The organism is Pseudomonas sp. B21-021, assembly GCF_024749205.1.
In the GTDB taxonomy this organism is placed as follows: domain Bacteria; phylum Pseudomonadota; class Gammaproteobacteria; order Pseudomonadales; family Pseudomonadaceae; genus Aquipseudomonas; species Aquipseudomonas paraglycinae.
The window spans coordinates 56,508-111,184 of sequence record NZ_CP087192.1; the positions used below are offsets into that span (position 1 = coordinate 56,508).

At 61.2% G+C, this 54,677-nt stretch carries 57 protein-coding genes (2 of these 57 cut by a window edge); 22 read left to right on the forward strand and 35 right to left on the reverse strand.

Annotated features, from left to right (window positions below; all coding sequences use genetic code 11):
- Window positions 1-293, forward strand: partial view of a KinB sensor domain-containing domain gene (locus tag LOY31_RS00265; protein WP_258712691.1) — the final stretch only. 1,498 nt of this gene lie to the left of the window's left edge; 293 of the gene's 1,791 nt are visible here — the last part of the coding sequence; its start codon lies off the left edge, out of view; it ends in the stop codon at window positions 291-293.
- Here the strand turns inward: LOY31_RS00265 and LOY31_RS00270 are convergent.
- From LOY31_RS00270 to LOY31_RS00300, 7 genes are all read right to left on the reverse strand, one after another.
- Window positions 290-1,903, reverse strand: coding sequence for an EAL domain-containing protein (locus LOY31_RS00270; protein ID WP_170929372.1), 1,614 nt, complete (start codon window positions 1,901-1,903; stop codon window positions 290-292). The two genes, LOY31_RS00265 and LOY31_RS00270, sit on opposite strands and share 4 nt — an antisense overlap.
- A gap of 75 nt (window positions 1,904-1,978) precedes the next feature.
- The gene (locus LOY31_RS00275; protein ID WP_007954046.1) at window positions 1,979-2,758 is read right to left on the reverse strand and encodes an N-acetylmuramoyl-L-alanine amidase; all 780 of its coding nucleotides are present in this window, start codon (window positions 2,756-2,758) and stop codon (window positions 1,979-1,981) included.
- 101 nt (window positions 2,759-2,859) lie between these two features.
- Window positions 2,860-4,950 (reverse strand): diguanylate cyclase, encoded by a 2,091-nt coding sequence (locus LOY31_RS00280; protein WP_085606387.1) that lies wholly within the window; start codon window positions 4,948-4,950, stop codon window positions 2,860-2,862.
- Window positions 4,947-5,825, reverse strand: a complete 879-nt coding sequence (locus LOY31_RS00285) for an endonuclease/exonuclease/phosphatase family protein (protein ID WP_258712692.1) — start codon at window positions 5,823-5,825, stop codon at window positions 4,947-4,949. The genes LOY31_RS00280 and LOY31_RS00285 overlap by 4 nt, the downstream gene beginning before the upstream one ends.
- A gap of 14 nt (window positions 5,826-5,839) precedes the next feature.
- Window positions 5,840-6,481 (reverse strand): thiol:disulfide interchange protein DsbA/DsbL, encoded by a 642-nt coding sequence (locus LOY31_RS00290; protein WP_007954043.1) that lies wholly within the window; start codon window positions 6,479-6,481, stop codon window positions 5,840-5,842.
- A gap of 200 nt (window positions 6,482-6,681) precedes the next feature.
- On the reverse strand, window positions 6,682-7,293 hold the full coding sequence (locus LOY31_RS00295) for a cytochrome c (RefSeq protein ID WP_085606391.1): 612 nt from the start codon (window positions 7,291-7,293) through the stop codon (window positions 6,682-6,684).
- 32 nt (window positions 7,294-7,325) lie between these two features.
- Window positions 7,326-7,631 (reverse strand): cytochrome c5 family protein, encoded by a 306-nt coding sequence (locus LOY31_RS00300; RefSeq protein WP_045121721.1) that lies wholly within the window; start codon window positions 7,629-7,631, stop codon window positions 7,326-7,328.
- A 191-nt stretch (window positions 7,632-7,822) separates the two neighbouring features.
- Between LOY31_RS00300 and yihA the strand changes: the two genes are divergently transcribed.
- Window positions 7,823-8,467 (forward strand): ribosome biogenesis GTP-binding protein YihA/YsxC, encoded by a 645-nt coding sequence (yihA, locus tag LOY31_RS00305; protein WP_085606393.1) that lies wholly within the window; start codon window positions 7,823-7,825, stop codon window positions 8,465-8,467.
- A 426-nt stretch (window positions 8,468-8,893) separates the two neighbouring features.
- Here the strand turns inward: yihA and polA are convergent, their stop codons facing one another.
- Window positions 8,894-11,701 carry a DNA polymerase I gene (gene polA, locus LOY31_RS00310; RefSeq protein ID WP_258712693.1) on the reverse strand — a complete coding sequence of 936 codons (2,808 nt, stop codon included), beginning with the start codon at window positions 11,699-11,701 and terminating at the stop codon, window positions 8,894-8,896.
- A 74-nt stretch (window positions 11,702-11,775) separates the two neighbouring features.
- Between polA and LOY31_RS00315 the strand changes: the two genes are divergently transcribed.
- Window positions 11,776-12,072 (forward strand): DUF2782 domain-containing protein, encoded by a 297-nt coding sequence (locus tag LOY31_RS00315; RefSeq protein ID WP_011331780.1) that lies wholly within the window; start codon window positions 11,776-11,778, stop codon window positions 12,070-12,072.
- A gap of 61 nt (window positions 12,073-12,133) precedes the next feature.
- Window positions 12,134-13,087, forward strand: coding sequence for a homoserine kinase (locus tag LOY31_RS00320; RefSeq protein WP_221534969.1), 954 nt, complete (start codon window positions 12,134-12,136; stop codon window positions 13,085-13,087).
- A 41-nt stretch (window positions 13,088-13,128) separates the two neighbouring features.
- On the opposite strand, the gene LOY31_RS00325 is transcribed toward LOY31_RS00320, so the two are convergent.
- Complete coding sequence (locus LOY31_RS00325) at window positions 13,129-14,049, reverse strand: zinc ABC transporter substrate-binding protein (protein ID WP_258712694.1); 921 nt, start codon at window positions 14,047-14,049, stop codon at window positions 13,129-13,131.
- 66 nt (window positions 14,050-14,115) lie between these two features.
- Between LOY31_RS00325 and zur the strand changes: the two genes are divergently transcribed.
- From zur to LOY31_RS00345, 4 genes are read left to right on the forward strand one after another with little or no spacing between them, the layout of a single operon-like run.
- A complete protein-coding gene (gene zur / locus LOY31_RS00330; protein WP_011331783.1) occupies window positions 14,116-14,598 on the forward strand; it encodes a zinc uptake transcriptional repressor Zur in 483 nt (160 codons plus the stop codon).
- On the forward strand, window positions 14,598-15,383 hold the full coding sequence (gene znuC / locus LOY31_RS00335) for a zinc ABC transporter ATP-binding protein ZnuC (RefSeq protein ID WP_064379570.1): 786 nt from the start codon (window positions 14,598-14,600) through the stop codon (window positions 15,381-15,383). The genes zur and znuC overlap by 1 nt, the downstream gene beginning before the upstream one ends.
- The gene (gene znuB / locus LOY31_RS00340) at window positions 15,376-16,164 is read left to right on the forward strand and encodes a zinc ABC transporter permease subunit ZnuB (protein WP_085647186.1); all 789 of its coding nucleotides are present in this window, start codon (window positions 15,376-15,378) and stop codon (window positions 16,162-16,164) included. Before znuC ends, znuB begins: the two co-directional genes overlap by 8 nt.
- A gap of 37 nt (window positions 16,165-16,201) precedes the next feature.
- Window positions 16,202-16,915, forward strand: coding sequence for a PA5502 family lipoprotein (locus LOY31_RS00345; protein WP_221534967.1), 714 nt, complete (start codon window positions 16,202-16,204; stop codon window positions 16,913-16,915).
- A 92-nt stretch (window positions 16,916-17,007) separates the two neighbouring features.
- Here LOY31_RS00345 and katE read toward each other — a convergent pair whose 3' ends face one another.
- Window positions 17,008-19,149, reverse strand: a complete 2,142-nt coding sequence (gene katE, locus LOY31_RS00350) for a catalase HPII (protein WP_221534966.1) — start codon at window positions 19,147-19,149, stop codon at window positions 17,008-17,010.
- Window positions 19,150-19,408: 259 nt separating this feature from the next.
- Here katE and LOY31_RS00355 point away from each other — a divergent pair, with 259 nt between their 5' ends.
- The 3 genes from LOY31_RS00355 (at window position 19,409) to LOY31_RS00365 (ending at window position 21,938) form a co-directional block, all read left to right on the forward strand.
- Window positions 19,409-20,416, forward strand: a complete 1,008-nt coding sequence (locus LOY31_RS00355) for a methionine ABC transporter ATP-binding protein (RefSeq protein ID WP_007953999.1) — start codon at window positions 19,409-19,411, stop codon at window positions 20,414-20,416.
- Entirely contained in the window at window positions 20,416-21,090 is a 675-nt protein-coding gene (locus tag LOY31_RS00360; RefSeq protein WP_007953997.1) for a methionine ABC transporter permease, read from the forward strand. The genes LOY31_RS00355 and LOY31_RS00360 overlap by 1 nt, the downstream gene beginning before the upstream one ends.
- Before the next feature lie 74 nt (window positions 21,091-21,164).
- Window positions 21,165-21,938, forward strand: coding sequence for a MetQ/NlpA family ABC transporter substrate-binding protein (locus LOY31_RS00365; RefSeq protein ID WP_007953996.1), 774 nt, complete (start codon window positions 21,165-21,167; stop codon window positions 21,936-21,938).
- A gap of 84 nt (window positions 21,939-22,022) precedes the next feature.
- Here LOY31_RS00365 and LOY31_RS00370 read toward each other — a convergent pair whose 3' ends face one another.
- Genes LOY31_RS00370 through LOY31_RS00390 form a run of 5 tightly spaced genes read right to left on the reverse strand, consistent with a single transcriptional unit; the run spans window position 22,023 to window position 25,931 of the window.
- Complete coding sequence (locus LOY31_RS00370; RefSeq protein ID WP_258712695.1) at window positions 22,023-22,658, reverse strand: SCO family protein; 636 nt, start codon at window positions 22,656-22,658, stop codon at window positions 22,023-22,025.
- Window positions 22,655-23,554, reverse strand: coding sequence for a heme o synthase (gene cyoE, locus LOY31_RS00375; protein ID WP_258712696.1), 900 nt, complete (start codon window positions 23,552-23,554; stop codon window positions 22,655-22,657). The genes LOY31_RS00370 and cyoE overlap by 4 nt, the downstream gene beginning before the upstream one ends.
- Window positions 23,542-24,621, reverse strand: a complete 1,080-nt coding sequence (locus LOY31_RS00380) for a heme A synthase (protein WP_258712697.1) — start codon at window positions 24,619-24,621, stop codon at window positions 23,542-23,544. Before LOY31_RS00380 ends, cyoE begins: the two co-directional genes overlap by 13 nt.
- Window positions 24,622-24,631: 10 nt before the next feature.
- Window positions 24,632-25,225 carry a hypothetical protein gene (locus LOY31_RS00385; protein ID WP_085606407.1) on the reverse strand — a complete coding sequence of 198 codons (594 nt, stop codon included), beginning with the start codon at window positions 25,223-25,225 and terminating at the stop codon, window positions 24,632-24,634.
- Complete coding sequence (locus LOY31_RS00390) at window positions 25,191-25,931, reverse strand: SURF1 family protein (protein WP_258712698.1); 741 nt, start codon at window positions 25,929-25,931, stop codon at window positions 25,191-25,193. The genes LOY31_RS00385 and LOY31_RS00390 overlap by 35 nt, the downstream gene beginning before the upstream one ends.
- 72 nt (window positions 25,932-26,003) lie before the next feature.
- Here LOY31_RS00390 and LOY31_RS00395 point away from each other — a divergent pair, with 72 nt between their 5' ends.
- The gene (locus tag LOY31_RS00395; protein WP_007953986.1) at window positions 26,004-26,207 is read left to right on the forward strand and encodes a twin transmembrane helix small protein; all 204 of its coding nucleotides are present in this window, start codon (window positions 26,004-26,006) and stop codon (window positions 26,205-26,207) included.
- Between the two features lie 8 nt (window positions 26,208-26,215).
- Here LOY31_RS00395 and LOY31_RS00400 read toward each other — a convergent pair whose 3' ends face one another.
- The 4 genes from LOY31_RS00400 to coxB all read right to left on the reverse strand — a co-directional run bounded on the left by LOY31_RS00400 (window position 26,216) and on the right by coxB (window position 30,504).
- Window positions 26,216-27,103, reverse strand: a complete 888-nt coding sequence (locus LOY31_RS00400) for a cytochrome c oxidase subunit 3 (RefSeq protein ID WP_007953985.1) — start codon at window positions 27,101-27,103, stop codon at window positions 26,216-26,218.
- A 25-nt stretch (window positions 27,104-27,128) separates the two neighbouring features.
- Window positions 27,129-27,680 carry a cytochrome c oxidase assembly protein gene (locus LOY31_RS00405; RefSeq protein WP_085606414.1) on the reverse strand — a complete coding sequence of 184 codons (552 nt, stop codon included), beginning with the start codon at window positions 27,678-27,680 and terminating at the stop codon, window positions 27,129-27,131.
- Window positions 27,681-27,707: 27 nt separating this feature from the next.
- Window positions 27,708-29,294 carry a cytochrome c oxidase subunit I gene (gene ctaD, locus LOY31_RS00410; protein ID WP_258712699.1) on the reverse strand — a complete coding sequence of 529 codons (1,587 nt, stop codon included), beginning with the start codon at window positions 29,292-29,294 and terminating at the stop codon, window positions 27,708-27,710.
- Between the two features lie 82 nt (window positions 29,295-29,376).
- Window positions 29,377-30,504 carry a cytochrome c oxidase subunit II gene (coxB, locus tag LOY31_RS00415; RefSeq protein ID WP_085606416.1) on the reverse strand — a complete coding sequence of 376 codons (1,128 nt, stop codon included), beginning with the start codon at window positions 30,502-30,504 and terminating at the stop codon, window positions 29,377-29,379.
- 369 nt (window positions 30,505-30,873) lie between these two features.
- On the opposite strand from coxB, the gene LOY31_RS00420 reads away from it, so the two are divergent.
- Entirely contained in the window at window positions 30,874-31,506 is a 633-nt protein-coding gene (locus tag LOY31_RS00420; RefSeq protein ID WP_007953981.1) for a hypothetical protein, read from the forward strand.
- Between the two features lie 51 nt (window positions 31,507-31,557).
- Here the strand turns inward: LOY31_RS00420 and LOY31_RS00425 are convergent, their stop codons facing one another.
- From LOY31_RS00425 to LOY31_RS00435, 3 genes are all read right to left on the reverse strand, one after another.
- On the reverse strand, window positions 31,558-33,084 hold the full coding sequence (locus tag LOY31_RS00425) for a SulP family inorganic anion transporter (RefSeq protein WP_221534964.1): 1,527 nt from the start codon (window positions 33,082-33,084) through the stop codon (window positions 31,558-31,560).
- 90 nt (window positions 33,085-33,174) lie between these two features.
- Window positions 33,175-33,906, reverse strand: coding sequence for a carbonic anhydrase (locus LOY31_RS00430; protein ID WP_007953979.1), 732 nt, complete (start codon window positions 33,904-33,906; stop codon window positions 33,175-33,177).
- A 238-nt stretch (window positions 33,907-34,144) separates the two neighbouring features.
- Window positions 34,145-35,203, reverse strand: a complete 1,059-nt coding sequence (locus LOY31_RS00435; protein WP_007953978.1) for a PA0069 family radical SAM protein — start codon at window positions 35,201-35,203, stop codon at window positions 34,145-34,147.
- Between the two features lie 233 nt (window positions 35,204-35,436).
- Between LOY31_RS00435 and LOY31_RS00440 the strand changes: the two genes are divergently transcribed.
- The gene (locus LOY31_RS00440; RefSeq protein ID WP_007953977.1) at window positions 35,437-35,739 is read left to right on the forward strand and encodes a hypothetical protein; all 303 of its coding nucleotides are present in this window, start codon (window positions 35,437-35,439) and stop codon (window positions 35,737-35,739) included.
- 52 nt (window positions 35,740-35,791) lie between these two features.
- Here the strand turns inward: LOY31_RS00440 and LOY31_RS00445 are convergent, their stop codons facing one another.
- The 3 genes from LOY31_RS00445 to LOY31_RS00455 are packed head-to-tail and all read right to left on the reverse strand — an operon-like array spanning window position 35,792 to window position 39,639.
- Window positions 35,792-37,093: a cytochrome c gene (locus LOY31_RS00445; protein ID WP_221535697.1), complete on the reverse strand. Its 1,302-nt coding sequence runs from the start codon at window positions 37,091-37,093 to the stop codon at window positions 35,792-35,794.
- 12 nt (window positions 37,094-37,105) lie between these two features.
- Window positions 37,106-38,890: a GMC family oxidoreductase gene (locus LOY31_RS00450; protein ID WP_007953975.1), complete on the reverse strand. Its 1,785-nt coding sequence runs from the start codon at window positions 38,888-38,890 to the stop codon at window positions 37,106-37,108.
- Between the two features lie 2 nt (window positions 38,891-38,892).
- Window positions 38,893-39,639, reverse strand: a complete 747-nt coding sequence (locus tag LOY31_RS00455; protein ID WP_085606424.1) for a gluconate 2-dehydrogenase subunit 3 family protein — start codon at window positions 39,637-39,639, stop codon at window positions 38,893-38,895.
- Window positions 39,640-39,936: 297 nt separating this feature from the next.
- On the opposite strand from LOY31_RS00455, the gene LOY31_RS00460 reads away from it, so the two are divergent.
- Window positions 39,937-40,581 carry a dual specificity protein phosphatase family protein gene (locus LOY31_RS00460; RefSeq protein ID WP_221535698.1) on the forward strand — a complete coding sequence of 215 codons (645 nt, stop codon included), beginning with the start codon at window positions 39,937-39,939 and terminating at the stop codon, window positions 40,579-40,581.
- On the opposite strand, the gene LOY31_RS00465 is transcribed toward LOY31_RS00460, so the two are convergent.
- The 3 genes from LOY31_RS00465 to prlC all read right to left on the reverse strand — a co-directional run bounded on the left by LOY31_RS00465 (window position 40,568) and on the right by prlC (window position 45,088).
- Complete coding sequence (locus LOY31_RS00465; protein WP_221535699.1) at window positions 40,568-42,610, reverse strand: M3 family metallopeptidase; 2,043 nt, start codon at window positions 42,608-42,610, stop codon at window positions 40,568-40,570. The two genes, LOY31_RS00460 and LOY31_RS00465, sit on opposite strands and share 14 nt — an antisense overlap.
- Before the next feature lie 112 nt (window positions 42,611-42,722).
- Window positions 42,723-43,013 carry a YheV family putative zinc ribbon protein gene (locus LOY31_RS00470; RefSeq protein WP_007953955.1) on the reverse strand — a complete coding sequence of 97 codons (291 nt, stop codon included), beginning with the start codon at window positions 43,011-43,013 and terminating at the stop codon, window positions 42,723-42,725.
- The gene (prlC, locus tag LOY31_RS00475) at window positions 43,010-45,088 is read right to left on the reverse strand and encodes an oligopeptidase A (RefSeq protein WP_221535700.1); all 2,079 of its coding nucleotides are present in this window, start codon (window positions 45,086-45,088) and stop codon (window positions 43,010-43,012) included. The genes LOY31_RS00470 and prlC overlap by 4 nt, the downstream gene beginning before the upstream one ends.
- Window positions 45,089-45,150: 62 nt before the next feature.
- Here prlC and LOY31_RS00480 point away from each other — a divergent pair, with 62 nt between their 5' ends.
- Complete coding sequence (locus tag LOY31_RS00480) at window positions 45,151-45,696, forward strand: gamma carbonic anhydrase family protein (RefSeq protein ID WP_085606429.1); 546 nt, start codon at window positions 45,151-45,153, stop codon at window positions 45,694-45,696.
- Window positions 45,697-45,724: 28 nt separating this feature from the next.
- Window positions 45,725-46,375, forward strand: a complete 651-nt coding sequence (locus LOY31_RS00485) for an HAD family hydrolase (RefSeq protein WP_258712700.1) — start codon at window positions 45,725-45,727, stop codon at window positions 46,373-46,375.
- A 93-nt stretch (window positions 46,376-46,468) separates the two neighbouring features.
- Here LOY31_RS00485 and LOY31_RS00490 read toward each other — a convergent pair whose 3' ends face one another.
- Window positions 46,469-47,386: a transposase gene (locus LOY31_RS00490; protein ID WP_085609292.1), complete on the reverse strand. Its 918-nt coding sequence runs from the start codon at window positions 47,384-47,386 to the stop codon at window positions 46,469-46,471.
- 243 nt (window positions 47,387-47,629) lie between these two features.
- Window positions 47,630-48,712 (reverse strand): aminopeptidase, encoded by a 1,083-nt coding sequence (locus tag LOY31_RS00495; RefSeq protein WP_221535702.1) that lies wholly within the window; start codon window positions 48,710-48,712, stop codon window positions 47,630-47,632.
- 58 nt (window positions 48,713-48,770) lie between these two features.
- On the opposite strand from LOY31_RS00495, the gene LOY31_RS00500 reads away from it, so the two are divergent.
- Both LOY31_RS00500 and LOY31_RS00505 read left to right on the forward strand, forming a co-directional pair.
- Entirely contained in the window at window positions 48,771-49,193 is a 423-nt protein-coding gene (locus LOY31_RS00500) for a hypothetical protein (protein ID WP_085606435.1), read from the forward strand.
- A 40-nt stretch (window positions 49,194-49,233) separates the two neighbouring features.
- Entirely contained in the window at window positions 49,234-49,653 is a 420-nt protein-coding gene (locus tag LOY31_RS00505) for a hypothetical protein (RefSeq protein ID WP_007953944.1), read from the forward strand.
- Window positions 49,654-49,659: 6 nt separating this feature from the next.
- On the opposite strand, the gene LOY31_RS00510 is transcribed toward LOY31_RS00505, so the two are convergent.
- Together LOY31_RS00510 and LOY31_RS00515 are read right to left on the reverse strand one after the other, a co-directional pair.
- The gene (locus LOY31_RS00510) at window positions 49,660-49,899 is read right to left on the reverse strand and encodes a DUF1161 domain-containing protein (protein WP_221535703.1); all 240 of its coding nucleotides are present in this window, start codon (window positions 49,897-49,899) and stop codon (window positions 49,660-49,662) included.
- 102 nt (window positions 49,900-50,001) lie between these two features.
- Entirely contained in the window at window positions 50,002-50,433 is a 432-nt protein-coding gene (locus tag LOY31_RS00515; protein WP_007953923.1) for an OsmC family protein, read from the reverse strand.
- A 243-nt stretch (window positions 50,434-50,676) separates the two neighbouring features.
- Here LOY31_RS00515 and LOY31_RS00520 point away from each other — a divergent pair, with 243 nt between their 5' ends.
- A complete protein-coding gene (locus LOY31_RS00520) occupies window positions 50,677-51,678 on the forward strand; it encodes an LLM class flavin-dependent oxidoreductase (RefSeq protein WP_065260633.1) in 1,002 nt (333 codons plus the stop codon).
- A gap of 61 nt (window positions 51,679-51,739) precedes the next feature.
- Here the strand turns inward: LOY31_RS00520 and LOY31_RS00525 are convergent, their stop codons facing one another.
- Together LOY31_RS00525 and LOY31_RS00530 are read right to left on the reverse strand one after the other, a co-directional pair.
- On the reverse strand, window positions 51,740-51,964 hold the full coding sequence (locus tag LOY31_RS00525; protein WP_085748065.1) for a DUF1161 domain-containing protein: 225 nt from the start codon (window positions 51,962-51,964) through the stop codon (window positions 51,740-51,742).
- Between the two features lie 128 nt (window positions 51,965-52,092).
- Window positions 52,093-52,308, reverse strand: coding sequence for a dodecin (locus LOY31_RS00530; RefSeq protein ID WP_007953919.1), 216 nt, complete (start codon window positions 52,306-52,308; stop codon window positions 52,093-52,095).
- Window positions 52,309-52,464: 156 nt separating this feature from the next.
- Here LOY31_RS00530 and LOY31_RS00535 point away from each other — a divergent pair, with 156 nt between their 5' ends.
- A complete protein-coding gene (locus LOY31_RS00535) occupies window positions 52,465-52,791 on the forward strand; it encodes a YqjD family protein (protein ID WP_221535704.1) in 327 nt (108 codons plus the stop codon).
- On the opposite strand, the gene LOY31_RS00540 is transcribed toward LOY31_RS00535, so the two are convergent.
- Window positions 52,764-53,681 carry a LysR family transcriptional regulator gene (locus tag LOY31_RS00540; protein ID WP_085748066.1) on the reverse strand — a complete coding sequence of 306 codons (918 nt, stop codon included), beginning with the start codon at window positions 53,679-53,681 and terminating at the stop codon, window positions 52,764-52,766. The two genes, LOY31_RS00535 and LOY31_RS00540, sit on opposite strands and share 28 nt — an antisense overlap.
- A gap of 112 nt (window positions 53,682-53,793) precedes the next feature.
- Between LOY31_RS00540 and trpB the strand changes: the two genes are divergently transcribed.
- On the forward strand, window positions 53,794-54,677 hold the 5' portion of the coding sequence (gene trpB, locus LOY31_RS00545) for a tryptophan synthase subunit beta (RefSeq protein ID WP_064379337.1). Its footprint extends 364 nt past the window's final position; 884 of the gene's 1,248 nt are visible here — the first part of the coding sequence; its start codon is at window positions 53,794-53,796; its stop codon lies off the right edge, out of view.

Here is a 54,677-nt window from a genome sequence, read left to right on the forward strand (position 1 = left end):
ACAACCTGATCGACAACGCCTTGCGCCACACGGCGCGCGACGGGCTGATCCGCTTGCAGGCCCGGCGCCATGGCGAGCGGGTGATCATCAGCGTCGAAGACAACGGCGAAGGGATTGCCTACGGTCAACAAGGGCGGATCTTCGAACCGTTCGTTCAAGTCGGGCGCAAGAAGGGCGGAGCCGGGCTGGGTCTGGCGCTGTGCAAGGAAATTGTGCAGTTGCACGGTGGGCGGATGGGCGTTTACTCGCGGCCGGGGCAGGGCACGCAGTTCTACATGGCGCTGGCGGTCTAGGCTTCGTCGTCAATCCGGCGGCCGGCTAGCCGCCGACCACGGGTGATCAGTTCGATGAACTGCACCGCGCTCAAAGCGTGGGCGAACAGCCAGCCCTGACCGAATTTCACCCCTTCGCTGCTCAGCAGCTCGGCCTGGGATTCATATTCGATCCCTTCGGCGATCACCTTCAGGTCCAGCGCCTGGGCCATGTGAATGATGTGCGGCGCGACACCGCTGCTGGCGGCGTCATGGCCGAGGGCGTCGATGAAGGCCTTGTCGATCTTCAAGCAATCCACCGGCAAGGTTTGCAGGTAGGCGAGGCTGCAATAGCCGGTGCCGAAATCGTCGATCAGCACCTGATGCCCGACATCCCGCAGTGCTTGCAGGTTTTCCCGGGCTACCACCACATCGATCAGACCGCGTTCGGTCACCTCGAAAGCAATCTGCCGCGCCGCCACCCGGTGCAGGGTCAGCAGCCGCGCCATGACCTGGCCGATGCGCGGCACCATCACGTCGCAGGCGGCCAGGTTCACCGAGATGTACAGCTGCGGATTGGCTCGCAGCAATTGGCCGAGCTGCTCGAGCAAGCGTTGCAGGACGAAGTCGGTCATCTGGCGAATCTGCCCGGTGTTCTCGGCCATCGGGATGAACAAATCGGGGCTGGTCAGCGTGCCGTCCGGCCGGCGCCAGCGCAGCAGGGCTTCGGCGCCGACGCAGTTGCGGCTGTCGAGATCGAAGATCGGTTGATAAAGCACCTGCAACTCGCCCCGGCGGATCGCGCCGTGCAGCTCGGCATCCAGCGACTGGCGCTGGCGCACGATCCAGAACACCAGAACGCCTACCAGCGCACCGAGCACCAGACAGAACGGCACCATCCACCACCAAAGCTCCGGAATGTGCATGCCCGAGCGCGGGCTGATCAGCACCAGTTGGTATTCCGGGTTATCGGTGGGCATGCGGTAGATCAGGTGCGACTGGGTGACTTGCAGCGCATCCGGAGTTTTCGGCGGCCAGGGTTCAGTGGGTGGCCAGGCTTGTGGAACGCCGAGTACCGGAATCGCCCGGGTCCCGTGATCCAGCACCACCAGCAGGCTGCTGCCGGGCGACAGGTCGACCATGTCGGTCAAATGCCCGCGTGAAGTGGCGACGCGAAAGTTGCCGCGCCCGAGCATCAGCGCTGCGCGGTTTTCATCGGGTTCGGTGGTGGTGTTCAGCCAATAGCTGTAGGTCGGGCCTTTGATGTCCGGAGGACGGATCACCGACAGGCCTTCCTGGCGCGGACGGTTGGAGCAGATCCGCGTGGCGTCCATATAGGCGGCTTCATAGACGAAGCGATAGTTGAACGTCACTTGCTGCAACGTGGCAATCATTTCGTCGTCGCAGCTGCGCAAGGGCTGGGCTTCGAGGTCGTCGAGGCTTTCGCGCAGCTGGCCGAACAGTTGCTCCAGACGCGCCAGGAACCGCTCGCCCTGGGCGTTCATTTCCTGGCTCTCGCTTTGTTCGACCTGGCGCATGGCCACGAACAGCCCGCCGGTGATCAGCAGGCTCGCACTGAGGACAGCCGCGATCATCGCCAGAAACCAGGGGCGATAAAACCAGCTACGCAGCGTCTCTCGAGTAGCAACCATCATGGATATCCGAAGAATTACCAATGAGTTATAGCTGCTGATTGCACTTTCGCCCTGACCGTCGGGCGGGCGTCATTATTTTGTCTGATTCAGCACCAGCAGCAACGCTGCCGTTTGCGCATCCGGCGTGCCGTCAAAGCGCGTAGGGCGGTAGTGCATCTGGAAGGCCGCGAGCACATGGCGGGTCGCCACATCCAGCTCCCCGGTCTGCGGCGTCGAGTAGCCCAGGCGCGCCAGTTGGCTCTGGAACCAGGTGATGCTCGGCAGCTCGGCGTCGAACTGCGCCTGTTGGCGTGCCACGGCTTGTTCGTTGGGCCAGAGCCCCAGCCCTTCGGCCGCCAGGCGCTTCCAGGGGAACAGCGGTCCCGGGTCGAGCTTGCGCAGCGGGGCGATGTCGCTATGGCCGATGATGTGGCGCGGGCTGATGCCCTGGCGCTTGCTGATGTCCTTGAGCAGAACGATCAGCGATTGCACCTGGGCTTCGCTGTAGGGATACCAGAGGCGCCCGGTCGGCGTGTCCTTGAAGCCCGGATTGACGATCTCGATGCCGATCGAGCTGGAGTTGAGCCAGGTACGGCCTTGCCATTCGCTTTCGCCGGCGTGCCAGGCCCGCAGGTTTTCGTCCATCAGCTTGTAGATGGTGGCGTTCTTGTCGTCGCCGATCAGGTAATGGCTGCTGACTTCGCCGTGGGTCAACAACTGCAATGAGCGTTCGAGTGAAGCGGAGGTGTAGTGCACGATCACAAATTGCACGCGACTGTCGTGATTGACCGAAGGATGGCTGGTGTCAAAACGCGGGCCGCTGGCACAACCGGCCAGTAAGAGTAGCGACGCGAGCAGGGTAAAAAATTTCATGGCAGAGGGCAGTACACGCAAGACGATAATGCAACAGTGTAACGTATCGCCTTGCGCTTCGACGCTTAAAGGGCTGATTTAAACAATATGGAACAATTGCCTCAGCCCAGCTCCACCCGGTTACGCCCTGCGTTTTTCGCCCGGTAAAGCGCCTGATCGGCTCTTTTGAGCACCAGATCGCTGTGTTCTCCCGGCCGGAACGCCGCCAGCCCCATGGAAACCGTGATCGTGACGCGCTCGCCCTTGAAGTGAAACGGGCAGGCTTCGATGGAAGCGCGCAGGGTTTCCAGGAGTTTGGTGCCGACGGCCGGCGGAGTGGCCGGCAGCAGCAATACAAATTCCTCTCCACCAAATCGGGCAATGAAATCGCTGCCACGCAGGCGTTTGCGCAGCACCGTCGCGATGATCTTCAACACCTTGTCGCCGGCCAGGTGGCCGTAGTTATCGTTGATCCGTTTGAAGTGATCGAGGTCGAGCATGGCCAGGCTCAGGGTGTTGCCATGTTGCTGCCATTGGGCGATTTCATGTTCGAGCCGTTCGGTCCAGGCCGCGCGGTTGGGCAGGCCGGTGAGGGGGTCGATCAGGGCTTTCTGGCGCTGCTCTTCAAGGTGTTCGCGATAGCCGAGTGCTTCCTGCTCCATGTGCGCGACGCGCTCGGCCAGGCTTTTCAGGCGTCCGGCGACCTCCTGTTCTCGGGCGTCACGCTGCTTCTGGTGCTGATCCATCGTGCCGAGCAGGCCTTCGAGGTGGTTTTCCAGCACTTGCTTGAGATCATCCAGATCGGCCGCTTCCTGCACGCTGTTCTGCAAGCCGTCGACCTGTTCGCGGATCTGCGTGTCCATCGCCCGCGCCGCGGAGCTGTTGTCGGCGTGGCCTTCGCTGGCGGCCTGCAAGTTGCTCTGGAACGCTTCGAGGCGTTCGTTGAGTTGCTGCAAATAAGCTTCGAATTCGTGCTGGCCGCTGTCGGTAATCGCCAGCATCAAGGTCGCCAGATCGTCGAGGATCGGCAGCAGTTCGTACCAGTTCAGACCGTTTTTCAGGCGATCGCGCATGGCTTCGGCTTGCGGGCGGTGGCGCTCCGGCAGGGTCAGGTCGTCCAGCAACCCGATCAGCGTGTCTTCGATGTGTTTGGCGACCGAGCTGTAGGATGGTTCTGGCGAGTCCGGCAGGGCGTAGAGGATGTCGTGCTCGGATTGCTCGGGATCGATTGCGGCCAATGCCTGGGCGATGGGCTCGGGCAGGGGCAGGCTGTCGAGGATCACCGGCGGCGGGGTATCGCCGGGGTGGATCAGTTCGTCCGGGTTGATGGCTGTTGGCACTGTCGGCGCGAAAACCGGTGGAGGCGTGAAAGCCTGCGGCTCCGGTTTTGGCTCGGCGGGTTCTGGTTCGCTAGAGGCGGTAGGAGCTTCGGTGAGGATTCTGGCCGGCTCGAAGGCCACCACCTCCGGCTCCGCATGATACTCGGGGGTTGGCTCCGGAATTTTCGCTGGTTCGGCCACGGGGGCGGCGATCGGTGCTTGGCTGACGGGCGTAGAGGCGACCGGTTCGGCGGTCGTGACAGGCGCTTCCTGCAAGGGCGCTGTTTCATGCGTGACGGGCGCTTGCTCTGACGGTGCGGGCGGTGCCGCCACGGCAGGCTGGGTCGCCGTCGCAGGCGTTTCCTCGTTGTCGCGGCTGCCGAACAGACGCTGCAACAATCCGGGGCGTCCCGGTTCTGCCGGGGTCTCCAGCTGGCTCAAAGCCTTGCCCTGCAAGCCGCTGAGTTCGCTGAGCAGCAGCGGCATTTCCCTTGCCTGACTCACCCGGCCGTCCAGCTGCTTGGCGAATTTCTTCAGCGGCTGGGCCACATCGCGGGGCAGGGGCAGGGATTGCAACTGAGTGACCAGCGCAGTCAGTGCAGTGCTGACCTGTTCGATCCGGGTTTCCCGGCGCTGCTCGGAATCAAGCACGGCTTTTTCCAGGCGCGGCAGCAAGGCGGCGAGGCCGGCGTCCATGTCATCGGTGCGCACCACGTCGCGCATCTCTTTCATGCACTGATCGACCACGCGGTCGGTGCCTTCCGCCGCCAGGGTGCTGCGCACCAGGCCACGGCGCAGCAGGTCGAGCCGGGCGTCCCATCGACGTTCGAGCTTTTCCTGTTGTTCGATGCTTTTGAGGTATTTCTCTTTCCAGCGCTGGGCTTCGTCGCTCATTCAGGGGTTCCGCGAAGGGCAGTGCTCAACGCGGGCAATGCATCGGCCGTGAGCGAACCCGGCAGACGAATCTCTACCGCGACCGGCAGGTGATCGGAAATCGGTTGTGCCAGCACTTCGACCTTTTCCAGGGTCAGGGTCGGGCTGAGCAGAATATGGTCCAGGCAGCGCTGGGGGCGCCAGCTGGGGAATGTCGCTTCGAGTTGCGGGGCCAGCAGGCCGAGGTCGCGCAACGGCGAGTGTTGCAGCAGATCGCTGGCGTGGGTGTTCATGTCGCCCATCAGCACCTGATGCTTGTAGCCGCCGATCAGTTCGCGGATGTAGGCCAGCTGCATGCTACGCACCCGGGCGCCGAGCGCCAGGTGCATCATCACCACCACCAGCGCTTCCGGGCCTTCGCCGAAGCGCACCAGAATCGCACCGCGTCCCTTCGGACCCGGCAGCGGATGGTCTTCGATCGCCCACGGCCGCAGGCGACTGAGCACGCCATTGCTGTGCTGGGCCAGTCGGCCAAGGTTGCGATTGAGTTGTTGATACCAGTAGGGGAAGGCGCCGAGCTGGGCCAGATGTTCGACCTGATTGACGTAGCCTGAACGCAGGCTGCCGCCATCGGCTTCCTGCAGGGCGACCAGATCAAAGTCGCCGAGCAGATTGCCGATCTTTTGCAGATTGGTGGAGCGCCCGGGGTGCGGCAGCAGATGCTGCCAGCTGCGGGTCAGGTAGTGCCGATAGCGCTCGGTGCTGATGCCGACCTGAATATTGAAGCTGAGCAAGCGCAGACGGCTGTCTGCGGGCAGGCCCGTCGATTCCAGGTGATGCTCGTTGACCTGCGGATCATGCAGGCCAACGACGCTTTCGGTTCCCCAGCGGCGCATGGCGATTGCCGCGCTTAGTTGGCGGCTGCCTTGTTGGTCGCTCGCTCTTTGGCCACCAGTTGGTCAGCCAGTTTCAGCGCCTGTTCGGCACCGCCGGCAGAGCCGATGTCAAAGCGGTACTTACCGTTGACGATCATGGTTGGAACGCCGGAGATTTCATACTTCTTGGCCAGTTCGCGGGCTTTCACGATCTGCCCCTTGATGGCGAACGAATCGAAGGTCGCCAGGAACTTGTCCTTGTCCACGCCTTGAGTGGCGAGGAAGTCGGCCATGTCGTTCTTGTCGGTCAGTTTCTTGTGTTCTTTCTGGATCGCGTTGAATACGGCAGCGTGTACGTTGTGCTCGACGCCCATGGCTTCCAGGGTCAGGAACATCTGGCCGTGAGCGTCCCACGGGCCACCGAACATCGCAGGAATGCGCACGAAGTTGACGTCGGACGGCAGTTTTTCAACCCACGGATTGATCACCGGCTCGAACGCGTAGCAATGCGGGCAGCCATACCAGAACAGCTCGACCACTTCGATCTTGCCAGGCACGGCGACGGGTACCGGGTTGCTCAGTTCGACGTAAGGGGCAGCAGGGGCTTCGGCGGCCTGGGCGGTCACGCCGAACAGGCTGGCAGCGACGAGGGCGGCGCTGATGATCAGATTACGCATGCTTTACTCCTGGACAATTTTGGTCGCCTCGCGCGACCTGTTTTCAGACAGATCCTGGCGGGCATGAGTTCTGTAGTGTAACGGCAGCGGCCACAAAAAAGGGCGGCCAAAGCCACCCTTTTTATACTTGCTGCGACGGATTAATCGAGCGTTAACGTGGCAGGCGTTGGCCATTGCACACAACGCTCGAATCGCGCGTCTTAGTGCAGGCCCTGAATGTAGCTGGAGACTGCCGCGATGTCTTCGTCGCTCAGCTTGCGGGCGATGGTGCGCATGGTCATCGCGTCGCCGTCGTTGCTGCGGCCGGCTTCTTCCTTGCGGAAATCGGTCAGTTGCTTGGCGATGTACTGAGCGTGTTGGCCACCCAGGTGCGGGAAGCCGGCGGCTGCGTTGCCGGCGCCGTTCGGCGAGTGGCAGCCGGTGCAGGCTGGCAGGCCTTTCTCGAGGTTGCCGCCACGGAACAGGGCTTCACCGCGAGCGACGATCTTCGGATCGGCGGCGCCGACGCTGCCTTTCTGGCTGGCGAAGTAAGCGGCGATGTCGGCCAGGTCCTGATCGCTCAGGTTGGTCAGCAGGCCGGTCATTTCCAGAACGGTGCGCTTGCCCGACTTGATGTCGTGCAATTGCTTGGTCAGGTAGCGTTCACCCTGTCCGGCCAGCTTTGGAAAGTTTGGCGCCATGCTGTTGCCATCCGGGCCATGGCAGGCGCCGCATACGGCGGCTTTTGCCTGGCCTGCGGCTGCATCACCGGCAGCATGGGCGAAGCCTGAGATTCCCACGGTCAACAGCAGACTCACGATCAGTTTGTTCATCAGCTAATCCAACTACGGCTAAGGGTTAAGAGTTATGGACCGGGCTTACTCTCGCTCATCCAGAGGATGAGGGCCTGGTAATCCTCGGCACTGCAGTCCATGCACAAACCACGCGGCGGCATCGCCTTGAAACCCTGGGTCACGTGTTGCACCAGCGTCTCCATACCTTTCGCCAACCTCGGCGTCCAAGCTTCCTGATCGCCTCTTCTGGGCGCCATGGGTAGTTGGCCGGAATGACAGGCTCCACAAACACGGTTGTACACGGCTTCCGGATCCTGTGTAGCCTGTGCGCTGTAAAGCGGCATCAAGACTCCGGCAGCCAGCAGCCATTTCGTCATAAAACGACCTTTTCAGGGTTGAGAGCGTTCTGCGTTCTAATGCGCAATCAAGGTCTGTCGCTCTCGTGAACTTCATCCTTCGCTGGGACAAAGCACACACAAAATCTGCGGCATTATATACTGGCGTCACTGAAACGGAAGCGACACCGCGTTCCGCGCCTAATCCCGGCGCCGCCCACATCGGAAATCCCATGCAACTCAAGAATCCCATCCTCGGCCTGTGCCAACAGTCCACGTTCATGCTCAGTGCCGCCAAAGTCGATCAGTGCCCCGACGACGAAGGCTTCGAAGTGGCGTTCGCCGGTCGTTCCAACGCCGGTAAATCCAGCGCACTGAACACTTTGACTCACGCCAGCCTGGCGCGCACCTCGAAAACCCCGGGTCGCACACAGCTGTTGAACTTCTTCAAGCTAGACGATGAACGGCGTCTGGTCGACCTCCCGGGCTACGGTTATGCAAAAGTACCGATCCCGCTCAAGCAACACTGGCAGCGTCATCTTGAGGCTTACCTCGGTGGCCGCGAGAGTTTGAAGGGTTTGATTCTGATGATGGACATCCGTCATCCAATGACCGACTTCGACCTGCTGATGCTCGACTGGGCCGTTGCCGCCGGCATGCCGATGCACATCCTGCTGACCAAGGCCGACAAACTGACCTACGGCGCAGCCAAGAACACGCTGCTCAAGGTGCAGTCGGAAATTCGTAAGGGCTGGGGCGATCTGGTAACGATCCAGCTGTTCTCCGCCCCGAAACGCATGGGCCTGGAAGAGGCCTACACTGTGCTGGCGGGCTGGATGGAACTGGCAGACAAAGGCGCGGAAGCGGCGACCGAATAATCGGAATATGGAAAATTGGCTGTAGTGCGGTCAGGCAAGGCAAAAGTGTTAGTAAAACGGCCGGGGTCGCGCTCGACTTTAGGGGACCTAAATGAGCATTTTTAGTAACGCTTTTAACGCAGCATGACCGCGCTACAGCCGATTTTTGGGCAAAAAAAGCCCCGGACTTCATATGGGGAGGGAGAAGTTCCGGGGTTTAAGTTCCGAACCGCTAGGGCGGGGTTCAGATATCTGCCAACACTTAACACAACATAGGAGCATCGAAGGGCTTCACCAGCCATTCAGTATCTCTGAGTGCCCTGTCGCAAGATTAGTTCAGAATCTTTTCAAAAAACTTTGGAATAAGCTCAAGAACGATCAGGCCTAAGCGCTTTTCGATGCCTTTGCCGCGACGCTCGGTCGCGGTATAGCCCCGTCCCAGACGCCTCAGTGCGCCTCGTCCCAGTTGTTGCCAACCCCCACTTCTACCAGCAACGGCACATCCAGTTTTGCCGCTTCACTCATGTGCACACGAATTTCTTCGCGAACCTGATCGACCAGATCCTCGCGAACCTCCAGCACCAGTTCGTCGTGCACCTGCAGGATGACTTTGGCGTCCAGCCCGGAAGCGCTCAGCCAGTTATCCACCGCCACCATGGCTTTCTTGATGATGTCCGCTGCGGTGCCCTGCATCGGCGCGTTGATTGCCGTGCGCTCGGCGGCCGCGCGATCCTGCGGCTTGTTGGAGTTGATGTCCGGCAGATACAGGCGACGACCGAAGATCGTTTCCACAAAGCCTTGGTCTGCTGCCTGGGCGCGGGTGCGATCCATGTATTCACGCACGCCCGGATAACGCGCGAAGTAGGTGTCGATGTAGGCCTTGGCGGTCTTTGTGTCGACGCCGATGTCCTTGCCCAGCTTCTGCGCGCCCATGCCGTAGATCAGACCGAAGTTGATCGCCTTGGCGCCACGGCGCTGGTCTGAGCTCACTTCGTTCAGCTCGACCTTGAACACTTCGGCAGCGGTGGCGGTGTGCACGTCCAGATTGTTGCGGAACGCGTTCATCAAGCCTTCGTCGCGAGACAGGTGCGCCATGATCCGCAGTTCGATCTGCGAGTAGTCCGCTGCCAGCAGTTTGTAGCCTTTCGGCGCGACGAAGGCCTGACGGATGCGTCGGCCTTCGGCAGTGCGCACCGGGATGTTCTGCAGGTTCGGATCGCTCGACGACAGGCGACCGGTCGACGCAACGGCCTGATGGTACGAAGTGTGGATACGCCCGGTACGCGGGTTGATCTGCTCAGGCAGGCGATCGGTGTAGGTGCTCTTCAGCTTGCTCATGGAACGGTGTTCCATCAGTACTTTCGGCAAGCGGTGATCGTCTTCGGCCAGTTTCGCCAGCACTTCTTCGGCGGTGGACGGCTGGCCCTTGGCGGTCTTCTTCAGCACCGGCAGGCCAAGTTTCTCGTAGAGGATCACGCCCAGTTGCTTCGGCGAGCCGAGGTTGAATTCTTCACCGGCGATCTCGAACGCTTCACGCTCCAGCGCGACCATCTTGTTGCCCAGCTCAATGCTCTGGATGCCGAGCAGCTCAGCGTCGACGAACGCGCCCTGGCGCTCGATGCGCGCCAGCACTGGCACCAGCGGGATCTCGATATCGGTCAGTACGCTGGCCAGGCTCGGGATGGCGCTGAGTTTTTCGAACAGCGTCTGGTGCAGACGCAGGGTCACGTCGGCATCTTCGGCGGCGTATGGGCCGGCCTGTTCCAGGGCGATCTGGTCGAAGGTCAGTTGCTTGGCGCCTTTGCCGGCGATGTCCTGGAAGCTCACGGTGGTGTGATCCAGGTACTTCTGCGCCAGGCTGTCCATGTCGTGACGGGTGGCGGTGGAGTTGAGCACGTAGGACTCAAGCATCGTGTCGAAGGCGATCCCGCGTACGGTGATGCCTTCGTTCTGATCGCCACCGATGGCGCAGTTGGCCAGGATGTTCATGTCGAACTTGGCGTGCTGGCCGACCTTGAGTTTGTTCGGGTCTTCAAGGATCGGCTTGAGCGCGCGCAGCACGGTGTCGCGATCCAGCTGCTCCGGCACGCCGATGTAGGAGTGGATCAGCGGGATGTAGGCCGCTTCGTTGGCCTGCACTGCGAAGGACAGACCGACCAGTTGTGCCTGCTGCGCATCGATCCCGGTGGTTTCGGTGTCGAAGGCGAACAGCTTGGCGTTCTTCAGTTTTTCCAGCCAGACGTCGAATCGCGCCTGATCGAGGATGGTTTCGTACGCGGCTTCAGCCGGAGCGGCAGGCACTTCTTCTTCGGCGGGCGCGCTGAACAGATCGCCGGCCGGCGCAGGCTCGGCGGCAGCGCTCAGCTCCAGACGCTTGGCGTCTCGCTCCAGATCGTTGATCCAGCTCTTGAACTCCAGCAGGGTGTAGAGCTCGTAGAGTTTGGCCGAATCTTCCGGGCCCATTTGTAGGTCGTCGAGGCCGATATCCAGCGGCACGTCGACCTTGATGGTCGCCAGTTGATAGGAGAGGAAGGCCATCTCCTTGTGCTCTTCGAGCTTGGCCGGCAGGGTCTTGGCCCCACGGATCGGCAGGGTTGGCACGATGTCGAGCTGCGCATACAGCTCGGTCAGGCCGCCGTTGACGCCTACCAGCAGGCCGGAAGCGGTCTTCGGACCGATGCCCGGAACGCCGGGGATGTTGTCGGAAGAATCGCCCATAAGGGCCAGATAATCGATGATCTGCTCGGGAGCGACGCCGAATTTCTCCTTCACGCCTTCCACGTCCATCGAACTACCGGACATGGTGTTGACCAAGGTAATGTGGCCGTCGACCAGTTGCGCCATGTCCTTGTCGCCGGTGGAGATGATCACCGGGCGATCGGCGGCCGCGCTGCTGCGGGCCAGGGTGCCGATCACGTCATCGGCCTCGACGCCTTCGACGCACAGCAGCGGGAAACCGAGGGCGATCACGCTCTGGTGCAGCGGCTCGATCTGCACGCGCATGTCGTCGGGCATGCTTGGGCGGTTGGCTTTGTATTCGGCGTACATCTCATCGCGAAATGTCCCACCCTTGGCGTCGAACACCACGGCGAACGGGCTGTCCGGATACTGCTTGCGCAGGCTCTTGAGCATGTTCAGCACGCCTTTGACCGCACCGGTCGGCAGGCCTTTGGAGGTGGTCAGCGGTGGCAGCGCGTGAAAGGCGCGGTACAGGTAAGACGAACCGTCCACCAGGACGAGGGGGGCTTGGCTCATGAGCAGAATCAACCTTTTCGGCGGGCCCGGCGCTAGAATAGCGGGACCGTTGACGACAAAGGGACAAGGTTATCATGCGTACGTTAAATCGCTTGCTGCTGGTCAGTCTGATTGCTGTCTCACCGCTGGCCGCGATCGCGGCGGATGATGCGCCATCGTCGGAGCCGGAAGTTACCATTAGCACGCACACGGAAGGCGACAAGGTCATTCAGGAATACAGCCGGAGTGGATTCGTGTATGCGATCAAGGTCACACCGAAGGGCGGCAAGCCCTATTTCCTGGTGCGCGCCGATGGTACGGACGCGAACTACATCCGGTCCGACCAGCCGGATATGCTGATTCCGTCGTGGGAAATCTTTACCTGGAAGTAAGTTTCCTGACTTTTAATCGGCGCCGTTTGATGGCGGCGCCAGAACTGAGCAGTTTTTAACCATGTCTGTGTTCACCCCCCTGGCTCGGCCCGAGCTGGAAACCTTTCTCGCCCCTTACGGGCTCGGCCGTCTGCTCGATTTCCAGGGGATCGCCGCCGGCAGCGAAAACACCAACTTCTTCATCAGCATGGAAAAGGGCGAGTTCGTCCTGACCCTGGTCGAGCGCGGCCCGGTGCAGGAAATGCCATTTTTCATCGACCTGCTCGACGTCCTGCACGAAGCCGATCTGCCGGTGCCTTATGCACTGCGCACCACTGACGGCGTGGCCCTGCGCGAGCTGAAAGGCAAACCGGCGCTGCTGCAACCGCGCCTGGCCGGCAAGCACATCAAGCAGGCCAACGCCCAGCATTGCGCGCAGGTCGGTGAGTTGCAGGCGCACCTGCACCTGGCGACCCAGGGCGACAACATGATCAAGCGCAAGACCGATCGTGGCCTGGACTGGATGCTGGAAGAGGGCACGCAGTTTCTTTCGCACCTGAGCGATGAGCCGCGCGCGCTGCTGCAAACCGCGCTGGACGAAATCACCCGACAGAAAGACAAAATTCTCGCGCTGCCTCGGGCGAACATCCACGCCGACCTGTTCCGCGACAACGCGATGTTCGAAGGCACGCACCTGACCGGGCTGATCGACTTCTACAACGCCTGCTCCGGGCCGATGCTCTATGACGTGGCGATCGCCCTGAACGACTGGTGTTCGGACGATGAGGGCCTGATCGACGGCCCGCGTGCGCGTGCGTTCCTGGGTGCCTACGCGGCACTGCGCCCGTTCACGGCAGCCGAAGCCGAGCTGTGGCCGACCATGTTGCGAGTGGCGTGCGTGCGGTTCTGGCTGTCGCGTCTGATTGCGGCGGAATCGTTCGCCGGGCAGGACGTGTTGATCCACGATCCGAAAGAGTTCGAGCAGCGTCTGGCGCAGCGTCAGACGGTCAGTACGCCGCTACCTTTCGCCCTGTAAAAGAAAAAACCGCAGCCTGTGCAGGCTGCGGTTTTTTTGTATCAGAGCGATTCCAGGCATTCCGCCAGATCATTCCCCAGCTTCTCCAGCACTTGCTCGTAACCCTGAGCTGTAGCTGGCGTGTACCCGCCCAACGCATCCAGCTCCGCCAGCTTCACCGGCAGGCCTGCCACCAGGGTCTCGGCCAGACGTGGACGCAGCGGCGGCTCACTGAACACGCAGGTCTTGCCGACTTCCTGCAAACGCGTGCGCATTGCCGCCACATGTTGGGCGCCCGGCTGCACTTCCGCCGCGACGCTGAACACGCCGGTGTGTTTCAGGCCGTAGGCGTCTTCGAAGTAGTCGAAGGCTTCGTGGAAGACGAAGTAGGGTTTGCCTTCAACACTGGCTAGGCGTTTCTTCAAACGCTGATCCAGTGCATCCAGACGCTCATCGAACGCTTTGGCGTTGCTCTGATAGCGCTCGGCATTGGCCGGGTCGGCGGCGCTCAGGTCAGCGGCCATTTTGTCGGCAATAACCCGTGCGTTCACCGGTGATAGCCACAAATGCGCATCGAGGCTGCCCGGGCGATGGTCGTGATCGTGTTCGTCGGCTTCTTCGGCATGGGAATGGCTGTCCGCAGCGAAGCGGCGCAGTTTCATGCCCGGCAGATCCTGCACGGCAACGCTCGGCAGCGTACGACCGTTCAGCACGCGAGGCAGGAAACCTTCCATGTCCGGGCCGATCCAGTACAGCAGGTCCACCGATTGCACCTTGCGTACATCGGACGGACGCAACGCGTAGTTATGCGGCGAAGCGCCCGGTGGCAGCAGCACTTCCGGAATCGCCACGCCGTCCTGCACCGCAGCGGCAATCAGTTGCAGGGGCTTGATGCTGGTGAGGACTCTGACCTCGGCCTGAGCCGGACCGATCAGCAGAAAACCGGTGATGAATACGACAAAAACAGAAAAAAGTCGGGACACGATGACCACTCAATGAGGCGAGAACGGGTAACATAATAACGTCTCTAACCAAACTCGTCGCCGCTCATGCCTATTACACCGATTGCCAGCCGTCCCCACGACCACTCGCACTGCGTTCACAGCGCGCTGTCCGAGGCCGATGCCCTGTGTGCACAGAAAGGCCTGCGCCTGACCGCGTTGCGCCGGCGCGTGCTGGAACTGGTCTGGCAGAGCCACAAACCGCTGGGTGCCTACGACATTCTGGCGGTGCTCAGCGAGCAGGATGGCCGCCGCGCCGCGCCGCCAACCGTGTACCGGGCGCTGGATTTCCTGCTGGAAAACGGTCTGGTGCACCGCATCTCCTCGCTGAACGCCTTCGTCGGCTGCGTTCACCCGAAACATTCGCACCAGGGCCAGTTCCTGATCTGCCGTGAATGCCACGCCGCCATCGAACTTGAGCAAAAAACCATCAGCGACGCCATCGTCCACAGCGCCAAGGACGTCGGCTTCATCGTCGAGGCCCAGACCGTCGAAGTGGTCGGCCTCTGCTCCGGTTGCCGGGGGGCTTGATGAGCGATGCGCTGATCCGTCTGGAGCAGGTGGCAGTCCGGTTTGCCGGGCAGAACGTGCTGGACAACATTCATCTGAGCGTCGAACCGGGGCAGATCGTCACCCTGATCGGCCCCAACGGCGCCGGCAAGACCACGCTGGTGCGCGCCGTGCTCGGGCTGTTGAAACCCGACAGCGGCAGCGTCTGGCGCAAGCCGAAACTGCGCGTCGGCTACATGCCGCAAAAACTTCACGTCGATCCGACCTTGCCGTTGTCGGTGCTGCGCTTCCTGCGCCTGGTGCCGGGCGTCGATCGCCCGCGTGCGCTGGCGGCACTCAAGGAAGTCGGCGCCGAGCACGTCATCGACAGCCCGGTGCAAAGCGTTTCCGGCGGTGAAATGCAGCGTGTGCTGCTGGCCCGGGCGCTGCTTCGCGAGCCGGAACTGCTGGTGCTCGACGAGCCGGTGCAAGGCGTCGATGTCGCCGGGCAAGCCGAGCTGTACAGCCTGATCACCCGTCTGCGTGACCGTCACGGCTGCGGCGTGCTGATGGTGTCCCACGATCTGCATTTGGTGATGAGCACTACCGATCAGGTGGTGTGCCTCAACCGTCACGTCTGCTGCTCCGGGCATCCCGAGCAGGTCAGTGGCGATCCGGCCTTCGTCGAGCTGTTCGGCAACAATGCGCCGAGCCTGGCGATCTATCACCACCATCATGACCACGCCCACGACCTGCACGGTTCGGTGGTCAAGGGGCCTGTGACAGGCCAACCTCACGTTCACGGAGATAGCTGCAAGCATGGCTGATTTTCTGTTCTACGCCCTGCTTGCAGGTCTGGCGCTGGCGGTGGTCGCGGGGCCGCTGGGCTCGTTCGTTGTCTGGCGGCGCATGGCCTATTTTGGCGACACGCTGTCCCACGCCGCACTGCTCGGCGTGGCGCTGGGTTTTCTGCTGGATGTCAGCCCGACCGTCGCGGTCACCGTCGGCTGCCTGCTGTTGGCGGTGTTGCTGGTGACCCTGCAACAGCGTCAGCCGCTGGCGTCCGACACGCTGTTGGGTATTCTTGCGCCGAGCACGCTCTCTCTCGGGCTGGTGGTACTAAGCTTCATGCATGAAGTGCGGATCGACCTGATGGCCTACCTGTTCGGCGACCTGCTGGCGATCAGCCCGACTGATCTGGCGTGGATCCTCGGCGGCAGCGCAGCGGTGCTGGTGTTGCTGGTGACCTTGTGGCGGCCGCTGCTGGCGATCACCGTGCACGAAGAACTGGCCAGGGTCGAAGGCCTGCCGGTGGCAGGTTTGCGCATGGCGCTGATGCTGCTGATCGCAGTGGTGATCGCCGTGGCGATGAAAATCGTCGGTGTGTTGCTGATTACTTCGCTGTTGATCATCCCGGCGGCTGCGGCACAACGTCACGCCCGTTCACCGGAGCAGATGGCACTGGGCGCGAGCGTGCTGGGCATGCTCGCCGTGTGTGGCGGGCTGGCGCTGTCCTGGTTCAAGGACACCCCGGCCGGCCCGTCAATCGTTGTGACGGCGGCCGCACTGTTTCTGCTGAGTTTTGTTCTGCCCCGTCGAGGGGTGTAGACTTGCTCGTTTTTTGCGCAAATAGAGAGTCGCAGGAATGAAGCCGTTCGCCTCCCGTTATCTGCTCCTTGTGGCCTTTTCAGTGCTGCTGGGCGCCTGCCAAAGCACGCCGCCGGTGGCCGAAGTCCCCGATGCGCGGGCCACGGCCATCGCACAGCTGGAGCAAAGCCTGGCCAGCAGCGAACTGGCCACTGCCGAAGACCAACTGGCAGCCTTGCAGGCCGAAACACCCAACGATCAATCCCTTGAGCAATACCAGCGTCAGTTGGCCGAAGCCTATCTGCGTCGCAGCCAGATCGTCCTGCAGAAGGGCGATGTGAATGCGGCCGCAACCGCGCTGGCCCGTGCCCGCGTGCTGATGCCCAAGGCCCCGGCGCTGACCGGTGGCGTCAATGGCGCGATTACCGAAGCGCGCAAGGCCGAATTGGAGAAAGCCGAAGCAGCGCTGCAAGCCGCTGAAGCCAAGCCGAAAGCCAAGGTGATCGATCCGACCGCCGAGAGCACCACGGTCGCGCTGAACATCACCGATAGTCGCAAACTTCGCCGCCAACTGGATGCGATCGCCGCCGATGTGGTGAGTTACGACTGTGCGGTGAGCATCCAGGCCCCGCGCACCAATGATTACCCGTGGCTGGCGACGTTGATCACCAAGCGCGTGAAGAAGCTCGATCCGGATTTCGATCTGCAAATCAAAAAGCAGATTCTGCGCAGCGTTCCTGCTCAAGTAGTCTTGAGTCCTCGCAAGCCATAAGAAATCGCGAGCAGGCTCGCTCCCACAGGTACAACATGATTCCTGTGGGAGCGAGCCTGCTCGCGATGACTATTTCAGGCATTACAAAACTATCAGGCCGGAATCGCCTTGGCCTTGGCTTCCCTATCCCAGACCCGATGCTGCCCGATCGCCGCAAAGAACGGCTGGGTCAGCGCCTTCATATCCTTGCCCTCGATCAACCCCGCATCCGCCTCCAGCTTCAGCACATCCAGCAACTGCCTGGCCTCGCCATGCAGTGCAATCGCCTTCAAGTGTTTGTACGCCTCCAGCAGGTAATGCAACGCCACTCCGTCACCGCTCAACGCCTTGACCGACGCCGCGCCACCCGGCACGAACACCGCGTCGAACGCTACCGATGGCAAACCCTCCATGGACGCATCCACCGCCAGGCTTTTGCCATCGGCGGTCTTCACCGGCGCCGAGGTCGGGCCCAGCAATTTGGCGTGCGCACCTTCCGCCGCCAGCGCCTTCTTCATCGCATCGATGGCCGCACCATCGACGCCGTTGGCCGCAAGGATTGCGACTTTTCGCGTCTTGATGTTCTCCGGCAGCAGATTTGCCTGACTCAGCGATGGCGAGTGATCCAGTGATGTTTTCGGTACGTCGACCGTACCTTTGGCCGGTGCCGGCAAGCCAAGGTTCTGCGCCACGCGTTTGGCCAGTTCCAGATCGATGTTGGCCAGGATCTCGTTCACTTCCCGTGCCCGAATGTGCTCGCGCTCAACCTTGCCCAGTTCGAAGCTGTAGGCCGAGATGATGTGTTCCTGCTCGTGCTTGCTCATGCTCTTGAAGAACAGCCGCGCCTGGGAAAAGTGGTCGCTGAACGATTCGCTGCGCTGACGGATCTTGTTGGCGTCGATACGCTCCGGATAGCTCTCGAACCCGCCGTCCTGCGCCGCCGGTGGGGTTTCTTTCGGCCAGCCGCCATCGATGGAGTTCGGCTCGTATGACGCGCGGCCCTTGTCGATCACCGTGCGGTGCTGGGCGTCGCGCTGGCCGTTGTGGAACGGTGCGACCGGGCGATTGATCGGCAGCTCATGGAAGTTCGGCCCGCCGAGTCGGCTGATCTGCGTGTCGGTGTAGGAAAACAGCCGACCTTGCAGCAGCGGGTCATTGGAGAAGTCGATCCCAGGCACGATATGGCCGGGGCAGAACGCGACCTGCTCGGTCTCGGCGAAGAAATTGTCCGGATTGCGGTTGAGGGTCATCTTGCCCAGCGGCGTGATCGGGACGATTTCCTCGGGAATCAGTTTGGTCGGGTCGAGGATGTCAAAATCGAAGTCGTGCTCGTTTTCCTCCTCGATGACCTGTACGCCGAGTTCCCATTCCGGGTAATCACCCATCTCGATGGCTTCCCAGAGATCGCGCCGATGGTAGTCGGTGTCTTTACCCGCAAGCTTCTGCGCTTCGTCCCACACCAGCGAACAGGTGCCGGCGGTGGGGCGCCAGTGGAATTTGACGAAGCGCGATTTGCCCTCGGCGTTGATCAGCCGGAAAGTGTGCACGCCAAAGCCCTGCATGCTGCGCAGGCTTTTCGGGATGGCCCGGTCGGACATGGCCCAGATGACCATGTGCGCCGATTCCGGCACCAGCGACACGAAGTCCCAGAAGGTGTCGTGGGCCGAGCCGCCGGTGGGGATCTCGTTGTGCGGCTCGGGTTTTACGGCGTGGACGAAGTCGGGAAACTTGATCGCGTCCTGTATGAAAAATACCGGCATGTTGTTGCCGACCAGATCGAAGTTGCCTTCGTCGGTGAAGAACTTCACGGCAAAACCACGCACGTCACGCACCGTATCGCCGGAACCACGCGGCCCCTGAACCGTGGAAAAACGTACGAACACCGGGGTTTTCTTCCCCGGATCCTGCAGGAAACCGGCCTTGGTCAGCGTCGAATGGTTCTCGTAGCTCTGAAAGAAACCATGAGCGCCGGTGCCGCGAGCGTGGACGATACGCTCGGGAATCCGCTCATGGTCAAAGTGCGTGATCTTTTCACGCATGATGAAGTCTTCCAGCAGCGACGGCCCGCGAGCGCCGGCCTTGAGGGTGTTCTGGTTGTCCGCGACCTTCACGCCCTGATTGGTGCGCAGGGCCTGGCCGGTGGCGTCGGAGCGAAATTTTTCCAGGCTGTCGAGTTTGGCGTTGGTGTTGGCGCGATCCGGAGTGTCGGTTCCGGCCAACTCACTTTTGGAAGGGACAGGTTTTTTGCTGCTCATCAGACGTAAACTCCTCGTTTGACCTCGGTGTTGCCGAGGCTCTTGAGTGGTTCCCGGGCACGGCGCCCGGAGTTTCAAGTCGCTTACTTAGTGACTGATGAGGGTTTTGGCCGTTCCTTTTTTATGACCTTTGATCGCGTTATTGCCAAATGAAAGGTTGAATGCGGAATAAATGCTAATAACCTCTATACGGACAGGCTAAAATGCGCGCCCGGCTAACCGCTGATCCTTTTCCAACGCGCCCCACAAGGTTCGCTACGTGATCGAGTTTCAAAACGTCCATAAGACTTACCGCGTCGCCGGTAAGGACATCACCGCGCTGCACCCGACCAGCTTCTCCATCGAGAACGGTCAGGTGTTCGGCCTGATTGGCCATTCCGGTGCGGGAAAAAGTACCCTGCTGCGTCTGATCAATCGCCTGGAGCAATCCAGTGGCGGCAAGATCATCGTCGACGGCGAAGAAGTCACCGCGCTGGACGCCAACGGCCTGCGCCGTTTCCGTCAGCAGGTCGGGATGATCTTCCAGCACTTCAACCTGCTGGCGTCCAAGACCGTGGCCGACAACGTCGCGCTGCCGCTGACCCTGGCCGGTGAACTGTCCCGCGCCGAGATCGACCAGCGTGTGGCCGAGTTGCTGGCGCGGGTCGGTCTGTCCGATCACGCCAAAAAGTACCCGGCACAGCTGTCCGGCGGTCAGAAGCAGCGCGTCGGCATCGCCCGCGCTCTGGCGACCAAGCCGAAAATCCTGTTGTGCGACGAAGCCACCAGCGCCCTCGACCCGCAGACCACGGCGTCGGTCCTGCAACTGCTGGCCGAAATCAACCGCGAGCTGAAGCTGACCATCGTCCTGATCACCCACGAGATGGATGTGATCCGCCGCGTGTGCGATCAGGTCGGCGTGATGGACGCCGGTGTGATCGTCGAGCAAGGTTCGGTGGCCGATGTGTTCCTGCATCCGAAGCACCCGACCACCAAGCGTTTTGTTCAGGAAAGCGAGCAGATCGACGAAAGCGAGCAGCGCGATGACTTCGCTCACGTGCCGGGCCGCATCGTGCGTCTGACCTTCCAGGGCGAAGCGACCTACGCGCCGTTGCTCGGTACCGTCGCCCGGGAAACCGGTGTGGACTACAGCATCCTGGCCGGTCGCATCGACCGCATCAAAGACATTCCTTACGGGCAATTGACCCTCGCCGTCACCGGTGGCGACATGGAGGCGGCCTTCGCCCGCTTCACCGCCGCTGACGTTCACATGGAGGTGTTGCGCTAATGGAAGACCTGATGAGTTTCTTCACCAATATCGACTGGTACGAAATCTGGCTCGCCACCGGCGACACCATGATGATGCTCGGCGGTTCGCTGCTGTTCACCGTGCTGCTCGGCCTGCCGCTGGGCGTGTTGCTGTTCCTGTGCAGCCCGCGTCAGTTGCTCGAAGCCAAAGGCGTGTACGCCTTGCTGTCGCTGGTGGTGAACATCCTGCGTTCGCTGCCGTTCATCATTCTGTTGATCGTGATGATCCCGTTCACCGTGTTGATCACCGGCACCTCGCTGGGCGTGGCCGGTGCGATTCCGCCACTGGTAGTGGGTGCGACCCCGTTCTTCGCGCGGCTGGTGGAAACCGCCCTGCGTGAAGTCGATCGCGGCATCATCGAAGCGACTCAGTCGATGGGCGCGACCACCCGCCAGATCATCATGAACGCCTTGCTGCCGGAAGCTCGTCCGGGCATCTTCGCAGCGATTACGGTGACGGCGATTACACTGGTTTCCTACACGGCGATGGCCGGTGTGGTCGGTGCCGGTGGCTTGGGTGACCTGGCGATCCGTTTCGGCTATCAGCGGTTCCAGACCGACGTGATGATCGTGACCGTGGTGTTGCTGCTGATTCTGGTGCAAGTGCTGCAAATGGTAGGCGACCGACTGGTCGTGCACTTCTCGCGCAAATAACCGGTTTTGTAATGACATGAGCCGGCCATTCGCTGGCAGGCGCCAGACGGGCGCCGTAAAAAGGAGTTAGCTGAATGAAAAAACTGATCGTTGCCCTGGCTGCCGTTGCAGCGTTCTCGGCCCACGCCGACGAAACCCTGACCGTTGCTGCCACTCCGGTGCCGCACGCGGAAATCCTCGAGTTCGTGAAGCCTGTGCTGGCCAAAGAAGGCGTGGATCTGAAGGTCAAGGTCTTCACCGACTACGTACAGCCGAACGTCCAGGTGGCCGAGAAGCGTCTGGACGCCAACTTCTTCCAGCACCAGCCGTACCTCGATGAGTTCAACAAGGCCAAGGGCACCAGCCTGGTTTCCGTGACCGGCGTGCACCTGGAACCGCTGGGCGCCTACTCCAGCAAGTTCAAGAAAATCGAAGAGCTGCCAAGCGGCGCCAACGTGGTAATCCCGAACGACGCCACCAACGGCGGCCGTGCGCTGTTGCTGCTGGCCAAGGCTGGCGTGATCACCCTGAAGGATCCGACCAACATCCTGTCGACCGTCAAGGACATCGCCCAGAACCCGAAAGACCTGAAGATCCGTGAACTGGAAGCCGCGACCATCCCGCGCGTGCTGACCCAGGTCGACCTGGCGCTGATCAACACCAACTACGCGCTGGAAGCCAAGCTCGATCCGTCCAAGGATGCGCTGGTCATCGAAGGCAGCGACTCGCCTTACGTGAACATCCTGGTGTCCCGCGCGGACAACAAGGACAGCGACGCCATGAAGAAACTGGCCGCTGCGCTGCACAGCCCGGAAGTGAAGAAATTCATTACCGAGAAGTACAAAGGCGCGGTGTTGCCGGCGTTCTGATTTGATCGTGCCCACGCAGAGCGTGGGAACGATCAAAACGAAAAGGGGACGCCAGTGGCGTCCCCTTTTTTGTGCGTTCAGTTTTTACTTGCGGTTCAACATCACCGGCAACTGCGCAACCAGCTTGGCATTATTCAACGGCGCCCGAATAAACCCGCGCTGCGTACCATCAGGCCCGATCACCGCCAGGTTCCCACTGTGATCCACCGTGTAATTCGGCTTGCTGGTGTCCGCCGGAATGAACGGAATGCTCACCGCGTTCGCCACCTTCTGCAGCTCGTCGATCGACTTCGGCGTCAGGCCGATGAACTGTGGATCGAAGTAGCCCAAGTACTGCTTCAACTGCGCAGGGTTGTCGCGGTTCGGGTCTACGCTGACCAGCACGATCTGCAATTTATCCACAGCATCCTTCGGCAGCTCACTCTTGATCTGGCGCAGCTGGGCGAGGGTGGTCGGGCAGATGTCCGGGCAGAAGGTGTAGCCGAAGAACAGCAGGCTCCACTTGCCCTTGAGCTCGTTGACCGTGACCGGTTGGCCGTCCTGATCGGTCATCGTCACGTCCGGCAGGTTGCGGCTCTGCGGCAGCAGGATGATGCCGGCGTCGATCAGCGCGGTCGGGTCGCCCTGGCCCTTGCCGCTCAGCACTTTGTTGACGGTCAGGCCGAGGATCAGCGCGATCACGGCGACGAGGATGAAGACGGTTTTCTGGGTTCGAGTCATAGGTTCAACAGTAGGTAGTGGTCTACGAGCAGGGCGATGAACAGCAGAAACAAGTACCAGATAGAGTACTTGAAGGTGTTGATCGCCGCGTGCGGCCGAGTGCCACGGTACAGCACCACGGCCCATTGCAGAAACCTGGCACCCAGACCGAGCGCGCAGATCAGGTACAGCAGGCCGCTCATGTGGATTACGTATGGCAACAGGCTGACCGCCAGCAGGGCGAAGGTGTACAGCAGAATGTGCACCTTGGTGTAGTGCTCGCCGTGGGTGACCGGCAGCATCGGAATGTCGGCCTTGGCGTATTCCTCTTTGCGATGGATGGCCAGCGCCCAGAAGTGCGGTGGGGTCCAGGCGAAGATGATCAGCACCAGCAGCAACGGTTCGGCGCTGACGTGGCCGGTGACGGCGGTCCAGCCGAGCAGCGGCGGGGCAGCGCCGGCAAGGCCGCCGATGACGATGTTCTGCGGCGTCGCGCGTTTGAGGAAACCGGTGTAGATCACCGCGTAGCCGAGCAGCGAGGCCAGGGTCAGCCAGGCAGTCAGCGAATTGGTGAAAGTCAGCAACGAGGCCTGGCCGAGCAGTGCCAGCACCAGCGCAAAGGTCAGTGCGCCTGTGGGCGAAACCCGGCCCTCGGCCAATGGCCGTTTGTGGGTGCGGGCCATGACCGCGTCGATGCGCCGGTCCACCACGTGATTGACCGCCGCCGCGCCGCCGGCACACAGCGCGATCCCCAGGTTGCCGAACACCAGCACCGTCCACGGCACCCCGGCGCGGGTCGCGAGGAACATGCCGACCAGCGAGGTGATGAGCATCAGCACTACGACTTTCGGTTTGGTCAGTTCCAGGTAATCACGCCAGATTGCCTGTCCGTGACGTTCGCCGATCAGAACCGCCATGGCGTCTCTCCTTTAATAGTGATGGGCGCCGCCGAGTGTTTGCGCGGGCTCAGGCGCCAGCGCGCGATCATCGGCTGCTTGACCCGAACCAGGCTGGTCCGCGCGTGATAGTTGACCAGCACCATCGTCAGCAGCAGCGCTGCGCCGCCAGCGTTATGCGCCACGGCCACCGGCAGCGGCAGATGGAACAGCACGTTGCTGATGCCGAGGGTGATCTGCGCGGCGAGGGCGATCAGCACCAGCCCGGCCAGTCGCGTCATGCCGACCACTTTCAGTTGCCAGGCCAGACCGAGCAGGACGACCGTCACCAGCAACGCGCCGATGCGGTGGGTCAGGTGAATCGCCGTGCGTGCATCGCTGTCGAGTTGCCCGCCGAGGTAGTTGGGGCCGATGTGTTGAGTCAGGTGAAAGCCGTTGGCGAAATCCGCCGGCGGCAGCCATTGGCCGTGGCAGGTCGGGAAGTCGATGCAGGCCACTGCCGCATAGTTGGAACTGACCCAGCCGCCGAGAGCAATCTGGCCGATCACCAGCAGCAACCCGGCAGTCGCCCAATATTGCAGACGCTTGGGCACGGTCAGCGCCGGCAGTACACCGGACAGTCGCAAGGTCAGCAGAAACAGCAGGCTCAAGGTCGCGAAGCCACCGAGCAAATGCCCGGTTACCACTTGCGGCCAGAGCTTGAGCGTCACCGTCCACATGCCGAACGCCGCCTGGGCGAATACCACCGCCAGCAGAAACAGCGGCAGTTTCAGCGGTTGCCCGGGATGACGACGGTTCACCCACGCGCGCCCGGCCAGTACCGAAATCAGCATGCCGAGGGTGCCGGCGAAGTAGCGGTGGATCATCTCGTTCCAGCCTTTGTGCGCCTCCACTGGCGAGTCGGGGTAATGCAGTTCGGCATGGGCCAGTTGGGCTTCGCTTTTCGGCACGCTGATGAACCCGTAGCAGCCCGGCCAGTCCGGACAGCCGAGGCCGGCGTGGGTCAGGCGGGTGTAGGCGCCGAGCAGCACCACGATCAGTGCCAGCAGGGTGGCAAACAGCGCGAGGCGAAATCCAGGTTTGGTCATGACGATGCCCTTATCCGATGTTCGACAGTTTCAGCAGGTGGCGCAGGTCGTTGAGCAGATCCTTGCCTTTCACGCTCGGGTCGTAGCGCAGCACGAGGTTGCCGTGGGGATCGATGATCCACAGCTGCGGTGTGGCCTTGTCGCCTGTGGCCTTGCTGAAGGTGGCTGCGTCCAGCGGGTAGCGTTGCAGCTGCGGATATTCGCGGGTCAGCTTGGCTTCGTAGTCGGCAGCCAACGGTTGTGCAGCGGCCAGGGCGTGGCTGGCGCGCCCGGCTTCGCGGCCGAGGCCGATCTGGATCTGCCGCGCCAGGTACACCAGTTGCTGGCAGTCCACCGCGCAATCCTTCGGCGCGGTGACCAGCATCTGCCAGCGCGTTTCGTCAGCCTGAATGCCGAGGTCGGCGCGGGTCTGGCCGTTGCCGATCAGTTCACCGTGATAACTGCGACCTTCCGGTACCCAGAACTGCAACTTGTACATGCCGGTGGCGAGGATCATCGGACCGACCACGCCGAGCACGATCAACAGCAGCTGGATGCGTCCGCGGCGGCGACTGGCCGGGGCTTTTGCTTCAGACATGCTGGGTGGATTCATGGCCGCTCCCATGGTGTTTCTCCTTTGCGTTGTGCCAGCCGAGATAGAGGTAAAGACCGAGCAGGGCGGTGGCCATGGCGAACCACTGCACGGCGTATCCGAGGTGTTTTTCCGGGCCCATGGCAACCACCGGCCAGTCGGCCTGATAGCTGGCGGGGCCGGGTTCGGCGCGTAATTCGTAGGCGAAGCCGTCGCGTTCGAGGGTTTTCCACAATTTCGCGGGTTCGACGGCGGTGACGGTTTGCGGCCAGCGGCTGCTGACCGGATCGGCATGCAGCTGGAAGGTGGCGCCGGGGGCGACGTACACCCAGGCATCGATGTTCACGGCGTCGGTCGGTGTGTTGAATTGCGGGGCTGTGCGCCGGTCCGGCCACGGCAGCCAGCCGCGATTGACCAGCAGCCACTGGCCGCTGCGTTGATCCTGAAACGGTTGCAGCAATTCGACGCCGACCTTGCCGTTGCGCTGACGGTTGTCCAGCAACAGGCTGTGGGCGGCGTCGAACTGGCCGTGCAGATGCACCCGGCGAAACGCCGGATCGGCGCTGTGCAGCAACTCGGTGCTGGCCATCGGTTCGGCGGCGCGGCGTTCGGCGTAGCTGGCGAGCAGGGCGGTTTTCTCCGCGCCCCGGCCCAGTTGCCAGAAGCCCAGCGAAATCAGCAACGGCAGCAGCAGGCCGACTACCAGTGTCGGCACCACGCCCGGCCGGAAGCGCTTCATGGCCGCGCCAGAAAATCAGTGAGTGCGATCGCTATACTCAACTGCATCGCTTGTTCCCCCGGAGTTCTTCCCATGCTCAAAGCAGCCATCGTCCTGATGCTGATTGCCACGGTGGTCAGCCTGTTCAGCGGCCTGTTTTTCCTGGTCAAGGACGACAGCAGCTCGAATCGGCTGGTGATCGCCTTGAGTGTTCGGGTGGCGTTGGCCGCTGTCACCGTCGGCTTGATTGCCTGGGGTTTCTACAGCGGCCAACTGGTGTCGCACGCGCCTTGGTGAGCTGATCCTCAGAGCACGTAAACGAAGATAAACAGGCCGATCCACACCACATCGACGAAGTGCCAATACCAGCTCGCCGCTTCAAATCCGAACTGATGTTCGTTGTCGAAATGGCCTTTCATGATGCGCATCAACATCACGAACAGAATGATCGTGCCGATCGTCACGTGGGCGCCGTGGAAACCGGTGAGCATGAAGAACGTCGCGCCGTAGATGCCCGAGCCGAGGGTCAGCCCCAGTTCGTGGTAGGCGTGGATGTATTCTTCGGCCTGGAAACCGAGGAACGCGCAACCCAGCAGCACGGTGATCGCCAGCCACAGTTTCAGCGCGCCGCGATGACCTTTCTTCAGCGCGTGGTGGGCGATGGTGATGGTCACGCTGGAACTCACCAGCAGGATGGTGTTGATCAGCGGCAGGCCCCAGGGGCTGATGACTTCCTTGGGCGGCGGGAACAGTTTCGGATCCGGCGTGTGCAGCAGCGGCCAGGTGAACTGGAAATTCGGCCAGAGCATGTGGGCGATGCCTTTGGTGCCTTCGCCGCCCAGTGCCGGGCCGGAAATGTGCCGTACATAGAACAACGCGCCGAAGAAGGCGACGAAGAACATCACCTCGGAGAAGATGAACCAGCTCATGCCCCAGCGGAACGAGCGGTCCAGCTGCGGGCTGTACAACCCCGCGCGGCTTTCCTTGATCACCGTGCCGAACCAGCCGAACAGCATGTACGCCAGCAACAGGCCGCCGACGAAAAAGATCAACGGGCCGTGGGATTCCGGACGCGCAGCCTTCAGATCGTTGAACCAGGTCGCCAGACCGTACACGGTGACGAACATCCCCACCGTGGCGACGATCGGCCACTTGCTCTGGGCCGGGACGTAATAGTGCTCATGAGTTGCCATTTATTGTTCTCCTTATCGGGCACGCTTAACCGCCAGTGTTTGCAGCCACCGGAGGATGTCGGGCGGTGATATCGAACAGCGTGTAGGACAGCGTCAGGTGCTTCACGTCCTTGGGCATGTCGCGGTCAACGATGAAACGCACCGGCATCTCGATCTGCTGACCGGGCTGCAGCACCTGCTGGGTAAAGCAAAAGCATTCGGTCTTGTGGAAATACGCCGCTGCATTGCTCGGCGCGATGCTCGGTACGGCTTGAGCGCTCATCGGTTTGTCGGTGGGATTGCGCGCGATGAAGATCATCTCGTTCACCGCGCCGGGGTTGGCCGTCAGTTCGTCATGCTTGGGGTAGAAGTCCCACGGCATGTCGGCGGTGTTGGTCGACAGAAACTGCACCCGCACCTGCCGGGTGGCATCGACGGTCTGCTCGCCCTCGTACTGCCCGGCGGTCTTGCCGTTGATGCCGAACGCCTTGCACATCACGTCGTAGATCGGCACCAGGGCAAAACCGAAGACGAACATCGCCACCACCACGCCGAGCAGTCGGGTGACCAGCTTCTTCATCGAAATCGAGTCAGCCATGGTGGCGGTCCTCAACGGCTACGGGGTTCATTTCACTTCCGGCGGCGTGGTGAAGGTGTGATACGGCGCCGGTGACGGCACGCTCCATTCCAGACCTTCGGCGCCATCCCACGGTTTGGCCGGAGCCGGTTCGCCGCCACGGATGGTCTTGATCACGATGAACAGGAAGAAGATCTGCGTGGCACCGAACATGAATGCGCCGATCGACGAGACCATGTTGAAGTCGGCGAACTGCAGGTTGTAGTCCGGAATCCGCCGGGGCATGCCTGCCAGACCCACGAAGTGCATCGGGAAGAACGTCAGGTTCATGCCGACGAAGGACAGCCAGAAGTGCAGCTTGCCCAGGGTTTCGTCGTACATGTGGCCGGTCCATTTCGGCAGCCAGTAATAGGCCGACGCGAAGATCCCGAAGATCGCCCCCGGCACCAGCACGTAGTGGAAGTGCGCGACCACGAAGTAGGTGTCCTGGTACTGGAAGTCCGCCGGGGCGATAGCCAGCATCAGCCCGGAGAAACCGCCGATCGAGAACAGGATCACGAACGCCACGGCAAACAGCATCGGCGTCTCGAAGGTCATCGAGCCTTGCCACATGGTGCTGGCCCAGTTGAACACCTTCACCCCGGTCGGCACCGCGATCAGCATCGTCGCGTACATGAAGAACAACTCGCCCACCAGCGGGATGCCCACCACGAACATGTGGTGCGCCCAGACGATGAACGACAGGAACGCGATGCTCGCCGTGGCGTAGACCATCGAGGTGTAGCCGAACAGCGGCTTGCGCGAGAAGGCCGGGATGATCTGGCTGACGGCGCCGAAGGCCGGCAGGATCATGATGTACACCTCGGGGTGGCCGAAGAACCAGAACACATGCTGGAACAGTACCGGGTCACCGCCGCCGGCGGCACTGAAGAAGCTGGTGCCGAAGTGGATGTCCATCAGCATCATCGTCACGCACCCGGCCAGCACCGGCATCACCGCGATCAGCAGGAACGCGGTGATCAGCCAGGTCCAGACGAACAGCGGCATTTTCATCAGGGTCATGCCGGGGGCGCGCAGGTTGAGGATGGTGGCGATCACGTTGATCGCGCCCATGATCGAACTGATCCCCATCAGGTGGATGGCGAAGATGAAGAACGTCACGCTTTCCGGCGCATAGGTGGTGGACAGCGGCGCGTAGAACGTCCAGCCGAAATTCGGCCCGCCACCGGCGGTGAACAGGGTCGAGACCAGCAGCAGGAACGCCGCCGGCAGCAGCCAGAAGCTGAAGTTGTTCATCCGCGGCAGGGCCATGTCCGGCGCGCCGACCATCAACGGGATCATCCAGTTGGCGAGGCCGACGAACGCCGGCATCACCGCACCGAACACCATCACCAGACCGTGCATGGTGGTCATCTGGTTGAAGAATTCCGGCTGGACGATCTGCAGGCCGGGCTGGAACAGCTCGGCGCGGATCACCATGGCGAACGAGCCGCCGAGCAGGAACATGCAGAACGCAAACCACAGGTACAGCGTGCCGATGTCCTTGTGGTTGGTGGTCAGCACCCAGCGCATCAGGCCTTTGGCGGGGCCGTGGGCGTGGTCGGCATGACCGTGGTCATCGATGACAGCGCTCATGGCCGGTCTCCTTCAAGTGAGTGGACTGGGCAGGCCGGGACGCAGGGCCCCGACCGGTTCACGAAGTACGCAATAGACCGGCTCATTTGCTTTCCGCCTGTTTCAGCTCCAGCACTTCTTTTGGCGTGACCATGTCGCCCTTGTTGTTGCCCCAGGCGTTACGTTCGTAGGTCACGACCGCTGCGATATCGACTTCCGACAGCTGCTTGCCGAACGCCGCCATGGCGGTGCCGGGCTTGCCGTGGAAGACAATGCTCAGATGCGCGTCTTTCGGGCCGGTGGCGATTTTCGAGCCCTTGAGGGCCGGGAACATAGGCGGCAGGCCCTGGCCTTCAGCCTGGTGACAGGCGACGCAGGTGGTGTGGTAGATCTTGTCGCCACGCTCCTTGAGTTCGTCGAGGGTCCATTCCTTGCTGGTCAGCTCCTTGAGCTGCAACGCTTCGGCCTTGCGCTCGGCGAGCCATTTTTCGTAGTCGGCCTTCTCCTTGACGTCGACCACGATCGGCATGAAGCCGTGGTCCTTGCCGCACAGTTCGGCGCACTGGCCACGGTAGAGGCCGGGCTTGTCGATGCGGGTCCAGGCTTCGTTGACGAACCCGGGAATCGCATCGCGCTTGACCGCGAAGGCCGGCACCCACCAGGAGTGGATGACGTCGGCGGAGGTCACGAGGAAGCGCACCTTGGCCCCGGTCGGCAGCACCAGCGGCTTGTCGACCTCGAGCAGGTAATGCTCGCCCTTGGCTTCCTTGTTGTGGATCTGCTCGGCGGGCGTGGCCAGGTTGCTGAAGAACTCGACGTCCTGGCCCAGGTATTTGTAGTGCCACTTCCACTGATAACCGGTGATCTGGATATCGATATCCGGCTCACTGGTGTCGTACATCTTGATCAGGGTCGCGGTCGCCGGAACGGCCATCGCCACCAGGATCAGCAGCGGGACGACGGTCCAGAGAATTTCGACGGTGGTGCTTTCGTGGAATTTTGCGGCGACCTGCCCGGTAGAACGGCGGTGCACCATCATCGACCAGAACATGGCGCCGAAGACGATGATCCCGATCACCACACAGATCCAGAAAATGGTCATGTGCAGGTCGAATACTGCGTGACTGATTTCAGTCGCTCCAGGCGCCATATTCACAGTCCAGGCAGCGTGCGCCGGGCTGAAAATCGACCACAACAGGAGGCCCATCCAGACGTGTGGATGTCGCATCATTGCGGGTTCCCCTTATCGTTCTTGTTATCCCGCCGGCTTTCGCCTGCGGCAAGGGATCGGCTGCATCAGACTACGAACTTGAATCGCCGGGCCTTGCTGCGGGTGCAGTCGGGCGTCATCAGCTAACTCCATTCACTGGCGAGTATAGACAGCGGCTGAAAAATGCAATGTGCGGACGTAAATCGAATGAAACAGCTGGCACTTGCGTTCCAGGGCACGAATGGAGATGGATGCAGACGAGTGGTGGCAAACCGATATAACGCCGTTGCATCAAGGATGAAATAATTATGACAAATGCGTCTTAGCATTTTTCGTAAGCCAGCTAAGTTATGTCTTCCCTATTTCATTGCCTTGTTTCCTGGAGTTTTCATGAACACCGCCGCATTGCGCGAGCAGATCCACATAGCCCGACAACACGAGATTGAAACCGGAAAGCTGACCCGTCAGCTGGAAGCCCAACTGCAACACCTGCACCCGGCCATCCAGTTGCCGGAAACCGACGCCAACGGCGTGCTGACGCGATTTGTCGCCGCCTACATCGACGAAGTGCCAGACCTGCTGGATGCAGCCAATGAAGTCGCCAGGGAAGCGGGAATCGAGTCGCAGATCAAACCGGTGCTGAAAATCGCCGAGCAATACTTTATCCAGCCGCCCGTGGGCCTGGACAGTCTGCTGGACGAGGCCTATCTGGCGCACCGTTTTGTCGAAGAGGTCAACGACCTGTACATCAAGCATTTCGGCCAGCCACTGATCCCCTTGGACATGACGGTCGCCAATCTGATTGCTCACCAGTTGATCGGTGAGGAATTTGCCAACCAACTCGACGAAGTGGTGCATCACGCGGTGGACAGCATGCTCGACGACGACAGCTTTGCGCTGGAGTCGGTGGAAGCCTACCGCGAGAAACTCAGCAGCCCGGACACCGGTGCGGCGTGGAAACGCTGGCCGTGCATGAGCCGCCGTTTGGGCGTGGGCCTGGAGCTGGATCAGCCTGCGGCTTGATCTCGGCGCAAACGATTGGGGGAACAGATTGCTCTGTTCCCCCAAGTGTTTTCAGCCCGCCGCTCCGATCCCGGTGGTGGTGCGGATCCGCCCTTCGAGCCGCCGTTTCAACCCGCGCGACTCGATCAACAGTTTCGCCCCCTTGGCCGCATTCGCCCGGCCCCACTCTTCGAGCAGTTCCAGACACGAATGGTCGATGTAGCTCAGATTGTTGAGCGGCACATGCACCGTGGTGCCCGGCGGAATGCTGCCCAGCACCTGCGTCAGTGCCGGCACTTTGAGGAACGTTGCCGCGCCCACCAGACGCAACTCCATTTCCCCGTCCTGCGGCAGATCGATCAGGCTGATTTTCAGGCGTGAAGCCTTGAACGCCAGCTTCACCAGGGTCAGGCCGAAACCGATCAGCACACCAGTCAGCAGGTCGGTGAAGATGATCGCCAGCGCCGTGGCGGCGTAGGTGAACATCGGCATCCGGCCATAACGCCCCAGACCACGGAACGCCTTGAGATCCACCAGTTTGAAACCGGTGTAGACCAGAACGCCCGCCAGACTCGCCACCGGAATGCTCTGCAACACGCTCGACAGCAACAGCACGAACGCCAGCAGCCACAGGCCATGGAAAATCGTCGAGTAGCGTGTGGTGGCACCGGCCTGGACGTTGGCCGAACTGCGCACGATCACCCCGGTCATCGGCAGCGCGCCGACCAGACCGCAGAGCATGTTGCCGACGCCTTGCGCCGACAGCTCACGGTCGAAGTCCGAACGCGGGCCGCTGTGCATGCGATCCACCGCGGCGGCGGACAGCAGGGTTTCGGCGCTGGCGATGAAGGCCACAGCGAACGCGGCGATCAGCAGCGTCGGGTCGGCCAGGCTGAGCAGATCCGCCGGTTTCAGCCAGTCGATGGCTTCGGCCAGATTCTCTGGCACTTCAACCCGTTTCACTTGCAGCGCCAACAACAGGCTGGCGCCGGTTGCCAGTCCGACCCCGAGCAGCGCGCCCGGAATGAAGCGCAGCGAATGCGGGCGGAATTTCTCCCACAGCCACATCACGGCGATGGTTGCGAGCCCGAGCAACCCGGCCTGCCAGCCAACGGACGGCAACGCCTGCGCCACCGCGCCGGGGAATGCCGTGAGGTTGTCGAGGCCGGAGGGCTTCGGCGCGGCATCCAGCATCACATGCACCTGTGACAGCACGATCAGCACGCCGATCCCCGCCAGCATGCCGTATACCACTGCTGGCGCCGTGACCCGGAACCAACAACCGAGCTTCAGCCGTCCGGCCACCAGTTGCAGGAAACCGGCGAGCAGCAGGATCGGTCCGAGCATTTCGATGCCGTGCTGGCGCACCAGCTCGAACACCAGCACCGCCAGACCCGCCGCCGGCCCGCTGACCTGTAACGGCGAACCCGCCAGCCAGCCCACCACCAGACCGCCGATAATCCCGGTGATCAGGCCTTTGGCCGGCGGCAGCCCTGACGCAATGGCAATGCCCATGCACAGCGGCAGGGCGACCAGAAACACAACCACTGAAGCGAGCAGCTCCCGTGGCAACACAGCTTTCAATTGAGCCGCACGCATGGCGATACTCCCGAAGTTTTCTTCAGGCGTGGCGAGGCCTGGCCGCTGAAACAGCGGCCGGCGTCAAACCACACAGATTTTTAGGAGGATTTAGAAGCGCGCTTTGGGCGTCGCCACCGGGATCGGATGGCTGCCGTCGAGCGGCAGGAAGCAACCCTGATCCGCGTCGTAAGCTTTGATTTCGCTGGTTTCGATGTTGTAGACCCAGCCATGGATGAACAGATGACCGTTCGCCATGCGCGAGGCTACCGAAGGATGGGTACGCAAGTGCTGCAGTTGGGCGATGACGTTCTCCTCGGTGAGGATCGGCATGCTTTCTTTTTCGTTGGCGCAGTTGCAGTTGTCCTGCACCATGGTTTTCGCGACTTCGGCGTGGCGTAGCCAGGCTTTGACCGTCGGCATTTTTTCCAGGCTGTCCGGGTTGAGCACCGCACGCATGGCGCCGCAATCGGAGTGGCCGCAGATGATGATGTGCTGCACGCCAAGGGCCAGAACCGCGTATTCGATGGCGGTGGAAACGCCACCGTTCATCTGGCCATAGGGTGGCACCACGTTGCCGACGTTACGGGTCACGAACAGATCGCCGGGGGAGCTCTGGGTGATCAGTTCGGGCACGATGCGCGAGTCGGCGCAGGTGATGAACATGGCCCGTGGCGACTGGGCCGTGGCGAGTTTCTTGAAGAGTTCTTCCTGCTGCGGAAAGACCTCATGATGAAAATGCAAAAAGCCGTCAACGATATGCTTCAACGCTGCATCGGCGGATTCCGCCACAGGGGCGGCTTGCGCCGACGCAGCCAACGGCTGTTTATCCTTGTCACTCATGATTCATCCTCATTGGCGGATTCGGGGAGTCGTTCCCGTGTATTCCGGTGTGAAGCCAGTGGCTGTTTAGAACATCCGGGTCATCCCGACCCGTCAGTCACTCGATGAACAAGGTAACCGCCGAAACTTAACTCAAACTGAATCAAGCGCTCTAGAACGTGTGTTCCAGGTCACAAAAAACGTGACCGGCGTAAACCGGGCCAAGCATTCCTTCCTCTCAACCATAGGCCAATTGTCCCTAAATCAGCGCCATCTGGCGACCCGGCGGACAGAAGGCCGTGCAATCGAGATTGAAGCCTTCGCGGTGATTGAGCCCCAGGCGCTTCAGCGCTTTGGCGAAGCGTTGGGCGAGCAGGTCGGCAAATGGCCCCTCGCCGCGCATCCGGGCACCGAAACGGCTGTCGTAGAGCTCGCCGCCACGGCTCTGGCGGATCAGGCTCAGCACATGCGCCGCGCGCTGCGGGTAGTGCGCTTCAAGCCATTCCTCGAACAGCGGCGCCACTTCCAGCGGCAGGCGCAGCATCATGTAGGCCGCGCTCTGGGCGCCGGCGGCGTGGGCTTCGGTCAGCAGGCTTTCGATCTCGCTGTCGTTGATCATCGGGATCATCGGCGAACACAGCACACCGACCGGAATCCCCGCCTCGCGCATCACCCGAATCGCCCGCAACCGGGCCTTGGGCGCGGCGGCGCGGGGTTCGAGGATGCGTTTGAGTTCGTCGTCCAGGGTGGTCAGGCTGATCATCACCGCCACCAGCCGTTGCTGCGCCAGTTCGGTGAGCAGGTCGAGGTCGCGCAGGATCAGCGAGCCCTTGGTGACAATGGTCACCGGATGCCGGTAGCGCAGCAGCACTTCGAGGGTCTGGCGGGTGATCCGGTGTTCGCGTTCGATCGGCTGATAGGGATCGGTATTGGAGCCGAGGTTGATCGGAGCGCATTGATAGCCTTTTTTCCCCAGCTGTTCTTCCAGCACCTGCGCGGCATTGGTTTTGGCGATCAGTTTGGTTTCGAAATCCAGCCCCGGCGACATGTCCCAATAGGCGTGGCTGGGCCGTGCGTAGCAATAAATGCAGCCATGCTCGCAGCCGCGATAGGGATTGATCGAACGGTCGAACGGCAGGTCCGGTGAAGTGTTGCGGGTGATGATGGTCTTCGCGGTCTCGAAGCTGACTTCGGTGCCCTGGGTCAAAGGCACTTCCTGAAACCAGCCGTCATCCTCCGCCACCGAACGACTCGGCGCGAAGCGGTTGTGCGGGTTGGTCGCGGTGCCGCGACCGCGCGGGGGCAAGGGGCTGGTCATCACGGATTTCCTTTATCTGTACATTCATACAGTATCCGCAAGGTGGCGGATGTTCCACTACCGTTCAGCCGTCCATCAATAAATCGCGCGGTTAGTTGTAAGTTTGTTTAGAGATAAAGTTGCAGTTGTGCAAATTGAAGAAACATAAGTTGGCTGTTCGTTTACTGTTCAGGTTCGTAATATCCACTCCGCTTCACAACACTTGATCATATAAAAGACAAAAGGATTTGATGATGTCGTTTTTTAATTCGCGCGGTATTTTTCTGCAACTGATGCAGCCCGGCCCATCGGAGCCCAATACACTGGTTTCCATGCAACTGGCGCGCAAGGAACTGGGCTGGGATGCCGAGGCGGGCGTGCAGACCGAAATGCTGGTTGATCCGATTTTTGTCACCGCGACTTCCCGGGATGGCGGCCATACCTTCAGCATCGGCCGTCTGGAGCACGATGTGGATCGTGACGGTGAAATCGGTGAGCAGGATCGAGCCAAACTGGTTGCCCTGGCCAAAGCCTATGCCAGTATTACCAATCCGTAACAGCGATTGAATCAATAACCCTGCATGATTAATCATGCAGGGGTTATGGCGCTTAGTTGTGGCTGGTTACTTGTCCAAGATCGCCGGCTGATGTTGTAGTCATATCGTCGGTACGTAACTTGGAAACATCTTTCGCGGTGACAGGGGATGCCTTGTTACCCCAACTTCCACGAATAAAGCTCACGACATCTGCCACTTCCTGATCCGACAGACGCCAGGCGAAGCCCGGCATGGTGAAGGTGGACGGCGCCGTGTGCGTTGCAGGCAGGGTGCCGCCCTTGAGCACGATGTGGATCAGCGAGGTCGGGTCGTCCGATTGCAGCACCGGATTACCTGCCAGCGCCGGGAACACTCGGGTGTAGCCGTGGCCGTCGGTGCGGTGGCACGCCGCGCAGTTGTCGATGTACACCGAGGCGCCGCGCTGACTGTCGTCACCGTTCCACAAGGCCTTGGCGGCTTTCTCATCGTACTGGTGCGGCTGGTCGGCAGGATCATTGGCCGGCAGCGATTTCAGGTAACGGGCAATCGCGGTCAGGTCGGCGTCGGTCATGTACTGCATGCTGTGGGTGACCACGTCGCTCATGCCGCCGAACACCGCACTGCGGTCGCTGCGACCGGTCTTGAGAAACTGCACCAGTTGCTCTTCGCTCCAGCTGCCGAGACCGTCCTTATGGTCGCCGCGCAGGCTCTTGGCGATCCAGCCTTCCAGCGGCGCACTGCCTGACAGAAAACTGCTGCCTTCGGCCGCGCTCAGGGATTTTTCCTGCATGGTCAGGGCCCGTGGCGTATGGCAGGCGCCGCAATGTCCGAGGCCTTCCACCAGATACGCCCCACGGCTGACGACGGCATCGTCCGACGCCGGTTTGTAGTCCTCGACCTTCGGCGCGAACAGCCAGCGCCAGCCCATCAGCGGCCAGCGCATGCTCAATGGCCAAGGGATGTCGCTGGCCTTGTTCTCCTGCGCCACCGGTTCCACGCCGTGCATGAAGTAGGCGTAAAGCGCCTGCATGTCGGTTTCGCTGACGCGGGCGTAGGACGGGTACGGCATCGCCGGGTACAAGGTACTGCCGTTTTTGGCCACGCCATGGCGCACGGCCTGGTCGAAATCCTCGAAACTGTAGTCACCGACGCCGGTTTTATCCGGGGTGATGTTGGTCGAGTAGATCGTGCCGATCGGGGTTTCCATCGGCAGGCCACCGGCGAACGGCTTGCCGTCCTTGGCCGTGTGGCAGGCCACGCAGTCGCCGGCACGGGCGAGGTATTCGCCTTGTTTGATCAAGGATTGATCAACTTCGGCGCCATGAACGGCAGTGCTGCCGAGCAGGGCCAGGGTCGCGATAACGAGAGTCTTCATGGTCATCGCTCCTTAAGCCTGAACCAGCGGGCCGGGGTTTTTCAGGTATTGCTCGCGGATCGCTTTCGCCGACCAGTAGGTCAGCGCGGCAACCAGCCCGGTCGGGTTGTAACCCAGGCCTTGCGGGAACGCCGAGGCGCCCGGAACGAACACGTTGTGCACGTCCCAGCTCTGCAGGTAACGGTTCAGCGCGCTGGTCTTCGGATCGGTGCCCATGATCGCGCCACCGTTGAGGTGGGTGGTCTGGTACGACGCAGTGTTGAAGTGGTCGCCGACTTTCTTGCCGATCACGGCGATGGCTTTCGGGCCCATGGCCTCGGCGATCTTGCCCATTTTCTCGACCATGAAGCGGTTCATCTTGATGTCGTTTTCCTGCCAGTCGAACGTCATCCGCAGTAGCGGCATGCCGTAGGCATCGCGGTACACCGGGTCCAGATCGAGGTAGTTGCCACGGTAGGACTGATGCGCGCCGTGGGCATCCATCGACACCTGGTGGGTGTAGTAATCGGCGGTCGCGCGTTTCCACGCACTGCCCCAGGCCGGAGTGCCCGGCGGGTTGGAGGTACCGGCGATCGGTCGGCTGCCGGCCTGGTTGACCCACATCGGCGAGCCACCGACGAAGCCATGCGGCCCGTGATCGAAGTTGTCGGCGTTGAAGTCATCCACCGCCACACCGTTGCCGCCGGCGCCGATGAAGTTGTTGGTGTGGGTGTCCTTGTCGAAGAACGCCTTGATGGTGGCCATGTTCTGGTAGGCGAAGTTGCGCCCGACTACACCTTCGCCACTGACCGGATCGTACGGTTTGCCGATGCCGGAGAGCAGCATCAGGCGCACGTTGTGCAACTGGAATGCGCCGAGGATCACCAGATCCGCCGGTTGCTCGATCTCGCGGCCCTGGCCGTCGATGTAGGTGACGCCGGTGGCCTTGGTTTTCGTGCTGTCGAGGTTGACCCGCAGCACATGAGCGTTAGGCCGCAGTTCGAAATTCGGCAGCGGTTTCAGCGCCGGCAGAATGTTCACGTTCGGCGAGGCCTTGGAATACATGTAGCAAACGTAGCCGCTGCAGAAACCGCAGAAGTTGCACGGGCCCATCTGCGCGCCGTAGGGGTTGGTGTACGGCCCTGAAGTATTCGCGGAAGGCAGGTTGTAGGGTTTGTAGCCAACCTCCGTAGCCGCTTTGCCGAACAGCTGTGCGGAAACCGTGTTCTTCTGCGCTTCCAGCGGGAACGGGTTCGAGCGATCCGGTGCGTACGGGTTGCCACCCTTGCCCTGACCGACCAGTTGGCCTTTTACGGTCCAGGCCTGGCCGGAGGTGCCGAAGACTTTTTCGGCGAAATCGAAGAACGGTTCCAGCTCTTCATAGCTGACGCCGAAGTCCTGGATGGTCATGTCCTTGGGGATGAAGCTTTTGCCGTAACGCTCTTCGTAGTGGCTGCGCATGCGCAACTCGATCGGGTCGACCCGAAAGTGCACGCCCGACCAGTGCAAACCGGCGCCGCCCACGCCATTGCCCGGCAGGAACGCGCCCAGCTGGCGGTTCGGCAGGGCGATGTCGTTGACGCTGTGACGGATGGTGACGGTTTCCTTGGAAACGTCCTGGAAGAGTTTTTTCCGCACGCTGTAGGTGAGTTCGTCGATCACCTGGGGATAGTTGCCGTCCGGGTAGGTGTCCTGCATCGGTCCGCGTTCCAGCGCCAGCACGTTGAGTCCCGCTTCGGTCAGCTCCTTGGCCATGATCGCGCCTGTCCAGCCGAAACCGACGATCACTGCGTCGACCTTCTTCATTACCGTTGCCATGCTCACGCCCTCTCGCCGCGAATCGAAACTGCCGGGAAGGGGTACTGCTCGTTGCGTTCCACCCAATCCATGAAATCGGCGCGGGCGCCGGGGAAGCCGATCATGGTCCAGCCGACCATGCCTTTATTGCCGCCGTGGATCGGGTCGCAGAAGAACCCTTCCTTGGTGTTTTGCAGCAGCAGACTGAAGAAAATCTTCGCCGGAACCGCGTCGAATTGCGGTTTTCCGGCTTCAAGCTGCTTGAGCAGATCGTCTCGGGTAGCGCTGTCTTGCTCGGCAAATGTTTTACCGTTGATGGATTTTGCCCACTGATCCGTGGCGGCGATGCCGAGGCGATAGATCTCTTTTGGCACCAGTTTGCTCTGCCAGCCCATCTCCGGCGCGGCGTCGGCATTGAACGGGCCCTGCATGTACCAAAGGGCACCGGCGGCGTACGGGGTATTCATCTGACGGTCGATGTATTCCGGCACGCCAGCTTCGAGTGCACCTGGACCCTGCGAATCGTTGGGGATCAACTGCGCGACGGCGGCATTGATGAATGCCCACTCTTCGGCGGTGAAGTAGCTCGGCTGATAAGTGCTGGCTTCAACGGCAGCCGATTTTGCCGGGGCTGTGGCAGGCGCGCTTTCAGGCGCTGCTTGCAGCACCGTGCTGCCGAGACCGCTACCGGCGAGGGTGACGACCGGAATAAGGGTCAGGGATTTGCGCAAAAACTCACGCCGCGGGTTGTCTCGATCTTCATCAGACATGGGGATGCACCTCATCAGGCATTGATGGTTGTCAGCCGTTTCTGCGAACGGCTCAAGAATTTTCTGGCTGCGACGTGGCCGGAATGACCGGGAGAAGGGGGACGCGTCTGCAACATGATGTGACAAATGGTAGCAGGCTAAGCAACCGGATGAACCGATTCAGCCAAAAAAAGACCGCTTTTCGACCAAGGGAACCGATGTCTTCACGATTCTTTTACAAGCGCCTCACAGGGATTTGACTGCGAGGCTCGCAAGCTGCGGTCCTCACTGACGAAACCCACACGGTCACCGTAAAGCATGTTCCTGACGCGTTTTTCCTCCGCATTCTGTTTGTCGCTGTTTGCGCTGTTCAGCTGGATTCCCGCTCAGGCCGCGGAAACTACGGCTTCCCGTCCCGTCGAGTGGGCGCAACCGGTAGAAGTGCAATACAACCTCTTCCAGATGTCGCCCACGCTGTACCGCAGCGCGCTCCCGGATGACGGCGCGGTGCCGTTGCTGAACAACCTGAAGGTGGCCACGGTCATCAACTTCCTGCCGGAAGCGGATTCCAGCTGGCTGAAAGCCCCCGGTATCCATCAGGTGCAATTGCCCTATCGCACCAATCACGTGGACGACAGTGATGTGCTCAAGACCCTGCGTGCCATCCAGTCCGCCGAAGCCGATGGCCCGGTGTTGATGCACTGCAAGCACGGCTCCGATCGCACCGGCCTGATGGCGGCTATGTACCGAATCGTCGTGCAGGGCTGGAGCAAGGAAGACGCCCTGAACGAAATGACCCAGGGCGGCTTTGGTGAGAGTGGGCACTTCCGGGACAGCGTGCGCTACGTGATGCAGGCCGATGTCGATAAATTGCGTACCGCGCTGGCCAATGGCGATTGCAGCACCAGCGCGTTTGCCACGTGCTCGATGAAGAGCTGGTTTCAGACGGTCAATCTGAAGTAACTCGTCCGGTCTTTCCGTCAACGAGGCCGGCGACCGGCCGGCCGACGAACGCTTCCACCGCGTCCAGCAACGGACGCCCGGCACCCGGCGCAAAGAACGTGGCGCGAAACTCACGGCCGGTTTGCGTGTTGAACACCCAGTCCCGGCTGAAGCGCTTGAACGCTTCCTGAGCGAGCACGCCCGACCAGACGTAGGCGTAAACCGAAGCGTCGTACTGGGTCACCATGTAATCGAATCCATTGGCGAACCGGTGATCGTCCGGCAGTTGCAGAGGACCCAGGCTGCGCTGGACATCGTTGCAAACCTCCTCGACCGAGCGCCCATCGCCGTGGGTCAGGTGCAGCTCGAAATCGATCATCGCCCCCATCAGCAACAAGGCCTGTTGCCGGCTGGAATGGGACTGAGTAGCTGACAGTGCCGCGTCGACCCGTGCGGCGCTCAAGCGTTCGCCGGTCCGAAAATGCGCGCCGAGCCACAACACAAACTCCCGCGACAAACACCACTGCTCGAACAACTGCCCGGAAAACTCCGCCGCTTCATGGCCCAGTTGCAGGATGCCGGACAGGCTGTGATGGGGCGAGCGCGTCAGCACGTGCTGGAGGCAATGGCCAAACTCATGAAACAGCACCCGCAGATCGTCGATTTCGAGCCGGCACGGATGGGTATCGGTGGCCGGTGTGAAATTGCTGTAAAGCAGGGCAATCGGCAGCGCCGGGCGGCCTTCGGCGTTGATCCGGCGATTGCGCAGCGTGGAGGTGCCGGCGAAGTCCACCGCGTTGTCGCGGTGAAACGGGTCGAGGTAGATATAGCCGATGACCTGCTCGTGCTCGCTGATTTCCAGCAGGCGCACATCGTCATGCCAGTGGCCGCCACCGGATCGCTCGACGATGCGGATCCCGAACATCCGTTCGCAGAACAGAAAGAGCCTGCGCAGGGTGCCTTCGAGCGGGAAGTAATCCCGCAGGTTTTCCAGCGCACCGGGAAACTGCTGCTGGCGCCATTGTTCGGCGAGGAAATCTTCGTCCCATGGCTGGACCCGGTCGATTCCGCATTGCGGCGCAAAGGCCGCCAGTTGTTTTGCATCCTGCGCGAGGGCAGGTGTCAGCTGCGCCGCCTGACGCTGGAGAAAGCGACTGACCCATGCGGTCGTCCCGGCGCTGTTTTTGACCAGGCTCAGTTGCGCGGCGTTTTCATGGCCGAGCAAACGGGCTTTCTGCTGGCGCAGGGCGAGCAGTTTCTTCAGCACCGGGCCGTTATCGAAGCGGCCGGCCAGTGGGCCCCGACCGGAGGCGCGGGTCATGTAGGCAACGTAGCATTCCTCTCGCAAGGCACGGTTCTCGGCGTACTTGAGGATGTGCTGGCAGGTGTTCTGGTCCAGCCGGATCAGCCAGCCGTCATGGCCGGCCTCGCGTGCGGCGCGCGCCAGACGATCCTTCATCGCTGGCGACAAGCCCGCGAGCAGCGCAATATCGTCAATACGTTTGCTCCACGCCTCGGTCCAGCGCTCGAGGTTGTCCAGAAACACGTACTCCAGCCCGCCGATCTCGCGGTTCAACCGCGCCAGTTCCTGTTGCTGTTCAGCAGGAAGCTCGATGCCCGACTGCTTGAATCGGCGCAGAATCCGCGACAGTGCAATGTTGCGCGACTCATCGAAACTGCCGGCGATCGAACTCTGCGCCAAACGCTGGTAAGCCTCGTACAACGGGCGATTTCGGGCTTTTTCGGAGCGATACTGATTGATCGCCAGATGCGCCTTGGCGCTTTCCACGAGCCAGGTGGCATCGTCGGATCTGACCATCGACAACGTTTCGAGAATCGAGCGGAGTTCACCGAGGCGCGCGTCGGCCTCGTCGATGCTCAGCACCAGATCATCCCAGCCGGGATGTTCGGTCTGACTGGCGATCACCTGGGCGATGACTCGCTGGTTGTCGGCAATGATGCCGTTGACGGCCGGCAGCAGGTGCTCGGCTCGAATCGCTGGCCACGGTGGCAGCGTCCAGTGTTGCAGGAGGGGATTGGTGTCGGGCATGGCAGCTTCCTTCGAGGCGTGGCACAAAGGGCCAGCCTACGAAGCAAGTGCGGGGGACAGGTGTTAAGCCAATACCACCTTCCACCGACGAATCGGGGAAGGTGGTTCTGGATCAGTGCTGCTCGTCGGGCTTTTTCTTCAGCTTCGGATTCGGGAAGAATTGCACCGCCTGAACCGTTTTGTCCGGTGCCGGCTTGAGCGCGCTGGTGTTGACCCTCGTGCCCAGTTCTTTCGGTACCGAAAGCCCTTGGGCATTCAGCGTATCGCTGTAGCCGCACGCCACGCATTCGCGGTGCGGGACATCGTCCTCGCTCCACATCATCAGTTTGTCCGGCTCGCTGCACGCCGGGCAGACCGCCCCGGCGATAAAGCGTTTTTTGGTCTTCACGGGTGCCTCACTCATGCTGCCGCGTCCTCACTCAGGCCGCTGTGGCGCAAGAGTGCGTCAATCGACGGCTCACGGCCACGGAAGTCGACGAACAGCACCATCGGTTCCTGCGAGCCGCCACGGGCCAGGATTGCCTCGCGGAAGGCGCGACCGGTGTCGGCATTCAGCACGCCGTCTTCTTCGAACTTCGAGAAGGCATCTGCCGACAGTACTTCCGCCCACTTGTAGCTGTAGTAACCCGCCGCGTAACCGCCGGCGAAGATGTGCGCGAAGCTGTTCGGGAAGCGGTTGTAGGCCGGAGGACGCATTACCGAGACTTCGTTGCGCACGCCTTCGAGCACCTGCGCAACGCTGCGGCCGTCACCGTGGGTGGCGTGCAGTTCGAAGTCGAACAGCGAGAACTCCAGTTGACGCACCATCATCAGGCCGGACTGGAAGTTCTTCGCTGCGAGCATTTTTTCCAGCAGATCCTGCGGCAGCGGCTCGCCGGTTTCGTAGTGGCCGGAAATCAGCGCGAGGCCTTCCGGCTCCCAGCACCAGTTTTCCATGAACTGGCTCGGTAGCTCGACCGCGTCCCACGCCACGCCGTTGATGCCCGATACGCCGGCATGCTCGACGCGAGTCAGCAGGTGATGCAGGCCATGGCCGAATTCGTGGAACAGGGTGGTCACTTCATCGTGGGTCAGCAGCGCAGGCTTGCCGCTGTCGGCCGGGGTGAAGTTGCACACCAGGTTGGCCACCGGGCTTTGCAGTACGCCGTCGACGGTGCGACGACGGTCGCGGGCGCCATCCATCCAGGCACCGCCGCGCTTGTTGGCGCGGGCGTAGAGATCGAAGAAGAAGCGGCCGACGTGCTGGCCGTTTTCCTTGATCTCGAACAGGCGAACATCCGGGTGCCAAGTGTCGAAACCTTTCAGTTCGGCGATTTCGATGCCGTACAAGCGCTGAACGATGGCGAACAGGCCGCCCAGCACTTTGTCGATCGGGAAGTAGGCGCGCAGGGTTTCCTGGGCGACGCTGTAGCGTTGTTCACGGAGTTTTTCACCGTAGAAACCGCTGTCCCAGCTTTGCAGATCGGCGCAGCCCTGTTCGGCGGCGTAAGCCTTGAGCTGTTGCAGATCCTGGGCGGCGAACGGTTTGCTGCGCTTGGCCAGATCACGCAGGAAGCTCAGCACCTGATCGCTGGACTCGGCCATTTTGGTCGCCAGGCTCAGTTCGGAGAAGCTGGAGAAACCGAGCAGTTTGGCCAGTTCCTGACGCAGGTCGAGGATTTCGCCCATCACCGGGCCGTTGTCGTTCTGGCCGGCGTTCGGGCCTTGATCCGACGCACGGGTGCAGTAGGCGGCGTAGACTTCTTCACGCAGCGCACGGTCCTGGGCGTAGGTCATCACCGCGTAGTAGCTCGGGAATTCCAGGGTGATCAGCCAGCCATCGAGGCCTTTGGCCTGTGCGGCGGCAGCCATTTGTGCCTTGGCCGAATCGGTCAGGCCGGCGAGGGCGGCTTCGTCGGTCAGGTGTTTGGTCCAGGCCTGAGTGGCGTCGAGCAACTGGTTGGAGAAGCGGCTGCCCAGCTCGGACAGTTTGCTCTGCACTTCGGCGTAGCGTTTCTGTTCGGCTTCCGGCAGATCGATACCCGACAGGCGGAAATCGCGCAGGGCATGTTCCAGGATGGTTTTTTGCGCCACGTCGAAACCGGCGGCTTCCGGGCTGTTGGCCAGGGCTTCATAAGCCTGGAACAGCTCGCGGTTCTGGCCCATTTCGGTGGAATAGGCGCTCAATGCCGGCAGGCACGACTCGTAGGCTTCACGCAGTTCGGCGCTGTTGCACACGGCATTGAGGTGGCTGACCGGACTCCAGGCTGCGCCCAGGCGATCATTGAGTTCGTCCATCGCCAGCACCAGCCCGGCCCAGGTCGGGTTCTGGCCCTGGGTCTTGAGGATTTCGGCAATGGCGGCGCGGTTGTCGGCCAGGATGGTTTCGATGGCCGGCTGCACGTGTTCGGCACGGATCGCGGAGAACGGCGGCAGGTCGTAGGACTGCAGAAGAGGGTTGTTCACGCTCACGGTTGGCACCTTGGCTGGAAGAAACATGCGCCCATCTTAATTACAATCGACACCCACCGCAGCTATCGGCGACAGAGAGAGAACTAATCGTGTCCCTTCGCAAGTACCAGAATCACACCCCACGCTTGAGCCAAGGCGCTTTTGTCGACGGCTCCGCGGTGGTGATCGGCGACGTCGAAATCGGCGAAGACAGCTCCGTGTGGCCGCTGACCGTGATCCGCGGCGACATGCACCACATCCGCATCGGCGCGCGCACCAGCGTGCAGGATGGCTGCGTGTTGCACATCACCCACGCCGGCCCGTTCAATCCCGATGGCTTCCCGCTGCTGATCGGCGATGACGTGACCATCGCCCACAAGGTCATGCTGCATGGCTGCACTGTGGGCAGCCGCGTGTTGATCGGCATGGGCAGCATCGTCATGGACGGCGCGGTGGTCGAGGACGATGTGATCATCGGCGCCGGCAGCCTGGTGCCACCGGGCAAGCGTCTGGAAAGCGGTTTTCTGTACGTGGGCAGCCCGGTGAAGCAGGTTCGCCGGCTGACCGACAAGGAAAACGCCTTTTTCACCTACAGCGCGGCGAACTACGTGAAGCTCAAGGACCTGCATCTGGCCGAAGGCTACGACCAGCTCTGACTTTTCTCTCTATTGCCCGGGATTTTTCATGCATTACCAGACCGTTCTATTCGACCTCGACGGCACTCTCACCGACCCGCGTGAGGGCATCACCCGTTCCATCCAGTTCGCCTTGAGCAAACTCGGCATCGATGAGCCGGACCTGACCAGACTGGAACACTTCATCGGCCCGCCGCTGTTGCAGGCGTTCATGCAGTTTTATGGTTTTGATGAAGCGAAAGCCTGGGAGGCGGTGAATTTCTATCGCGAGCGCTTCAAGGTCACCGGCCTGTACGAGAATCGGGTGTTCGAGGGCGTCACGCCGTTGCTGGAAACCCTGAGCGGCCAGGGCCGCCAGCTGTATGTCGCGACGTCGAAGCCGTGGGTGTTCGCCCGTGAAATCGCCCGGCACTTCGATTTCGCCAGACACTTCAAGGTAATCTACGGCAGCGAACTGGACGGCACCCGCACCAACAAGGTCGAGCTGATTGCCCACTTGATGGCCGAGGAAGGGCTGGATCCGGCCAATACGTTGATGATCGGTGACCGCAAGCATGACCTGATCGGTGCTCGCAGCAACGGGCTGGATGCGGCGGCCGTGGGTTACGGTTTTGGCAGCCATGAAGAGCTGAGCGCGGAAGCGCCGGCGTATCACTTCGAGACGCTGGCGGAGTTGCATCAGGCGTTTTTGCAGCGCTGATCAGATAGCCTTCGCGAGCAAGCCCGCTCCCACATTGGGTCTGTGTTCAACACAAAAACAATGTGGGAGCAACTGTCTTAACCCTGCCATTCGTCACCGCCATTCGGTGCCGTCACGCAGCATGGCATTTAGTCTGATCAGTAGTATCCGCATGCAGGCGATGAGCGCGACTTTCGCGCTCTTGCCTCTTTCTCGTAGCGCCTCATAGCGGGCCTTGAAGTCAGCGTGATAACGGATCACGACCCAGCACGACATGTAAAGGGCACGTCTGACGCGGGATCTTCCTCCGTAAATCTGGCGTTTGCCGCTGTGATTGCCACTGTCGTCATTGTAGGGAGCGATTCCTGCCAGAGCCGCGATTTCTCTGCGATCAAGCTCGCCGAGTTCAGGCAGGTAAACCAGCAAGCTGGCGGTCGCCACAGTGCCGATGCCTTTAACTGAAGTGAGCCGGTCGGCTTTTTCAGCATCCAGCTCTCGCATGCTTTGATTAATGGCTTTACCGAACTGTTTGATCTGGAGTTGCAGATAGCGAATATGGTCTTTGATCGCCTCGATAACCGCTGGCAACTGGGCCTGCTGCAGCCGGCGCTTGTTGTCGTCTCGCTGTTGGACGAAATGCTCGCGCAACTGAATGAGTTCACGCAACGCTTCACGGCCAGGCGAAATTGGCTTTTCGCGAGACGCATGCAAAGCCTCGGCAAAATCGGCAAGAACAGCGGCGTCGATGGGATCCGTCTTGGCATTCTTGCCCATTGCTACGGCAAAGGCTCTGGCCCGGCGAGGGTTGATCCTGAGCACATTGAAGCCCGCCTCTTGTAAGGCCGCCACGACCTTTCGCTCGTATCCTCCCGTGGCCTCCAGCAATACTCGGCCAACCGTGTAGTGGCTTAAACGCGATGTCAGCTCAACAAAGCCTTCAAGCGTATTTGTAATCTCGAACCCCACTTTCTGAGGCTGAATCCAAACAACGAGGTTGGATTTGGAGATATCGATACCGACCCAGGAAATCATGGCAAAACCCTCTTACACTCAAAAGTGAGAGTGCTCTGGCTTTGCCCACGCTTGTGATTCGAGTGGCGCTCGTCCAACTGTTCGGGCTTATGGGCCAGAGTAGAAAGGTGAATGGCAGCTTTGCTCCCACTCGTGCTTAAAGCACCGCGGACTCACAGCTTGCCATTCACCCCTCTCACCCCAGAGTCTATTCCCTTACCTAGACACAAGCGGGCTTGCTCGCGAAGAGGCCCTTTCAGCCACTCAGACTTTCGAATCTACCAACGCTTTCAGTGCCGCTTTGCGCTCAGTTACTGGCAACTCACCCAACCTCTCCACCTCCGCATAAAACCTCAGCCAATCCCCTTCGACCTGCCTGAACAACGCCGAAAACGCCGGCACCCACTGGTCATACAGCCCGAACGGCAACAGCCGTGCGTTGTTCAACGGCGCATTGACCCAGGCGTCATAGCGTTTGTCGCCGGCCCACTGGCCATCGCGCATCGCTCGATAGTCGTGTCGAAACCGTTCGAACTCCGCCGCCTTGCGCTCGCGCATCTGCGCCGTCGCCCATGGTTGTGCATAGAGTTTTTCAAGCCGTGAGCGGGTATCGAGGATCAACTGAATGAATTGATCCCGTTGCTTCAGCTTCGAGTCGTTTTCCGGGGGCAAGTTACGAAACGCTCGCCACTGCCGCGTACCCTCCTGCTCGACGAAGGTCGCGAAGGACTCGTTGAACTCGGTGTCGTCCTTCACATAGAAACGCTGGTGGGCCAGCTCATGGAAGATCAGCGTCGCCAGACGCTCGTCGCCCCAGCCCATCATCGAATTGAGGATCGGGTCGTTGAACCAGCCCAGGGTCGAGTAGGCCTCGACGCCGCCGATCGACACGTCCATGCCTTGCAGACGTTGAATCGCGGCTTCACCCCGCGCCGCGCTCTGGCTGTAATAGCCGCGATAGGCCACGCAACCGGCAATCGGGAAGCAATGGTTCTGTGGGCTCAGGGAAAACTCCGGAGTGGCGAACACATTCCACACGACAAACGGCCGACCGATGTCGGCATAGAGGCGATAGCTTTGGTTGTCCGGCAGATGCAGGTGTTCGCTGGCGAAAGCCCGGGCTTTCTGGGATTGGGCCAGGTGAGCGCGCAGTCTGGCATCGCGAGCCGGGTCGGCGATCACCTTGGCCACCGGCTCCCGCGCCCGCAAAAGCTGCAGCTGACCGCTGGCCAGCTGGCTGTAATAGCTCAGGCTTGAGCAACCGTTGAGCAACAAAATCATCACACCCGGAAACAAAACCCGCAAAACGCGATCAAGTAACCCATGGCTTGGAAGCGGCCTGATCAAAATAAGAAATCCCCCCGGAAAGTCTGCCCAAGACTATCCCGCCCATTGGAGCTCCGCTATGCGCATGTTGATACTGACAGGAAGCGTGCTGACGCTGGCCGGTTGTGCCGGATTCGGAATGCCTTCCCCTGACCCCTCGCAAGCCTGGATCGATCTGGATGCCCGGCAACAGGACACGGCGTTGCAGGCGCTGGAAGTCGACAAAAAGGCTGCCGTCGATCATCGTTACTTCGAAGTGCAGCCCGGCAGTCATGAGCTGACGGTGCGTTATCAATTCCCGGTCGAAGCGACCAACATCGGCCCGGATGCCGAGCCGCTGTGGCGCGATTGTCAGTTGAACGTGAAATTCAAGGATTTCAACGCCGGTCAGCGTTATCAGTTGCAGGCGGGAAGCATCGGTTTCCGTCCGTGGGCCAAGCTCTATGACCAACAACGCAACGTGGTGGGCCAGGGCACGCCGGCGGGCTGCCAGCGAACCTGATCGGCGTTATGCTGGATGTCCGAACTCACGGACATCCATCATGCGCACGTTGATGCTGTTGTTGGCCGCAGGCGTACTCGCCGGGTGCCAGACACCGTTGCCCCCCGTCGACCCGAACATGGCCTGGGTCGAATTCTCTACGCCAACCCCCGGCGGCAAACTGCTGATGGCCGAGCGTCTCGACAACAGGCGGCTGACTGACGGACGTTTCTTCCAGGTCACCCCCGGCAGCCACGAGCTGCGGGTGCGCTTCGACTTTGAAGTGTTCGGCGGAGGCGGCAGCCTGATGACCGGCCCCGTTGAGCGGCTGTGCTATCTGACCATCCGCTACGATCATTTCGAGGCGGGCCAGCGTTACTTGCTCGAAGGCCGTTCGCTGGCGTTTACCCCGAGTGCCCGCCTGTACAACGACAAGCGGGAAATCGTTGCCGAAGACCGCGAGGTCAACTGCATCATCTAAGGCGGATCAGCGGTCGTTCTTCTGATAGATGATCTTTTTTGTGCCGTAGTCGCAGGTGCCGACAATCATGGCGATGTCGTGTTTTTCAGCCTCCTCTTTGGAGACTATCTCCAGGGTGTAGGAGGGCACGGCATTCGCCTGAATCTTGATTTCGATCTCTTGCTTGAGTTCTTCGCAGTCTTTGGGCGCTGCGAAGGCCGACGTTGCCAGCACGCCACAGATAACCGCCAAGGCAAAACGTTTCATGGTTGAAGCTCCATCGAAGCAGCGCGCACGAAGATGCGCGAAAGCTGCTGTCATTTATTCGACCACATTTTTGCCTGGCGGGTTCTGATCCGGCTCAATCCGTCAGCCAACCAGCGACGCGTCGAGACTGATCTTCGCATTCAGCACCTTGGACACCGGGCAACCTTCCTTGGCCTTGTTGCTCAGCTCTTCGAACTGCGCCTGGGTCGCTCCCGGAATTTTTGCCTTGAGGATCAGTTTCACCGCGGTGATCGCAAAGCCGCCATCCACCTGATCCAGCGTGACCTCGGCCTGGGTGTCGATGCTGTCGGCCTTGAGCCCGGCGTCACCGAGAATCATCGAAAACGCCATGGAGAAACAGCCCGCATGGGCGGCGCCGATCAGTTCTTCCGGATTGGTGCCCTTGCCGCCCTCGAAGCGTGCCTTGAAGCCGTAGGGCGCTTCACGCAGGACGCCGGTTTCGGTAGAAATCGAGCCGATGCCGGTTTTCAGGTCACCTTCCCAATGCGCGGATGCCTTCTTCACGATAGCCATGTGTGCCTCCTTCAAATCGGGCGCGAAACGCCGCGCCGTCGTGGTTTTTGCCTGCAAGGCTTCTGAGGATAGACGCCGGAACAAAGTTCAGCCCAAGTGAATCGTTGACTTTTTTAGTAGGAAATTTCGGATCGGCTATTGAAACTCGGGTATATGCCCTCATTGCACAGAATACGCTTATGAATTGGGCAGGTTTGCGTTCGCCAAGAACACACCTGCGCCCTCAATCGGAGATGCAGGTTTATGAAGCAACTGTCCGACGTAAAGTTTTCCACCCTCGATCTGGTGCCGGTGCGCGAGAACGGCAGCCCGGCGCAGTCGCTGCGCAACTCGCTGGATCTGGCGCAGCACGTCGAGAAGTTCGGCTACACCCGGTTCTGGGTTGCCGAGCACCACAACATGGACGGCATCGCCAGTTCTGCCACCTCGGTGTTGCTGGGCTATCTGGCCGGCGGCACGTCGACCATCCGGGTCGGCTCCGGTGGCGTGATGCTGCCCAACCACGCGCCGCTGGTGATTGCCGAGCAGTTCGGCACCCTTGAAAGCCTGTATCCGGGGCGGATCGACCTCGGTCTGGGTCGTGCGCCGGGTTCCGATCAGATGACCGCCCGCGCCCTGCGCCGTGAGCGCTCCGGCAGTGCCGATGACTTCCCGGAAGACGTGGCTGAGCTGGTGCGTTTCCTCGGCCCGCGCACCCCGGATCAGCGCGTGATCGCGATGCCGGGCACCGGTACCAATGTGCCGATCTGGTTGCTCGGTTCCAGTCTGTTCAGTGCGCAACTGGCCGGTGAGCGCGGTTTGCCCTACGCCTTTGCCTCGCATTTCGCACCGCGCTTCATGCATGAGGCGATCCGCGTCTACCGCAATCACTTCAAGCCATCGGCGGTGCTTGATAAACCGTACGTAATGCTCGGCGTGCCGCTGGTGGCCGCTGACACCGATGAGCAGGCCGATTACCTGGCGACCTCGGTGTACCAGCGAATCCTCGCGCTGATGCGTGGGCAAAGTCTGGTGCAGCGTCCACCGGTGAAAACCATGGACGGCCTGTGGTTGCCCCACGAGCGTGAGGCGGTGGGGGATTTCCTCGGTCTGGCGATGGTCGGCAGTCCGCAGAAAATTCGCGCGAAACTCGAAGTGCTGATCGAACAGACCCAGGCTGACGAACTGATCTTCACGTGCGACCTGTACGAACACGCCGATCGCCTGCATTCCTACGAGCTGCTGGCGCAGGTCATGAAGGGCTGAGCCCGATCGCCGCGAACAAAAAAGCCGACGCATTGCGTCGGCTTTTGTTTTTCCGGCGTGATCAGCCGCGGGTGTAGACGATCTCTTTGGCGCCGCCTTCGCAGGTGCCGACGACTTTGCCGCCACTGGCCGCACCCTTGTCGACAATCTCCAGCGAATACCCGGAAACGCCCTTGGCATCCAGCTTGGCCGCGATTTCAGCCTTCAGTTCTTCACAAGGCTTGCCGGCAGCAAACGCACCACCCGCAAGGCTCAACAAACCTACCGCCAACATGAACTTCTTCATCGGTCGCACTCCCTGGTCGGATTAAAAAAGGCAGGCATCGAGCCGTTCGCTCGATGCACTCACCTCGTAGCGCATTGCCATTCCTATGGCACTCGGCCAGCGCGCAAGTTCAGAAGCGTAGACCAAACTCAGCTGCTGGCTATCCGGAACCCGACTTTCAGGGTCACTTGAAAGTGCGCCGCCTTGCCATCCTTGATGTGGCCGCGGGTTTCGGTCACTTCAAACCATTCCAGATGCTTGATGCTCTTGTTGGCCTCGGCCAACGCATTGTTGATGGCGTCTTCGATGCTGCTGGTGGACGAACCGACCAGCTCGACTTTCTTGTAGGTGTGATGGTCACTCATGGTGTTCTCCTTGAAGTGTGCAATTGAGCCTAGCAGCGATTTGCCGTGTTGATTTCGGCGATCCGGGCGAGAGGAAGTTCAGATTTTCTGCACTTTCCAGAAACGCTGAAGTCCCAACCAACACACGCCACTCATCACCAATGCAGGAGAGCCACCATGGCCAACACCTCGTTACGCAAAGCCTCGTTGCAAAGCATGGAAGCGGAGATCGAGAGTCTGCTCAAGTCGTTGGAAAGCCTGAAGGACGACGCTTCGGACGAGTCGCGCAAGACCCTCAAGGCGCTCAAGAACAACGCTGAAAGCGCGCTGAAACACTCGCGCAGCCTGCTCAGCGATGCCTACGAAGAAGTCAAAGTCAAAACCCGCGAGACCGGAATCGCCACCCGCGATTACGCGCAGGAACATCCGTGGACGACCGCCGGTGTGGCGGTCGGTGCGCTGGGTCTGCTGGCCGCTTACTTGCTGTTCAAGCGCGGCGAGTGATCCGCCTGGCGCAGCTCGTTCCTGAGCCACTGCGCCAATTGCCGGGCGCGCCCGTCCGCGGCGCGCTTGGGTAGCCACAACGCCAGTTGCGCCGGGGTTTCGCTGAAACCCCACGGCGCGACCAGGCGTCCGGCCTTCAAGTCTTCGGTCACCAGCGGTTCCGGCGCGATCGCCACGCCCAACCCGGCGACGGCCGCTTCCAGCAAGTAATACAAATGCTCGAAACCCTGCCCCAGCTTCAACGCCTTGGCGTCGAGGCCGCTTTGTTGCGCCCAGCTCGGCCAGGCTTGCGGGCGTGAAGTCGTGTGCAGCAAGGGTTCGTCGAGCAGGGCGATTGGCGGTGCCGATTGCAGGCGCTGGTAGCCGCTGAACAGCGGGCTCATGACCGGGCCGATGCGCTCGCTGGCCAGCTCGTAAACTTGCATGTCTGCCGGCCATGGCGGTTCGGCGAACAGCAGCAATGCATCCAGCCCCGGGCGACGCGGGTCGAGATCGCCTTCACCGGCGGACAAGTGCAGACGCAAATCCGGAAGATCGGCGTTCAAGCGCCCCAATCGCGGAATGAACCAGCGCGCCAGCAAGCTACCTGAGCAACCGAGTACGAACGGCGCATCGGCGGTGCTTTGGGTCAGTTCGGCGCAAACGCTGCGCAAGCGGTCGAACGCCTCGCCGCTGGCATCGCGCAGACGGATGCCGGCATCTGTGAGTTTCAGGCCACGACCGTCCTTGACGAAAAGACTGACGCCGAGGTGCTCTTCCAGCACCTTGAGCTGGCGGCTGACCGCGCCGTGGGTGACGTGCAGTTGCTCCGCAGCCTGGCTGACACTGTTCAGGCGGGCGGTGGCTTCGAAGGCGCGCAGGGCGTTCAGCGGGGGGAGGTCATGGCTCATGATATCTGTGAGTTTTCCTGACAGGTTGTGGCGATCTTATCGGTTTTCAGTCTGGAAGGTCAGGGGTAGAGTGAACGCCATTGTCTTCTCGTGAAATCCGCTGGAGCGAACCATGACCCAGACTTCGAACACCTCCGATCTGCGTAACGGCCCTGACGCCAACGGCCTGTTTGGCTCGTTCGGAGGCCGTTACGTTGCCGAAACCCTGATGCCGTTGATCCTCGACCTGGCTCGTGAATACGAAGCGGCCAAGGAAGATCCGGCGTTCAAAGAGGAATTGGCCTACTTCCAGCGCGACTACGTCGGACGTCCGAGCCCGCTGTATTTCGCCGAGCGCCTGACCGAGTTCTGCGGTGGTGCCAAGATCTACCTCAAGCGCGAAGAGCTGAACCACACCGGCGCGCACAAGATCAACAACTGCATCGGCCAGATCCTGCTGGCGCGGCGCATGGGCAAGAAACGCATCATCGCCGAGACCGGCGCCGGCATGCACGGCGTGGCTACCGCTACCGTGGCCGCGCGTTTCGGTCTGGACTGCGTGATCTACATGGGCACCACCGACATCGAACGTCAGCAGGCCAACGTGTTCCGCATGAAGCTGCTGGGCGCCGAAGTGATCCCGGTGGTCGCCGGCACCGGCACCCTGAAAGACGCGATGAACGAAGCGCTGCGTGACTGGGTGACCAACGTCGACAGCACCTTCTACCTGATCGGCACCGTGGCCGGTCCGCACCCCTATCCAGCCATGGTTCGCGACTTCCAGGCCGTAATCGGCAAGGAAACCCGCGATCAGTTGCAAGCTCAGGAAGGTCGCCTGCCGGACAGCCTGGTGGCGTGCATCGGCGGCGGCTCCAACGCCATGGGCCTGTTCCACCCGTTCCTCGACGACAAGAGCGTGGAAATCATCGGCGTCGAAGCCGCCGGTTACGGTATCGAGACCGGCAAACACGCGGCCAGCCTCAACGGCGGCGTACCGGGTGTGCTGCACGGCAACCG

Coding starts and splice junctions, on each gene's coding strand:
- LOY31_RS00270 (WP_170929372.1), bottom strand. CDS start 1,903: ATGGTTGCTACTCGAGAGACGCTGCGTAGCTGGTTTTATCGCCCCTGG.
- LOY31_RS00275 (WP_007954046.1), bottom strand. CDS start 2,758: ATGAAATTTTTTACCCTGCTCGCGTCGCTACTCTTACTGGCCGGTTGT.
- LOY31_RS00280 (WP_085606387.1), bottom strand. CDS start 4,950: ATGAGCGACGAAGCCCAGCGCTGGAAAGAGAAATACCTCAAAAGCATC.
- LOY31_RS00285 (WP_258712692.1), bottom strand. CDS start 5,825: ATGCGCCGCTGGGGAACCGAAAGCGTCGTTGGCCTGCATGATCCGCAG.
- LOY31_RS00290 (WP_007954043.1), bottom strand. CDS start 6,481: ATGCGTAATCTGATCATCAGCGCCGCCCTCGTCGCTGCCAGCCTGTTC.
- LOY31_RS00295 (WP_085606391.1), bottom strand. CDS start 7,293: ATGAACAAACTGATCGTGAGTCTGCTGTTGACCGTGGGAATCTCAGGC.
- LOY31_RS00300 (WP_045121721.1), bottom strand. CDS start 7,631: ATGACGAAATGGCTGCTGGCTGCCGGAGTCTTGATGCCGCTTTACAGC.
- yihA (WP_085606393.1), top strand. CDS start 7,823: ATGCAACTCAAGAATCCCATCCTCGGCCTGTGCCAACAGTCCACGTTC.
- polA (WP_258712693.1), bottom strand. CDS start 11,701: ATGAGCCAAGCCCCCCTCGTCCTGGTGGACGGTTCGTCTTACCTGTAC.
- LOY31_RS00315 (WP_011331780.1), top strand. CDS start 11,776: ATGCGTACGTTAAATCGCTTGCTGCTGGTCAGTCTGATTGCTGTCTCA.
- LOY31_RS00320 (WP_221534969.1), top strand. CDS start 12,134: ATGTCTGTGTTCACCCCCCTGGCTCGGCCCGAGCTGGAAACCTTTCTC.
- zur (WP_011331783.1), top strand. CDS start 14,116: ATGCCTATTACACCGATTGCCAGCCGTCCCCACGACCACTCGCACTGC.
- znuC (WP_064379570.1), top strand. CDS start 14,598: ATGAGCGATGCGCTGATCCGTCTGGAGCAGGTGGCAGTCCGGTTTGCC.
- znuB (WP_085647186.1), top strand. CDS start 15,376: ATGGCTGATTTTCTGTTCTACGCCCTGCTTGCAGGTCTGGCGCTGGCG.
- LOY31_RS00345 (WP_221534967.1), top strand. CDS start 16,202: ATGAAGCCGTTCGCCTCCCGTTATCTGCTCCTTGTGGCCTTTTCAGTG.
- katE (WP_221534966.1), bottom strand. CDS start 19,149: ATGAGCAGCAAAAAACCTGTCCCTTCCAAAAGTGAGTTGGCCGGAACC.
- LOY31_RS00360 (WP_007953997.1), top strand. CDS start 20,416: ATGGAAGACCTGATGAGTTTCTTCACCAATATCGACTGGTACGAAATC.
- LOY31_RS00365 (WP_007953996.1), top strand. CDS start 21,165: ATGAAAAAACTGATCGTTGCCCTGGCTGCCGTTGCAGCGTTCTCGGCC.
- LOY31_RS00370 (WP_258712695.1), bottom strand. CDS start 22,658: ATGACTCGAACCCAGAAAACCGTCTTCATCCTCGTCGCCGTGATCGCG.
- cyoE (WP_258712696.1), bottom strand. CDS start 23,554: ATGGCGGTTCTGATCGGCGAACGTCACGGACAGGCAATCTGGCGTGAT.
- LOY31_RS00380 (WP_258712697.1), bottom strand. CDS start 24,621: ATGACCAAACCTGGATTTCGCCTCGCGCTGTTTGCCACCCTGCTGGCA.
- LOY31_RS00385 (WP_085606407.1), bottom strand. CDS start 25,225: ATGGGAGCGGCCATGAATCCACCCAGCATGTCTGAAGCAAAAGCCCCG.
- LOY31_RS00390 (WP_258712698.1), bottom strand. CDS start 25,931: ATGAAGCGCTTCCGGCCGGGCGTGGTGCCGACACTGGTAGTCGGCCTG.
- LOY31_RS00395 (WP_007953986.1), top strand. CDS start 26,004: ATGCTCAAAGCAGCCATCGTCCTGATGCTGATTGCCACGGTGGTCAGC.
- LOY31_RS00400 (WP_007953985.1), bottom strand. CDS start 27,103: ATGGCAACTCATGAGCACTATTACGTCCCGGCCCAGAGCAAGTGGCCG.
- LOY31_RS00405 (WP_085606414.1), bottom strand. CDS start 27,680: ATGGCTGACTCGATTTCGATGAAGAAGCTGGTCACCCGACTGCTCGGC.
- ctaD (WP_258712699.1), bottom strand. CDS start 29,294: ATGAGCGCTGTCATCGATGACCACGGTCATGCCGACCACGCCCACGGC.
- coxB (WP_085606416.1), bottom strand. CDS start 30,504: ATGATGCGACATCCACACGTCTGGATGGGCCTCCTGTTGTGGTCGATT.
- LOY31_RS00420 (WP_007953981.1), top strand. CDS start 30,874: ATGAACACCGCCGCATTGCGCGAGCAGATCCACATAGCCCGACAACAC.
- LOY31_RS00425 (WP_221534964.1), bottom strand. CDS start 33,084: ATGCGTGCGGCTCAATTGAAAGCTGTGTTGCCACGGGAGCTGCTCGCT.
- LOY31_RS00430 (WP_007953979.1), bottom strand. CDS start 33,906: ATGAGTGACAAGGATAAACAGCCGTTGGCTGCGTCGGCGCAAGCCGCC.
- LOY31_RS00435 (WP_007953978.1), bottom strand. CDS start 35,203: ATGACCAGCCCCTTGCCCCCGCGCGGTCGCGGCACCGCGACCAACCCG.
- LOY31_RS00440 (WP_007953977.1), top strand. CDS start 35,437: ATGTCGTTTTTTAATTCGCGCGGTATTTTTCTGCAACTGATGCAGCCC.
- LOY31_RS00445 (WP_221535697.1), bottom strand. CDS start 37,093: ATGAAGACTCTCGTTATCGCGACCCTGGCCCTGCTCGGCAGCACTGCC.
- LOY31_RS00450 (WP_007953975.1), bottom strand. CDS start 38,890: ATGGCAACGGTAATGAAGAAGGTCGACGCAGTGATCGTCGGTTTCGGC.
- LOY31_RS00455 (WP_085606424.1), bottom strand. CDS start 39,639: ATGTCTGATGAAGATCGAGACAACCCGCGGCGTGAGTTTTTGCGCAAA.
- LOY31_RS00460 (WP_221535698.1), top strand. CDS start 39,937: ATGTTCCTGACGCGTTTTTCCTCCGCATTCTGTTTGTCGCTGTTTGCG.
- LOY31_RS00465 (WP_221535699.1), bottom strand. CDS start 42,610: ATGCCCGACACCAATCCCCTCCTGCAACACTGGACGCTGCCACCGTGG.
- LOY31_RS00470 (WP_007953955.1), bottom strand. CDS start 43,013: ATGAGTGAGGCACCCGTGAAGACCAAAAAACGCTTTATCGCCGGGGCG.
- prlC (WP_221535700.1), bottom strand. CDS start 45,088: ATGTTTCTTCCAGCCAAGGTGCCAACCGTGAGCGTGAACAACCCTCTT.
- LOY31_RS00485 (WP_258712700.1), top strand. CDS start 45,725: ATGCATTACCAGACCGTTCTATTCGACCTCGACGGCACTCTCACCGAC.
- LOY31_RS00490 (WP_085609292.1), bottom strand. CDS start 47,386: ATGATTTCCTGGGTCGGTATCGATATCTCCAAATCCAACCTCGTTGTT.
- LOY31_RS00500 (WP_085606435.1), top strand. CDS start 48,771: ATGCGCATGTTGATACTGACAGGAAGCGTGCTGACGCTGGCCGGTTGT.
- LOY31_RS00505 (WP_007953944.1), top strand. CDS start 49,234: ATGCGCACGTTGATGCTGTTGTTGGCCGCAGGCGTACTCGCCGGGTGC.
- LOY31_RS00510 (WP_221535703.1), bottom strand. CDS start 49,899: ATGAAACGTTTTGCCTTGGCGGTTATCTGTGGCGTGCTGGCAACGTCG.
- LOY31_RS00515 (WP_007953923.1), bottom strand. CDS start 50,433: ATGGCTATCGTGAAGAAGGCATCCGCGCATTGGGAAGGTGACCTGAAA.
- LOY31_RS00520 (WP_065260633.1), top strand. CDS start 50,677: ATGAAGCAACTGTCCGACGTAAAGTTTTCCACCCTCGATCTGGTGCCG.
- LOY31_RS00525 (WP_085748065.1), bottom strand. CDS start 51,964: ATGAAGAAGTTCATGTTGGCGGTAGGTTTGTTGAGCCTTGCGGGTGGT.
- LOY31_RS00530 (WP_007953919.1), bottom strand. CDS start 52,308: ATGAGTGACCATCACACCTACAAGAAAGTCGAGCTGGTCGGTTCGTCC.
- LOY31_RS00535 (WP_221535704.1), top strand. CDS start 52,465: ATGGCCAACACCTCGTTACGCAAAGCCTCGTTGCAAAGCATGGAAGCG.
- LOY31_RS00540 (WP_085748066.1), bottom strand. CDS start 53,681: ATGAGCCATGACCTCCCCCCGCTGAACGCCCTGCGCGCCTTCGAAGCC.